A 57,671-nucleotide genomic window follows, 5' to 3' on the forward strand; every position below is an offset into this window, starting at 1 on the left:
AGGATCCTATGCCTCCGAGCGCATGGGGTGAGTGATGGCACCCGCAACAGTGATCGACGGGAAACAAGCGGCGGCTTCGGTGATCGAAGCCGTGAAGGCTGCGGCGGCGGGACTTGAAGCTGAGGCCGGTGTGAAGACCGGACTTGCGGTCGTCATCGTCGGTGATGATCCGGCCAGCCACGCCTATGTGAACTCCAAGAGCAAGATGGCCAAGGAATGCGGCTTCAAGTCGGTCCAGCACACGCTGCCGGCGGAAACGACGCAAGGTGAGCTGGCAAGGCTCGTCCAGTCGCTGAACGACGATCCGTCCATCCACGGCATTCTCGTCCAGCTGCCGCTGCCGAAGCATCTTGATTCGGAGCCGATTATTCAGTCGATCAAGCCGGAGAAGGATGTCGACGGCCTGCATGTCGTCAATGCCGGCAAGCTGGCAACCGGCGATCTCGAAACCGGACTGATCTCCTGCACGCCGGCCGGCGCCATGCTGCTGGTACGTTCGATCCACGGCGAGGACCTGTCGGGTCTGAATGCCGTCGTCATCGGCCGCTCCAACCTGTTCGGCAAGCCGATGGCGCAATTGTTGCTCAATGCCAATGCGACGGTGACGACAGCACATTCGCGCACGAAGGATCTCGCTTCGGTGGCAAGAGGTGCCGATATCCTGGTCGCGGCCGTCGGCCGTCCGGAGATGGTCAAGGCCGATTGGATCAAGCCGGGTGCGACCGTGATCGATGTCGGCATCAACCGGATCGCGGCCCCGGAGCGGGGCGAGGGCAAGAGCCGGCTGGTGGGCGACGTCGCCTATGCGGGAGCTTCCGAAGTTGCCGCAGCGATCACGCCGGTTCCGGGCGGTGTCGGCCCGATGACGATCGCCATGCTGATGGCCAATACCGTCATCGCAGCCTATCGCTCAGCTGGCAGAAAGCCGCCGAAGTTTTGAAGAAAATGCCATCCGGGTGATGACAAAAAACCACTCGGATCGGCTTGCCAAGGCATGAAAGACGACTATAGTCAGGAAATAATTATTCCATAGAAGAAAATGAGGGAACGAAATGGCATTATCATGGCGTTTCTCCGCCTTGGCGGACCGGCACCGTGCTCTCGGATCGAAACTCGAAGACTGGAGCGGTATGGGAACCGCCTGGACCTACGAGAAAGACATGTCGCAGGAGCATGTCGCGATCCGCACCAAAGCCGGCATCATGGACGTTTCCGGCCTGAAGAAGGTGCATCTGGTCGGACCGCACGCCATTGCCGTGCTCGACTATATCACCACCCGCGACATGTCGAAGATCTATCCCGGCCGCTCGGTCTATGCCGCGATGCTGAACGATCGTGGCTACTTCACCGACGATTGCATCGTCTACCGCACCGGTCCGAATTCCTGGATGCTCGTGCATGGTTCGGGCTCCGGCCACGAGGAAGTGCTCAAGCAAGCGGCTGGCCGCAACTGTGCCGTTCTCTTCGATGACGATCTGCACGATCTGTCGCTGCAGGGACCTGTCGCGGTCGACTATCTCGCTAAATATGTGCCCGGTATCCGCGATCTCAAATATTTCCATCACATGCAGACGACGCTGTTCGGCGCACCTGTGATGATCTCGCGCACCGGCTATACCGGGGAGCGCGGCTATGAGATCTTCGTGCGCGGCCAGGACGCGCCGATGGTCTGGGACCGCATCGTCGCGGAAGGCGAGGAGATGGGCATCATTCCCTGCTGCTTCAGCGTCCTCGACATGCTGCGCGTCGAAAGCTACCTGCTCTTCTATCCATACGATAACTCGCAGATGTACCCCTTCGCCGACCAGCCGCCCGGCGACAGTCTTTGGGAGCTCGGCCTCGACTTCACCGTCAGCCCCGGCAAGACGGGTTTCCGCGGCGCCGAGGAACATGCGCGCCTCAAGGGCAAGGAGCGCTTCAAGATCTTCGGCATGCTGATCGATGCAGACGTCCCGGCCGATCTCGGCGACGAGGTCTATGCCGAGGGCAAAAAGGTCGGTGTCATCACCTGCCCCTGCTATTCGACCTTGACGAAGAAATCGATGGCGATCGCCCGACTCGATGTCGACAAGGCCGTACAGGGCACGAAGCTCGAAGTGCGCGGCAAGAGCCTGAAGGCGAGCGCAATAGCCCATACGCTGCCGTTCGACGATCCGGAAAAGAAGAAGAGGACGGCCATCGGCTAAGGAGGCGCTCATGCTTGTCGAAGGCATCAAGAGCCGACCGGTCTACAAAGGTCTCTCCATCCAGCCGCATGCCCGGCGGCATCTGTTCGCGCTGGAAGGCGAGGGCGCCATTGCCCTCCTCGACCAGACGGCCGGGCTTGACGATACCATCCTGTCGCGCAGCGAAATCCTCTATGTCGCGCGCGGCTCGCAAGGAAAAGGCCATGATGAGGCACTGCGCCGGCTCGGCGCCGACATGTTCTTCACGGCGCCGACCATCGCGACATTGCTCTTCCGCCTGAAGGGCTCGCTTGCAACAGCTCACATGGGCACGCGGCTTTATATAGCCGGCACCGAGGGCTTTATCGGCCAGGCAATGATGGTGGCGCTCGACTACGGCATGGATCATGCCTCGATCATCACGGAACATCGCGGTTCCCTGGCGCGCCGCGTGCAATGTGTCCACTGCAAGGGCATCACCGACGATGTCACGCACAGCCCGTTCAACTGCAGCCATTGCGGTCTGCCGCTTCTGGTGCGCGACCACTACTCGCGCCGTCTTGGCGCCTTCCAGGGCGTCAATATCGATGCGGAAGAGCCGGGCACTGCGCCCGATCCAGAGGAGTTGTTTCTGTGAGCGGTGGTACGGAAATTCCTGTTCGTGTCGCGAAGGTGACGCCCATTGCCGACCGCATCAAGCGTTTCCGCTTCGAGCGTCTCGATGGCGCGCCGATGCCTTATTTTTCCGGCGGCGCCCATGTCATCGTCTCGATGAACGACGAAGGCCATGTTCGCCGCAATGCCTATTCGCTAATGTCGGCGCCGCATGATTGCTCGGCCTATGAGATCAGCGTGCTGCGCGTCGAGGACTCGCGCGGCGGCTCCGCCTTCATGCATGAGAAGGTGAGGGAGGGCGACGAGCTCAAGGTCAGCTATCCCGTCAATCTCTTCCAGCCGGACTGGCGCGGCCGCAAGCACCTGCTGATTGCCGGCGGCATCGGCATCACGCCCTTCATTGCGATGATGCAGCAGTTCTCCCGTGAGGGCGCGAATTTCGAGCTGCATTATGCCGTGCGTTCGCTCGATCGCGGCGCTTATTGCCAGGAGCTTGTCGAGCAATATGGCTCGCAGCGGGTGAAGATCTATTGCGATGCCGATCGCAATTTCATTCCTGTGGCACGTCTGCTCGAAAGCCAACCGCTCGGCACGCATCTCTATGTGTGCGGCCCGGCCGGCATGATCGATGGCGTATTGAAAACGGGCATCGAGGCCGGCTGGCCGGAACAGAACCTGCATTCCGAACGCTTCCTGTCGTCGCAGCCCGGAAAGCCTTTCTCCATCACGCTGACGCGGTCGGGCAAGACCGTTCACGTCGGCCATCATGAGAGCATGCTGGAGGCGATCGAGGCTGCCGGCATCGATGCGCCCTTCCTCTGTCGCGGCGGTGCCTGCGGACAGTGCGAGACCGGTGTTGCCGTCTGCGACGGCAAGCTTCTGCATAATGACGTCTATCTGACCGACGAAGAAAAGGCCTCCGGCCGGAAGGTGATGATCTGCGTTTCCCGTTTCGAAGGAAGCGCGCTGCATCTCGACCTTTAGGCACCCAACCGATATCCAGGAGAACGGACATGGCAATCGCCTTCAAGCAGGAAACGTTCAGGGACGATTTCAGCTACCGCAACAGTCCGGAAAATATCAGGCGTTTCCCGTTCCCCTTCGATCGCGACGAATACATGTATTCCGTCAACATGGAGCCGCATGTGAAGGGGCGGAAGAACACGGTCTACGAAAGCCTCATCGACGTCGATGAGCACTATGTCGCCGAGATGCACGACCGGGCTCTGGTGCTGAAGGAAGATCCGCTGCGCTATCAGGCGCTGCCGCACATGATGACGGCGCAATGGGATACGCTGGAACTGCTGATGGAAGAGCAGGCGGCCGGCTATCCCGAGCATTTCACGCTCACCAAGACCGGCGACCAGTGGCGCTGGATCAATCGTCCCCTTGGCATAGACGACACCTTCACCTTCGGTGATGCATCGACCTTGCCTTACGAACCTTTCGAATACATCACGCGCCAGGCGCAGGGCGATTTCTGCATCGTCGACCAGCGCGACGGCAATCTCTGGATGGATGCCGGCATGGTGACGACCCAGGCCGATTGGTCGCTCGATTTCGATATCGGCATGAATTTTATGGAGTGGCACGGGCCGGTGCCGCTCGCCCACCAGATCGGCGTCTTCGACCGTGCGCTCAAATTCCTCTTGAACCTGCAGCTGGGCAAGCCAACGCGCCGGTTCAATTGGACGATGACGATCAATCCGCGCCTCGATACCAGTCCTGAGAACTATCCGAAATGGGGTCCGGACCGCACCACGGTGACGCCTGAGAATGTCGGCGAGAAGGTGCATCTGCGCGTCGAGCTGCAGAGCCTGTGGCGCCTGCCGCGCTCGAACGCCATTCTCTTCGTCATCCGCTGCTATTTGATGAACATGAATGAGCTCGTCACCGTGCCGAAATGGGCGCGCCGTTTTCCGCGCGTGCTGAAGACGCTGCCGCCCGAGCTCATCGACTACAAGGGCCTGACGCGCTTCCGCCAGACCACGATCGACTGGCTTTCGCGATATGACGACGGCGCGCCGACCAGCCCCGGCATCTTCCCGGATTGATGCCGGACGCCGCGCCGAACTTCTGCCTGCCATAAGAATTTCGATAGAATCGAGAAGGGGAATGCCACATGACACGAGTTGCCGTTATCGGTGCTGGCCCTTCGGGCCTTGCCCAGCTAAGGGCCTTTCAATCGGCCGCAAAGAAGGGTGCTGATATCCCGGAAGTCGTCTGCTTCGAAAAGCAGGCGGATTGGGGCGGCCTCTGGAACTATACCTGGCGGACAGGCCTCGATGAATATGGCGAACCGGTGCATGGCAGCATGTATCGTTATCTCTGGTCGAACGGCCCGAAGGAATGCCTGGAATTCGCCGATTATTCCTTCGAGGAGCATTTCGGTAAGCCGATCGCCTCCTATCCACCGCGCGCCGTACTTTGGGACTATATCAAAGGCCGCGTCGAGAAGGCCGATGTGCGCAAATGGGTGCGCTTCAGCACGCCGGTGCGCATGGTGCGCTTCGATGAAGAGACGAAGAAGTTCACGGTGACCGCGCATGATCGCCCTCAGGACCGGATGTATGACGAGGAGTTCGACTATGTCGTCGTCGCCTCGGGTCACTTCTCGACGCCGAACGTGCCCTATTTCGAGGGCGTAAAGACCTTCAACGGCCGCGTGCTGCACGCGCACGATTTCCGAGACGCGCTGGAGTTCAAGGGCAAGGACGTGCTCCTCGTCGGCCGCAGCTATTCGGCCGAGGATATCGGCTCGCAATGCTGGAAATACGGGGCGAAGTCGGTGACGACGAGCTATCGCTCCAAGCCGATGGGCTTCAAATGGCCAGAGAATTTCGAGGAGCGGCCGCTGTTGACGCGTCTTGAGAACAAGACGGCCTATTTCCTCGACGGCTCATCGAAGGAGGTCGACGCGCTTATCCTCTGCACCGGCTATCAACATCATTTCCCCTTCCTGCCGGATGATCTGCGTTTGAAGACGGCAAACCGCCTCTGGGCCGACCATCTCTACAAGGGCGTGATCTTCGACAAGAATCCGCAGCTCTTCTACATCGGCATGCAGGATCAATTCTACACCTTCAACATGTTCGACGTTCAGGCCTGGTGGGCGCGCGATGTCATCATGGGCCGCATCAAGCTGCCGCCGGAAGCGGAACTGCAGGCGAACTTTGACAAGTGGCGTGCCCGCGAGGAAACGCTCGAGGATGCCGAACAGATGATCTGGTACCAGGGCGACTATGTGAAGGAGCTGCTCGCCGAGACGGATTATCCGAGCTTCGATATCGAAGGGACTAACAAGACGTTCATGGAATGGGAGCATCACAAGGCGGAAAACATCATGGGCTTCCGCGACCACGCCTACCGTTCGCTGATGACCGGCACCATGTCGCCGACGCACCATACGCCCTGGGTCGATGCGCTTGACGATTCCATGGAGGAATATCTGCGCAATTGATCAGGGATCATTTCCCCACCTGACCGGCAAGGGAGGCGAAGAGCAGCCCTTGCCGGATTTTTATGCGTTGAGACGAAACGAGTTCATCCGCAACCTTCTCTTCGGGGCACGGCCTTCATGGATTTCCAGACAAGCGTTCTCGGCCGTATGGCGGGTTTTCTTTATCGCTGCCGGGCAGACGAAAACTATACGATGCTTGAGATGACCGACGGCATAGAGCGCATTTTCGGCTATCCCGCCGATGAGATCATCGGCAACCGCACCCGAACTTTCACTTCGATCATGTGCGAAGAGGATATCCCGCTTATGGACGAACTTGTCGGCAAGGCTCTGGAAAGCCGCACCGACTGGACGATGGAGTATCGCATCCGTCATCGCGACGGCCATTTCCTTTGGGTAACGGAGACCGGCGGCGGCGTATGGGATGAGGCCGGGGAGCTTCTTTATCTCGAAGGCAGCATCCTGAATATCGAATCGCTCTACCAGCGTATTGACGAGCAGACCGCGGACATGCGGGTCACGGCATCGAAAACCAACGAGATCCTGCAGTCGCTGCGCTACCTGAAGCTGCTTGCCGTCAATGCCGGTATCGAGGCGGCAAGAGCGGGCACGGCCGGATCTGGTTTTGCTGTTCTGGCGGCCGAAATGCGCACGCTTGCCAACTCCTCGGAGGAGGCGGCGCGCGCGATTTCGAGCGCGCAGAGAAAGGCGGATTAGGATCGCGGCCGCGTCTTCTGCGGATCGTAGTGAGAAAGCGGCACGATGACAGCCGGAAGCCGCTTCTGTTGGCCATCGAGTTTGCCAATCTCAACCTTGGTGCCGACCCCCGCATGCGTGACATCGACCCGCGCTAGCGCAATGGTTTTGCCGAGGATCGGCGACCGCGTCGCGCTGGTGATCACGCCGACCTGCGCGCGGCCGATATGGATGCAATCGCCATGTCCCACGGCTTCGTTGGCCTCGACATCTAGACCGACCATCAGATGACGGGGATTTTCCTTCCGTCGCACCAATGCCTCGCGGCCGATGAAATCATCCTGCTTCGATTTCAGCGGAACGGTGAAACCGATGCCGGCCTCGAAGGGATCGGTTTGGTCGTCGAATTCATGATGGGCAAAGACGAGGCCGGCCTCGATGCGAACCATATCAAGCGCCTCAAGACCCATCGGCTTCAGCCCGTAGGGCTCGCCGGCTTTCCAGACCGCATCGAAGACAGTGGCGGCATCCTTCGGATGGCAGAATATCTCATAGCCGAGCTCGCCAGTATAACCGGTGCGAGAGACGACGACCGGTGCTCCCTCGAAGTGGCCGATGCGGCCGACCGCGAAACGGAACCATTCGAGCTCGCCGATCGTCGGCTGGCGCGGCGCCGTCCAGATGATCTCCTTGAGGATGTCGCGGCTCTTCGGGCCTTGCAGGGCGATATTGTGCATCTGGTCGGTGGAGGAGCGCACCCAGGCCTTGAAGCCCTTCTTCTCCGCCTGCTCGCGCAGCCAGATGCCGCTATAGTCATCGCCGCCGATCCAGCGGAAATTCTTGTCTCCGAGGCGAAACAGCGTGCCGTCATCGATCATGCCGCCGTGTTCGTAGCACATGGCGGAATAGACCACCTGGCCGGTCGAGAGCTTGCGCACGTCGCGCGTCAGGCAATATTGCAGCAATTCTTCCGCATCCGGTCCCGTCACCTCGAACTTGCGTAGCGGCGAGAGATCCATCACCACGGCGCGTTCGCGACAGGCCCAATATTCCTCGACCGGCCCTTCCGAGGAGAAGCGGTTCGGCAGCCAGAAGCCACGATATTCGGTGTAGTCGCGCGTCAGGGCGGAGAGGCGCGGGTGAAACGCGGTCTCCCGCGTCAGTTCGGGGTCGGCATCAGGGGTCATGCGATAGGCCACCGCTCGTGTGAATTTTTCTTTGCCTGAAAAGGTGCGGACATGGATATCGGTCGGGTCCCAGCCATTGGCCGCATCGATGTCATCGGGGCAGGAGGAGGAGACGCAGACGAGATCCGTCAGTGCGCGCATCAGGACGTAATCGCCCGGTCTCGACCAGGGTTCGTCGAGATAGAGCTGGTTATTGTGATCGACATTGGTGTTGTAGAAGTAGTTGAGCGCCTCCCAGCCCTTTCGGCCGGCAATGCCATAGGGCGCGAGCGCTGCATTGAAATTGTCGGTGCAGTTCACGTGACCGGGATAGCCCATGTCGTCGTAGTAGCGCGAATTGCAGGCGGTAGCGAAGGCGTCGTGGCGGCCGACCGTATCCTGCACGATTTCCACCAGCGGCTCGAAATCGCGGTCGAAGGCCTTGGACGGCAGGCCGGGCGCTGGATAGCTGCGGCCGAGCAGGGTGCGGGTCACGGTAGAGTCGAGCGCAAGATCGAGGCCCTTATCGACCTTGCGGGCGGAAAAGGCCTGGAAGTCGGTGCATTGCCGGCCATAGACATCGATGATCTGGATATACTCGCCGGCGCGGACAAAATAGGCCGAAGCGGTCGCCGCTTTTATGCGAATATCCTCGATCGGGTCGGCGAGCGGTTCGGGCAATGCGGAGGCATAGTCTCGCAGGATCGTCGTACGGCGGATCCTGACCTCGATTGGTGTTGCCGTATCCTGCGTTTCCGGCGACATGGCCATTCCTGGCGCACAAGCGATAAGCAGGCCTTTGGTCGCGATCGTGAATTCCGCGGTACTGCCTGCCGGCGAAGAGGCGCCAAAGAGGCGAAGCGCTGCCGCAGAGGCCAGATCGGCTCCGCGCCGCTCCAGCGCCATCCTGACGCGAACCGCACTTTCATTCCCCGAGGAAAGAATGTCCTTCAGACCTGTCGCTTCGCCGGTGAATGCCGACCCCAGGCCAGCGGATTGAAAGCGGCCCTTCTCGTCAAGGAAGGCCAACTCGCAGACCTGCCCGCCTTCGCTATCCGTCACCGAAATCCGATCGCCGGGTTCGACGTGCACGACCAGCGACCCGCCGCCCTTGCAGCGATAGCGCTCGGTGTCCGGCGGCAGCGCTGGAATGCCCGGATAGCGGATAATGCTCGCCGAGACGGGCCGTATTCCGGCTGCTGACGGATGGAGATCTCGCATAGAGCCCTCTCGGGAAATGAGGCGTGTCGGACACCGGAATCATGCTGACAAAATACCGTCCGAAAGTAAAGGGATATTGACTAAAAAGAAAATATCTTCACTATGCATAAAGGGCATGCATCTGGAATCCGCGCGCAGACTCGGCTTACGAAAACCTCCAGCAAGCCCCGCAATGCCATGGGAGGCACGTTCAGGGAGACGTACGAGAGATACGTCCGGAACAAAATGGGGAATATCACCGATGACGGATATCGTGGACGCCGGCGCTTCCGCCGGCACCGAAGGTAAGCTTATACGCGCGCTTGACTGGAAGGGCGCGTTCTGGGTGGCTGCGGGCGTGCCGCCGCTTGTTCTCTTCTCCATCGGCGGCATCGCCGGTACGACGGGCAAGCTTGCCTTCGTCGTGTGGATCATCTCGATGATCATGGGTTTCCTGCAGTCTTTCACCTATGCGGAAATTGCCGGCATGTTCGGCAACAAGTCCGGCGGCGCCTCGGTCTATGGCGCGACGGCCTGGCTGCGCTACTCGAAATTCATCGCGCCGCTCTCGGTCTGGTGCAACTGGTTTGCCTGGTCGCCGGTGCTGTCGCTCGGCTGCGCCATTGCGGCAGGCTATATTCTCAATGCCTTTTATCCCATTCCGGCAGCGGATTCGCAGGCCGTCTTGAGCTGGATCAGTACACATGCGACGTCGATAACCGCCGATAGCCCGCGTGTTGCCGAATACATCGCGGCGCACGCCGGTACATCGCCCGACGATGCGGTGAAAGCGTTGCTCAGCGCCGACGGCGTTGCAGCTTTTACGCCGGCCATCCGCAACTGGTCTCTCATCAGCTTCAACATTCCTTTCCTCGCGACCGCCAATATCAACGCCACCTTCTTCATCGGTGGTGTCCTGATGCTGATCATCTTTGCGATCCAGCATCGCGGCATCTCCGAGACGGCCAGCGTACAGAAATGGCTCGCGATCATCGTGCTCGTGCCGCTTCTGATCATCGGCGTCTATCCGATCGTCAGCGGCCAAATCCTCTCCGCCAACGTGACCGGCCTGCTACCGCCGACAGCGGCCTACGCTGCGACTGACGGCACCTGGAGCAATGGCGGCTGGACGCTTTTCCTCGGGGGCCTCTATATCGCCGCCTGGTCGACCTATGGCTTCGAGACGGCGGTGTGCTACACGCGCGAACTGAAGAACCCGAAGACGGATACGTTCAAGGCAATCTTCTACTCGGGCCTTGCCTGCTGCGTCTTCTTCTTCCTGGTGCCCTTCGCTTTCCAGGGTGTGCTCGGTCATGCCGGCATGCTGGCGCCAGGCATCGTCGACGGCACCGGCGTCGCTGAAGCGCTCGGCGGCCTGATCGGCGCCGGCCGGATCGTTACCCAGCTACTCGTCATCCTGATGATCCTGGCATTGTTCCTTGCGATCATGACGGCAATGGCGGGTTCCTCGCGCACTCTCTATCAGGGCTCGAAGGACGGTTGGCTGCCGAAATATCTCGATCATGTGAACGAGAACGGTGCGCCGACGAGAGCGATGTGGACGGACTTCGCCTTCAATCTCTTTCTTTTGGCCATTGCCTCCGACACGAGCGGCTATTTCTTCGTGCTTGCTGTCTCCAACGTCGGATACATCATCTTCAACTTCCTGAACCTCAATTCCGGCTGGATACACCGCATGGACTCCGGCCATGTCGAGCGCCCGTGGAAAGCGCCGTCGTGGCTCATCGGCCTCAATACCATCCTTGCCTTTGTCAATGCGCTCTTCCTTGGCGCTGGCGCCAAGGTCTGGGGCTATGCCAATGCGCTCTGGATCGGTTTTGCCTTTGCTGCTCTCATTCTGCCGGTCTTTGCCTACAGACATTATGTTCGCGATGGCGGCAAGTTCCCGGCCGGCGCCATGGATGATCTTGGTCTGGTCGGCCAGGATTTGGGTGTCAAGAAGGCGGGTATTCTGCCCTATCTGGCACTTGCCGGCGGCCTTGCCATCGTGCTGATCGCCAATTGGGTCTTCCAGCTGCCGGCGTAGCCGCATCTGATCGAAGACGAGGCCTATGCTTGCAAGTCCGGCCTGGCGACAGGCCGGACTTTGTTATGGGATCAATGCTTTAACGCCGACCGTCCGATCATTCGGGTGCGACGATGAGGGCGTCGCCGAGATCGGCGTCTTCTTCTGGTCGGCTGCGCTGCCGTGCCAATCGTAGAAGCGTGGCCACCAGCAGGATAGCCATCAGCCCGAGTTCGACGGCGATCGCCGTGACCCCGGCAGAGAGATAGGCGCTGGAATATTGCAGTACCTGGGCAAATACGGCCCCCAGGATCGCCGGCCCGAGACCCAGCGACACCTGCTGCATGGTGGCGAGCATGGCGCTGCCGGCGCCGGCATGTTCATGCGGCACGTCGGCCAGTCCCAGCCGGTAGAAGCTGTTGACGATGAGCGCCTGGCCGAAACCAATCAGGACTGTGGACGGAATGAGGTTGATGACTCCTGGCTGCGGCCAGACGGTTTCGAGTGTCACGATGAGCAGAGCGAGCCCGCTCATCTGAATCACGCAACCCATCGCCAGCATGAGTTCGCGCCGTATGTTTGCAAGGCGAGGCGTGACGAAAGCGGCCGAGACGAAATAGGAGCCGCCAAGTGCAATCAAGGCATTGCCTGATTGCAGCGGGGTCAGCCCGGCACCTGCCTGCAAGGTAAGGGCGAAGACGAACATGAAGCCGCTCCAGCAGGTGAAGAAGAGTATGGCGATCAGCCCGCCGAACCGCATGCTGGAGATGCGCGTGAGCGACGGCGGCAGGATTGGGAAGGCGCCCCGCACCTCCTTGCCGCGCTGGATACGCCAAAGGAGTGCCACCAGTGGCAGGATCGGCACGAAGCCGAGCAGGCAAAGCCAATTCCAGTGGAGCGACGGGCCTAGCGCGGTCGGCAGCAGAACCGACAAAGTCAGCAGCGCCAGCGTTATCATGCCCGACCAGTCGACCGGAACTCTGCCTTGGCCACGCGTTTCGGGAACATGGCGCCATACGCTGACCAGGATCAGGATGCAGACCGGTAGGTTGATGAGGAAGATACTGCGCCATCCGGAGCCGGCAATATTGGCAGAGATCAGGAAGCCGCCAAGAACCTGGCCGACGATGAAGGCGATGCCGCCAATTGCACTGTAAAGCGAAACGGCGCGGGCGTGATCGCGTCCGGTCAAGCTGACATGGATGGTTGCCAGCACCTGAGGCACCATGAGTGCTGCGGCGATCCCCTGCAGCGCGCGCGCAACGATGAGGAAGGTGACTGATGTCGCCACCCCGCATAGCAGCGAGGCGAGGCAGAACAACAGCACGGCGAGGCCGAACATGCGCCTGCGGCCGAAATTGTCGCCGAGGCGCGCACCCATTGCCAGGCAGACGGCAAAGGCGACGCCATAGGCGGCGACGAAAAGCTCAAGTTCAGTCTCGCCGGCATGCAGCGAGGCCGAGATGGCGGCAAGGCCGACATTGATGATGGAAAAATCGAGCTGCAGCAGCAATTGCCCGGCCAGCAGGATCAGCAGGCCGAATTGGCCAAGCCGGATTGGTGCGGAAGACATGGGGGACCTCAAAGTATTTTCAAAACTGAGTCCACAGCGTTTTACACCCATGTTAAACTGGTACAAGATACCTGTTTAGACTGGTATAAGAAGTGTCAGGCTGGAGAATGGAAATGCACGGCACGCTCGATATTAGCTCCAATCAGATCCTTTCGCGGGCACAGGAACTTGGCGAGATGTTGCGAAGGCGGCGGGAAACCCTCGACCCGCAAAGATTGGGACTCGGTCGAGCGGGACGGATTCGTACACCCGGATTGCGGCGGGAAGAAGTGGCGTCACGCGCCGATATCGGCATCACCTGGTACACCAAGCTGGAGCAGGGCCGCCCGATCCGCGTGTCGCCGCGCGTACTGCTCTCCGTCGCGCATGCTTTGGAATTCAACGAAGTCGAAACGGAGCACCTGTTCAGATTGGCCAATCTGCCGGTTCCGCCCCGGCTCGAAAATCCCCGCGTCTGCGAGCCGCTCACCGAGGCAAGCCAGCGCATTCTCGATCATCTCTGTCCTTATCCGGCTCTTATCCAGACGAAACGGTACAATATACGCGGCTTCAACGAGGCCTATCGCCGTCTCGTCGGCGTCGATCTCGATGCCCTTCCGCCTGAAGACCGGAACTGCATCTATCTGTCCCTCGTCAATCCTGCCTGGCGTGCAAGCCAGGCCGATCCCGACGAGATGCTGGCCAATATGGCAGCGCTGTTTCGTGCCTCTATGGCCGAGCATCTCGATGACCCGAGCTGGGAGCGGCAATTGGAACGCTATATGAGCGCTTCCGATCAGTTCCGCATCGTATGGGATCGCTATCAGCTCAAGGGCATCGAGAATACCGTGAAGCGTTTTCGGCTGGCGGATGGCACGGTCCTGCCGCTGCAATCCAACAATTGGTGGGCAAGCCCCAGCAATGACGACCGCATGATCGTCTACACACCTGTCGACGAAGCCGGGGCGGAGAAGCTGAACGCGATGATGAAGCGCAAGCGGTCTTGCTGAGCGGCGTTGCCGGTAGATCATGAAGGGAACCCGATGCGTAATCAGGTGCCGGCGACGGCGCGTCCTGTCCTGGCTGAGCCTCAATCGGCTCTACGGTCCCTCGACCAAGGGAATGCCGAGCGCGGCCAGATGGCGGATGGGAGGTTATCATCTCTCAGATGCCGAGATCGAGCTGAGGCTGTGATCTCCCATCTTCGGCCTCTTCGTTCGTCAAAGACGAAAGCGTGATGCCAAGCAGCCGGATCGGCCGCGCGAACGGATGGACGGTTGCCAGAAGCGCCGACGCTGTCTCAAGAACAGCGGCGCCGTCTGCGAGCGGCAGGGAGCTTGTCCGACTGCGGGTTGCTTGGGTGAAGTCCGAATATTTGATCTTCACGGTCACCGTTTTGGCGCTGAAGCCACCTGTTTCGCAGTAGCGCCAGACCTTCTGTGCTAAGGGCCGCAGCTCCGCCGTCGCCAGCTCGAGATCGTCGATATCCACAGCGAACGTATCTTCCGCGCCAATGGATTTACGGATACGGTCGGGCTTTACCTGGCGCTCGTCAATGCCGCGGGCAATGCCGTAGAAATAAGGCCCCGCCTTTCCAAAATGCTCCTGCAGGAAGGCGAGGGATTTCGACTTCAGGTCTAGCCCTGTTTCGATCCCGTATTTGTGCATGCGCTCGGCTGTCGCCGGCCCGACGCCATGGAATTTCTTGACGGGAAGCGTTTCGACGAAGGCTGGCCCGTTCTTCGGCGTGATGACGGCCTGGCCGTTGGGCTTGTTGAGGTCGCTTGCCATTTTGGCGAGGAACTTGTTGTAGGAAATGCCGGCAGAAGCATTGAGACCAGTGACCTGCTTGATCTTGGCCCGGATCTCGAGCGCGATCTCAGTGGCGATTTCCATGCCCTTGTTGTTCTGGGTGACGTCGAGATAGGCCTCGTCAAGCGACAGCGGCTCGATCATCGAAGTATATTCGGCGAAGATTTCGCGGATCTGCTGCGACACTGCCCTGTAGACGTCGAAGCGTGGCGGCACGAAAATCAGGTCCGGGCATTTGCGTTTTGCCGTGACAGAAGGCATTGCCGAGTGAACGCCGAAGGCGCGGGCCTCGTAGCTTGCGGCCGCGACGACGCCGCGCGCCGCAGACCCGCCGACCGCAAGCGGCTTGCCGCGCAGCTCGGGATTGTCTCGCTGTTCAACCGACGCATAGAATGCATCCATATCGACATGGATGATCTTCCGAACAGGGTTTGTGTTGGTGTCGTTCATGGCGATCTCGGTCATCATGCTGCAGGTTCAAGCATGGACCCTTCAATTGCAGAATCTGAAACAAATACAGAACATATCATCCCTGATCACGATATCAAACCGGCTCCTTTGCCGTGCCGGAGAGACGGGGGAAAATCGCTCTGTGACAGTCATTCGCAAGTGCCACCTTGAGATGCCTTCGAGGCTTCTTATCTGTTGTCCGTCCCCCAATACGGAGCCTCAAGATGGGCCAAATCGCAACCGAACCCCTTTCCGACCTGCTGATGGAAATCCTTCCGCCCGAGCATGACGAGGAATCTCGATCTAACGGAACCGCGTGCTTATGCTGCCGACGGCTACGATCGGCGCGGAAGATGGATGAGGACGGCTGCGGCATATGTGACGAATGCCTGGCGCCATGACCGAAGATGCGCTGCTGGCGTCCGAATTGTCGGAATTCGAACATGCGCTTGCGAAGCTGTCTGACGGTTATTCGGAGGGGCGTTTTCAAGATCGCCTCTGGGGTGTGACGGTCAAGCGATCGGCTGACGGGAAACGGATCTGGCTCTATGGCGAGGAGCTTGGCGGGACCGATGTCGTCAGTTTCAATCTCTATGTGCTCTCGGGAGCCAGCCTCAACCTCAAGCCTTGCGAAATGTCCTCGTCGAAGGTCGTGGATTTCGTGCTGGGTTTCAGGCCAGCTCAAACGCAGCCGGTATAAGCCCCCTTTGCTTCAGCGGGTGGAGAGCGGCGGCGGAGGCGGCTGCGTGGTGGAGCCGGGACCGAGCGAGCGCTGGACCATCACGGTATCGGCCCAGCGACCGTAACGATAGGCAACAGCCGGGAGCAGGCCGACGCGAACGAAGCCGAAGCGTTCGTGCAAGGCCAGCGACGCCGCGTTGTCGGCGTCGATATAGCCGATCATCTGCCGGAAACCGGCCGCTGCGCAAGCGTCGATCAGCCCGCGCATCAGCAGGCTGCCGACACCCTGGCCAACATGGTCGTGATGCACATAGATCGAATGCTTGACGGTGTAGCGATAGGCAGGGCGCTTACGAAACAATACCACATAGGCATAGCCGACGACCTTCTCACCCTCGATCGCAACGACATGTGGGAAGCGTTTGTCCTTCAAATTCTTGCGCCGTTCGCGCAGATCGTCCGGCTGCGGCGTGTCGCTATCATCAACCCCAGCCTCGACGCCGCGGTGAATATGGCGGCGATAGATTGCCAGCATGGCATCGACGTCGCTCTCCCGGGACGGACGAACGATGATTGTTTTATCCTGCTTCATGACCAATCCGAATTTCCAGCCTATTCCGCGACGACGTAGGTATAGAGCCGGATTTTGCCGGCTGCATCGATCTCGCGATAGAGGCCTTGAATCTCCACCTCGAAACCGGGGAAGGTGTTGAAGCAGGTTTCAAACATCTTGAGATAGTCGATCATGGGTTTTGCCTGCTCCGTCAGGCGCTCGCCCGGCACGATCGTCGCGATACCCGGAGGATAGACGACGAAGGGTGTCGTTGCGATGCGGCCGGCGATAGCGTCGATCGGCAGATAGTCGACATCGTTGCGAACGAGGCAGCGCGCAGCATCATGCGGCGACATGGCGATCGGCGGCAGGTGTTCGGCGGAAAACTGTTTTGTCTGCAGGGCGCTCACATCGGCCTGGCGGAAGAAATTGTGCATTTCAGCGCAAAGATCGCGCAGGCGCACGCCTGCATAGCGGCCTGGACGGCGGCGATAGAATTCCGGGATTGCTTCTTCCAGCAGCGCATTGTCGTCATGAAGCTTCTTGAAGGCGACAAGGCCGCTGATCAACGTGCCGGCCTTGCTGGCTTCGACACCGGGGGTAAGGAGGAAGAGCAGCGAATTGAGATCGTTCTTTTCCGCGACGATACGGTTTTCGCGCAGATATTGCGCGACCACGGGTGCCGGTATGCCGTGTTCCGTGTATTTCCCCGTTCGGCGATCAAAGCCCGGTGTCAGCAGGGTAAGCTTGTTCGGGTCTGTCATGGCAAAGCCCGGTTCCATACCGGAAAAGCCGTGCCATGCCGCATCGGGCGTCAGGTGCCAGAAGGCGGGATTGGTGGCGAGTTGGTCGGTCGCGACGCTTTCCCACGACACGTCATGCACGGCGCCTGGGCTCGACACATCCGGGATCGCGACCCGATCCGGCACGAAAGGCTCGAAGAACCAGCGACGTTCCTGACGATGCTCCTTCTCCTCGAATTCGCGGCGCACGGCACGGATTTTCTTGCGCAGTTCGATGCCGAGACGGATCGTGTCGTCCCAGAGCACTTCGCCCGAGCGGCCCTTCATCATCTGCGCGCCGACGTCGAGCGAGGCAAACAGCGGATAGAAGGGCGAGGTCGAAGCGTGCTGCATGAAGCTTTCGTTGAAGCGCCGGTGCTCTACGCGGCGCTTCTGGCCGGTGATGTGCCTATCCTTCATGTGGATCTGCGAGGCCTGCGAGAAGCTTGCCAGCTGCTTATGGGTGGATTGGGTGGCGATGATACCAGGCGCATCCGGGCCGAGGTCGGAAAGACCCATGGCAAAGCGCCCGGCATAAAGCGGATGAAACTTCATGAAGCCGGCCCAGGCCTCGTCGAAAAGAATGTAATCGCAGAGATGGCCGATGCGCTTGAGGATCATCTCAGCATTGTGGATGGTGCCGTCATAGGTGCACTGTTCCACGACCGCGACGCGGAACGGCCGAGGCTTCTTGTAGGCCTCCGGATCTTTCACCAGCGGATGGGTGCGGATACGCTCGCGCAGCGCGTCCTCGTCCATTTCAGCGAAATCCATCGGACCGATGAGGCCATAGAGATTGCGTCTGGTCGGCAGATAGACCGGAATACCGCCCGAGATCATCAGGGCGCCGTGATGGGCGGCCTTGTGGTTGTTGCGGTCGAACAGCACGAGATCGCCGTCGGTCACGAGCGCCGAGAGCGCGACCTTGTTTGACGTGGAGGTGCCGTTCAGCACGAAATAGGTCTTCTCGGCGCCGAAGATCTTGGCTGCTTCCTTTTGCGCGGCAAGCGCAGGTCCCTCATGGGTCAGGAGGTCGCCGAGATCGAGCACGGAATTGTCGAGATCGTCGCGGAAGACCGCTTCACCCAAATGTTCCATAAAGACCCGACCGATGGGGCTGCGGCTATAGAAGATGCCGCCATTGTGCCCGGGGCAGGTCCAGAGGTGATTACCCTCCTCGGCATAATCGACGAGAGCGCCGAAGAACGGCGTCTTCAGCGTTTCGGCATATTGCTTGAGGCGGCTGATGAGGCTCTTAGCGATGAAAGCGGGCGTTTCTTCTGACAGGAAGACGTAGCCGTCGATAAAATCGAGGACTTCGACCGGCACATCCTCGAAGCGCTTGCGACGGATCAGCAGGATGATGGGGAATTCGAGGCCGCGCCGGCGCATGAGGTTGATGAGAGAGGCTGTCTTGCCTTCCAGGCCCTTCTTGCCCCAGTCGACCAGCATGCAGCCGATAGCGGCATCCGTCTGTACGGCGATCTCGGCATCTTCGAGATTGCGCGCGCGCACCACCTCGAAACCGGAGCGTTCGATCTCCTCGACGATCTGATTGTAGCGGGCACCCTCCAGATCCTCATTGTCAAAGGTTGGCGTCGCGAACAGAAAGTTGAAACGTCTGAAATAATCCATCTGAGTACCCGCTCCTGATTTGGCATGAGGTGTCGGCGTATTTCATGACATGGATGTGACAGAATAGAGGACGTCCACTGCGGTTCGGATGTTCTTCTAAATCGGCAGTATTACCGTTTGGCCGGTGACTTCAGTTTCGGCTTGCAGCCAGAAGCGGTCTGATGTCCCGGGTAGTTCCGTCGGTCAGTCCGAGATCGGTCACATGCGGGCCGGGATTGCAGGCGAGGCTTGCTCCGACGACTGCCTTGAAAGTGCGAATGGGCGGCATCCAGTCAGCGATGGCATCGGCCGCCGCGCGCAGCCTGGCGAAGTCATCGGCCACGTCCTTTGCGGGCGCATCCGACAGCAAGCCGCAGACGGGCAGGGGAAGCACTGCCGTCACCTCGCCATCGGCCGCCGTCGCCATGCCGCCGCCGGCCTCGATGACGGCATTGGCCGCCGCAGCCATATCCGCCGGATCGCGGCCGAAGATCGTGAGGTTATGGCTGTCATGCGATATCGTCGTTGCCAGAGCACCGCGCCAATAGCCCCAGTCCTCCAGGATGCCGATGACCGGCGTCGGCTCTTTTCTGCCATGGCGGTGGATGACGGCCATCAGGAGCATGTGATCAGGCAGAACGAGCTTGCCGTCTTCGACTTTGACGGCCGCCTCTCCCCATTTTGTAAACCGCGGACTGACGACGGTGTTCACCCTTGCCTCAGTCATACCTGGCAGAGTGATGGTGAAATCGGTGGCGGAAAGTTTCTCAAGCTTTACGGTGTCGCGATAGGCATCCGAGGACACGCTCGTGCCTCTTCCAATAAGATTGCCGCCGCTGGCAACTTCACGCCCCGATGCATAGACGCGGTCGACCACGATCCTTTCCAGATCGGAGAGGATGACGATGTCGGCGCGGCGGCCGGGCGCGACCAACCCCAGATCATAACGGTTCAACCACATAGCGGCGTTGAGCGTGGCGGCGCGGATGGCATCGACCGGCTTCATGCCATAGCCTATGAGGCGCCGCAGGACTGATGACATCGCGCCGTCATTCACGAGGTCGTCGGGGAAGACGTCATCGGTGCAGATCGTCAGTGTTTGCGGCAGATGAGGCAGCTTTTTCAGGGCCTCGACAATGCCGGGCAGGACATAGTCATGAGAACCGCGCAACTCGATGGTCAGGCCCGCCCGTAATTTCGCCAGCAAGTCCTCGCCTGAGGTGAGTTCGTGATCGGATTGGATGCCTGCGGCGACAAAGGCTTGCAATTCCGCGCCTTCGAGGCCGCGAGCATGACCGCAAACGCGCTTGCCGCTCGCAAGTCCGGCCTTGAGGACGCTGCGCATCGGCTCGCTTCGCTCAAGGACCCCTCGCATGTTCATTACTTCGGCGACGCCGGAAATCTCCGGCCAACTGAGCATGATCGCCATTTCGCCTGACCGGAATTCCGCGCCGGCAAGTTCCAGGCCGGGCGCCGAAGGGACGCAGGATGGTGCCAGGGTCAGGAAGCGCAGCGGCAATTGCTGTGTCTCCTCAAGCGCCCATCGAATGCCATCGAGGCCAGTGACGTTGCCGATTTCATGCGGGTCCCAGCAGACCGTCGTCGTGCCCTGGGGAACGACCGTTTCGGCATATCGCCTCGGCGTCACCATCGAGCTTTCGACGTGCATATGCGTGTCGATAAATCCGGGCGTGATGAAATGTCCCGAAGCATCGACAATCTGGCTTGCGTCCTTCCGTGTCCCCCACGGATGAACGCTTGCGATCAAGGGGCCGACAAGGCCGATATCCGCCGGCCTCATTTCCGAAGTCGCGACATCGACGAGCGTTCCGCCGATGATGAGTATATCGAACGGCTCAAGCCCCAACGCCGCCCGCACGGCACGGTCGCGCAGCTCGGACGAATGGAGGTCGTGAGGTTCATTCGGCATGTCTGCCTCCCTTGGCAAAGGCGGATGGGCGCGCGGTGGATTGCCGCACGACGAGTTCCGTCGGGAATATCCCGCTGGTGTCGGTTTCTCCGGCAACGAAGGCGAGCGCGTGGTTCGCCACCGCTTCCAGATCCTGCCGGACGGTCGTAAGCGGCGGGGAGACGATTTGAGCCCACATCAGATCATCAAAGCCGGTGAGCGACATGTCTTTCGGAATGCTGCAGCCTCTGTCTTTGACGGCAATGGCAAAGCCGACGGCGAGGGCGTCATAGGCGGCGGCGCAGGCTGTAAAGTGCTGTAGATCAAGCTCGCGGCCGAGGGCGCTGCCGGCTTCGAACGTTGCATCGCTGTGTCGCAAAGTCGGTTCGATCCCTGCCTGGCGGAAGATTTCGCACATTCCGTCGACGCGCTCGCGTGCCACCAGCGAATTTTCCGGGCCGGCAAGGATCAGAAGCCGGTCATGACCGAGTTCGAGCAGATGGCGGGCGATGAGACGTCCACCCTCGCGATGATCGCTGGCGGCGACATTGCCTGTTGTGGCGGCGCTGTCGATGACAGCGACCGGCACAGCGACGTCCGTGGGCGCAATGGTCGTGCCGCGCGTCGGTATCACGATCAGCGCATCGACGCCGCGGGTGATCATGGTCTTGATTTCGAATTCCTGCTGCTGCGGATCGCCCTGACTATCACCGATCAGAACGGCAAGACCGCGCCGCTTAGCAGCTCGTTCGATGGCCTGGGCAAAAGCGGGAAACAAGGGTTGGCCGATATTCGGAACCAGCAGGCCGACCGTATTGCTCTTGCCTGTGCGCAGAGCGCGGGCCGTATGGTCAGGCACATAGCCGAGCCTGTCCGCTTCGAGGCGAATCTGCTCTGCCAGTGCTGATGACACCCGTCCCGTGCCACGCAGGGCATTCGAGACCGTAGCCGTGGAGACACCCAGCTTGGTTGCGATTTCCCGAATTGAAGAAGGGCGTGTCTGACTCATCCAAGAGCGCGCTCCGGTTTCTTTGATTAAACGATTAATCAAAGCGGTGTGCGTTTGCAAGAGCGTCTTTAACTGCGCAAGGAGGAAGCGCGGTTTCGCCGGTACTGGCGTTTGCTCAGGTTGCGGATGATGAAGGACCTTCCGGTCGATCGGATTGAAGTGTCAGACGGCAACCAGATGGCTGGAAGAGACTGCTCGATACTCGCGTGGCTTGACCAGATAATCGACGGGCCGGATCGGGCTCTTCAATTCGTCGCTCGTCGGCATGCGCTTCTCACGTCGGCGATCGGGGTCCGGTACCGGAACGGCCGCCATCAGCTTCTTCGTGTAGTCGTGCTGAGGATTGCCGAAGACGGCGGCGCGGGGACCGATCTCGACGATCTCGCCGAGATACATGACGGCGACGCGGTGGCTGACACGTTCCACCACGGCCATATCGTGGGAGATGAACAGGAAGGAAAGGTTGAGGCTCTGCTGCAGGTCGAGCATCAGGTTGATGACCTGTGCCTTGATCGACACGTCGAGCGCCGACACGCTTTCGTCGGCGACGATCACCTTCGGCTGCAGTGCCAGCGCGCGGGCGATGCAGATGCGTTGGCGCTGGCCGCCGGAGAATTCGTGCGGATAGCGGCCGGCCATGTCAGGCGTCAGGCCCACCTTGCGCAGCATATCGGCGACGATCTCTTTCGCCTCCCTTGCCGTTCCCATCCTGTGTTCGAGATAGGGTTCGGCGATCGCCTGACCGACCGTCATGCGCGGGTTGAGCGAGGCGAAGGGATCCTGGAAGATCATCTGCACGGATTTGCGCATCTCGCGCATATCCCGCTTGCCAAGCGAGAGCACGTCGCGGCCATCGACGATGACGGAGCCGGATTGCGGCTCGATCAGCCGCATGATCGCGCGTCCGGTGGTCGACTTGCCGCAGCCGGATTCGCCGACAAGCGACAATGTTTCGCCGGCAAAGAGATCGAACGAGACGTCTTCGACCGCGTGCACGCGGCCTTTGAGCTTTCCGAAGAGGCCCGAATGGATGTCGAAGCGCTTGGTGAGGTTCTTCACCTGCAGAACCGGCTTTTCCTTCGCGACCGTATCCGGCACCTCGGCAGGCGTGTCGGATTCTCCCGTTGCCGTATTGACGACGGGGAAGCGCAACGGCTGTTCGTAGGATTGCATCGAACCGAGCACCGGCACAGCTGACAAAAGTGCGCGGGTATAGGGATGCTGGCCGCGATGGAAGATGTCGGCCGTCGCACCTGTCTCCACCTGCTCGCCGCGATACATGACGACCGTGCGATCGGCGATTTCCGCCACCACGCCCATGTCATGCGTGATGAACAGGACGGAGGTTCCTTCCTCGTCCTGCAGCATCTTGATGAGATCGAGGATCTGACCCTGGATCGTGACGTCGAGGGCGGTCGTCGGCTCGTCGGCGATCAGCAGTTTCGGTTTCGAGGCAAGCGCCATGGCGATCATGACGCGCTGGCGCATGCCACCGGAAAAGCGGTGCGGATATTCGTCGAAGCGCGATGCGGCCGAGGGAATGCGGACCTTTTCGAGCAGCCGTATCGTCTCGGCCCTGGCATCCCTGGCCGACATATTCTTGTGGCAGAGCAAGGCCTCGGAAATCTGGTCGCCGATAGTGAAGAGCGGATTGAGAGAAGTCATCGGCTCCTGGAAGATCATCGACACGTCGTTGCCGCGCACCTTGCGCATCTCATGCTCGGGAAGAGACAGCAGGTTGCGGCCGCCGAGTATGATCCTCCCCTCAATGCGGCTCGAATCGCTCTGCAGCAACCGCATGATCGAGAGCGAGGTGACGCTCTTGCCCGAGCCGCTCTCGCCGACGATCGCCACCGTCTCGCCCGGTGCGACCGAGAAGGATACATTGCGCACGACGGGTCTCCATGCGCCATCCACGAGGAACGAGGTGGTGAGGTTCTCGACCGAGAGGATGGGTTCGGCGGCCCCTGCTGCCTTTGCCTGCGATGTACTCATGCTTGCTCCCTTCTTGCGATCCCTGTCACCACTCAGTCCGGCCAATTCAGCACGCTGTCGAAGCGATGCCGGCTGCGGTTTTCGATCGGCGTCGCGATGATCTCGTTGGAGGCGCGTGCCTTGTCGAGTTCCTCGGCAAGCCGGGTCGCCACGATCGTCTCCTGGCCGGGATGCAGATTGCATGGGTCGAGATAGAAATAGTGATGCTCCACCTCGTGGTCCCGCACGATGACCGGTGGATTGCCGCGGGCAAGCGCCGCCGCAAGATCCCAGGCAGTGATATGCGCCTCGTGCGCCGAGATGATGACACGCATGCGATCGAGCGGATTGTTGGTGGGATCCGGCTCGATCAGGGCGGTGACACCGGGGCGGCCGTCGAGAGTTCGTTTCCATAGGTTCAGATAGCCGGTCTCGCGTTCGCGGATGCCGGCATGGTCACGCTTTTCCCAAGCCTCCAACGCCGCCATCGTGCCATAGATGCTTTCCTTGCCGACCTTCATGCCGCGGCCGATGCCCATGTTCTGCAGGAAGGCGTTGCGCACCAGCTCTTTCCTGCCGGCAACGATGCCGGAGGTCGGGCCGCCGAGGAACTTATGGCCGGAATAGAGCACGACATCGGCGCCGTGCGCCAGGAAGAGCTTCAAGTCATATTCCGACGCGGCATCGACGATGACGGGCACGCCCTTGGCATTGGCAATCTCGACGAATTCGGTCAGATGCAGCAGGCCGTAATCGACCACATGATGCGATACGACGTAAACGGCTGCCGCCGTCTTCTCGGTTATGGCGTTTTCCATATGGAAGCGATGCGTCGACGTTGCCTGACCGATCAGGACGACCTTGCCGCCGGCAAGGCGGATCGCCTGATCCACTGGAGCGCCGTAGCTCACCACATGGCCCATCTGCACGATGACTTCGTTCTTGTCCGGTGCGGCATCAGGCAGCCTCTCTATGGAGAGCAGGTTGTTGCCGGTGATGGCGCCGGCGACAGCGAGGCTGATCCCGGAGGAGCAGGATGCCGTCACGAAGCCTGCCTCGCCGCCCGTGAGCCGCGCGATGACGGCGCTGGCCTTGCGCTGAAGGTCGTTGATCTCGACGAATTGCGGCAGGATCGCCGCCATCGCCGCAATGGCTTCGGGCACGACGATCGATGCGCCGAGGCTCGTCATGGTGCCGGACACGTTGATGACGGGCCTCAGGCCGATCTTGCTACGGATATCATCGGACATTCTATCTCTCCAAAGTGACGACTGCCGATTGTCATCGACAGCTATACCATAGTAATGTAATAGCTTCTCGAAATCTCACGAGGAGCGTTGATTTGGACGCCAAGAGCCTACCGGCCGTACTCCCTGAAGACGTTGATTCCCCGGCGGAAGCCAAAGGCGCGCGCCGTTCGCGCGTGAGCGGCATCGATCGCGCGCTGCAGGTGATCGACTATCTCTATGAAACCGGCGCGCCGGCTGGAGCCTATGCGATTGCCAAGGCGATCAAGGCGCCTCTTTCGACCGTCTATGTGATCATCGACGATCTGGTCGAAAAGAACATGCTCGGCCGCAATGCCGACGGTTCCGTCTGGCTCGGCGCGCGCCTTTACCACTACGGCCTCGCCTACGCCCGGTCGCTGGATTTCATGAGCGTCGCCACGCGCGAAATGCACGATCTTTGCCGGCAGGCGAGCGAGACGGTGCAGGTCTGCGGCCGTGACGGCGACAACATGCTGGTACTGGCGATGGCGGATGGGCCAAGCCATTTCCAGGTCGCTTCCCGTGTCGGAACCCGCGTGCCCCTCAACTGGACTGCCTCGGGCCGATTGTTGGTCGGCCACTTGCCCGAAGAGGAAAGGATCGAGCTTTTCAAGCGCTGTGCCCGCACCTCGCCGACCGGTCGGGCCGAGGTCGATGCCGGCGTGCTTTCCGATGCCGCGAGCAAAGCATTTGAGGAGCGCTTGTCGATCCAGGTGGCGGAGTCCGATTATGCGGTTGCCTGTATCGCCTCGCCGGTCATTGACCGGGATGGTCAATGTGTCGCGACCATTTCGATCGTGCTTCCCGAGCAGAAAGCCGTTTCCGACGGCAACCATTATGGCGCGCAGGTGCGCGCGGCTGCCGAGCGGATCGAAAAGCTGATGGGCTGGCGCAACCACTGAATTCGTCCTCCGTGGAGCAATTCCAGCAAAAGTGCGACGCGGTTTTGCGTCCGGAATTGCGCAAAGACTAATCATTGAGCGATACGATCGCTTCGATTTCGACCGTGATATTGCCGGGAAGCGAACCGAAGCCGACAGCCGAACGGGCATGCTGGCCCGCCTCGCCGAAGACTTCGACGAAGAGGTCCGAGCAGCCGTTGATGACGCTTGGATGATCCTCGAAATGCGGCACGGCATTGACCATGCCGAGCAATTTTACCACCCGCTTCACCCTGGAGAGATCGCCGAGTGCATCGTGCATGACCGCAAGAAGATTGATGCCCGTCAGCCGCGCATGCTGATAGGCCCGGTCGACGCCGACATCACCGCCGACCTTGCCAGAATGGAGGTGGCCATCCAGTTCCCGCGGCCCTTGACCCGATAGATAGAGCACGTTGCCTTCGCGGACATGGGTGACGAAATTGGCGATCGGCGGCGGCGGCGGCGGCAGCTCGATGCCGAGCGCCGCCAGTCGCTGGTAAGGTGTTTGCGCTGCTGAAGCGGCCTGTGTTGGGGACGTGTTCACGTATGCTCCTGCTATGCGATCTTAGTGTTTTGACTAGCGCCACGAATAGCCGTGGCTGTGGCGAACGAGCTTGCGCGCGCGCGGTATATAGCGGCTGGCGGTGATCGCCTCCGCGCCGATCACCGCGTAGCGCGGCTCGAACAGCTTCTTGAGGCGCGAGACGTCGCCATTGGAATCGGTCGCTTCGAGATCCTCATCCACGAGATCGAAGATGGTGAAATCGGCTCGTTCGCCGACTGACAGCCGGCTGTCCATCGAAAGCTTGATGACCGAAGCCGGTGCATGGGTGACGGCGTCCACGACCTTGTCGAACGGCATGCCGACCGCGAGCAGCTTGGACATGGTGGTCGCGAGATCCCAGACCGGGAAGTTCATCGAATGCCCATGCAGGTCGGTCGAGATCGAGTAGGGCAGCAGGCCGCGTTTGATCGCCGCTTCCGCGACCTTGAAGGAGAAGGACGCTCCGCCATGGCCGATATCGAGGCGGATGCCTTCACCGGCGCAGCGCTCGGCGAGATTGTAGAGGTCCTCATCCTCCATGATGCTCGAGCCGGCCTTGCCATTGAAGCAGTGCGTGACGACATCGCCCGGGCCGAGGATTTCTAGCACTTCGTCGTAGAGTGCCGGCGGCTCGCCGACATGCACCATCATCGGCACCTTCAGGATCTTGGCGATCTTCTTGCCGAGCTTAACGGGTGTGACACCCCAGGAGCCGGTGATGACGTGACTGGCACGCACCTTGATGCCGACGATATGCTCGCTGTTCTCGGCATAGCATTCGAGGATGCGGTCGAGATTGATATCCTTGATATCGCGCAATTCGGGGACGCGATTGCAGGCAACGAGGCCGATCGAGCCGAGATTGAGGAAGGCCTTGATGCGTTCCCTGGAGGGCTCGATGATATATTCGCGGAAGCCATGAAAATTGGCTTCGCCGGCCGAACCCGCATCGACGAGCGTCGTGACGCCGCGCTCGGCGCCGCATTCGGAGGGGCGGATCGAGATATCAGTGCCGCCATGCCAGATATGGACATGCAGGTCGATCCAGCCGGGAGAGATCCAGGCGCCCTTGCCGTCAACGCGCTCGACATCACCGGGAGCGGCAAGCTGCGGGCCGACGGCGGTGATCCTGCCGTCAGCGCCGACGAGAATGTCGATGAGGCCGGCAGCCGTGATGTCGCCGAATGCCATGGGCTTTACATTGGTGAGGAGGAGCGGCTTGCCCGCTTTTTCACCGGTCATTTACAGGTCCTTTCGAAGTCTTGGATCGAGCATGTCTCGCAGGCCGTCGCCGACCATTTGCAGCGAAAGCACGGAGAGAATGATGGCAAAGCCGGGGAAATAGGTCATCCAGTCGGCCTGGCCGATATATTGGCGGCCGGCCGCGATCATGGTTCCCCAAGTCGGGATTTCGGGGCTGACACCGAGGCCGAGAAACGAGAGCCCGGCTTCGGCGAGCATGGCGCTGGCGAAGAGAAACGAGCCCTGCACCAGGATCGGCGACAGGAGGTTTCGAAGGACATGCCGCGTCATGATGTGGAACGTCGAGATGCCGAGAGCCTTGGCGGCCTCCACGTAAGGGAGTTCGCGGATGACAAGCGTCGAGGCGCGGACGATGCGGGCCAGTCGCGGGGCGTACACGATCGATAGCGCGACGATAACAGTCATCAGCGACGGGCCGAGGGCTGCGACCAGCGCAATGGCGAGCAAAATGTCGGGAAACGCCATCATCGCATCGATCAGGCGGGCGATCGGCGTGTCGAGCCTTTGGAAGAAGCCGGCGAGCAGGCCCAGCGTGACGCCGATCACAGCCGACAGAGCCACGACGGCGGCTCCGACGAGCAGCGACAATCGTCCTGCATAGATGGTGCGGGAGAAGATATCGCGGCCGAACTCGTCGGTGCCGAACCAGTAAACCCCGCTTGGGGGCTTCAGTCGATTGACGATCGAGAGCTTCGAGGGCGAATAGGGCGCGATCCAGGGGGCGAGGATGGCAAGCAGCACGAAGATCGTCAGCACAATGAGGCCGGCGGCGACGGTCTTGCGCTTCAGAAGCCGGCGAAGGAACTTGCTTCGCTCGCTCTGTGCCTGCTTTGGTGTATCGGTTGCGATATCGGCCATCAGTAGCGTACCCTCGGATCAACCAGCAGGTAGAGCATGTCGATCGCAAAATTGATCAGGACGTAGAGGCCGGCGATGACGAGCAGGGCCCCCTGGATCACCGGATAGTCGCGGCGCAGCACCGCCGAGACGACGAGGCTGCCGACACCCGGCAGGCCGAAGACGGTCTCTGTGACGACGGCGCCGGAAATCAGCACGGCCGCTGTCAGCCCAAGGACGGTGAGAATGGGAATCAACGCGTTCTTCAGCGCATGTTTGAGGACCACGCGGCGTTCGATGAGCCCTTTGGCGCGGGCGGTGCGGATATAGTCGTCCCCGAGCACGTCGAGCATCGATGCGCGCGTGAAACGCAGGATCAGCGCCGAGGACACGAGACCGAGCGCGACGGCCGGCAGCGTCAGATGATACATGCGATCCAGGAAGCTTGCACCCGGTCCGCCATAGCCGGACACCGGAAACATCCCCAGGCGAACCGCGAAGATCTGCATCAGGATAAGGCCAAGCCAGAAGCTCGGTATGCTCGCCGCCAGCATGCCGATCGCCATCGAAGCCTGGTCGACGAGCGATCCGCGCCGATAGGCGGCATAGATGCCGATCGGCAGCGCGATGACGCCAGCGATGAGGAGGGAGAACAGCGTCAGGAAAAAGGTCGGCTCGGCGCGTTCAAGAAGCGCGGAGGAGACCGGAATATTGAGGAAGATCGACTGGCCGAGATCGCCCTTCAGCAACTGCCCGACATAGAACAGGTATTGGACGACGATGGACTGGTCGAGGCCAAGCCGGGTTCGCAGTTCGGCAATATCCTGCGCGGTCGCATCGGGGCCGAGCATGACGGCGGCTGGATCGCCGGGGGTCACGCGCACGATCACGAAAACGATCGTGACGACGAGAAACATCACGACGATCATGCCCGCAAGACGTTGAAGGATGTAACGTATCATTGCGTCGGTTCCCAGAGTAGTTCCGGTTCTCTTCGACCGGCGGAACCACCCTATTTCTTTGTTCTCTCGCAATCCCGAACGGAAAACCGCAGTGCGTTTTTCCTGGGATTGCTCTAGATCCGCAAGCGGACGGGATTCGGAACGGGCGCCGGCCGCGACCGGCGCCCGAGCGCCTTGGGAGGCTTATTTCTTGATCGATGCATTCCAGAAGTAGGGCCACGGCGCGGGGGCGACGCCCTGTAGCTTGGTGGAGATCGCCGCAACGGCGTTGAAATCGCCGATCTTCATCATCGGAGCTTCGTCATAAATGGTCTTTTGAACATTGGCCCAAAGCTCGATGCGCTTCTTGGGATCGACCTCTGTGTTGAACGCGTCGATCGCGGCTTTGCTCGTCGGCGTCGTCCACCAACCGGGCGAGCTTGGCGACAGCGTGCCGATCAGCGCCGGTTCCGGCAGGAAAGGGCTGTGGCTAATGTAAATGTCCCACAGCGCCTTGTCGGCCCGGCGTTGGGTCAGCGTCGCCCAGTCGACCACCTGAAGGTCTACCGTGAAGCCCGCCTGTTTCAGATATTCGGCCGCGACCTGCGCCATCTTGTAATGGAACTCGTACTGGCGGCTGGTCAGGATGCGGATCGGTTCGCCCTTGTAGCCTGCCGCCTTGGCGGCAGTTGCAGCACCTTCCGGATCGGCGACGTTGTAGTTCCCTTTGACGCCGGCATCCGTGCTCCAGGTAAAGGGGGCAGGGTACATGTTGCCATCAACCGTATAGAAATTTGTGCTGCCGAAGGCTGCCGCCAGCATATCTTCCATGCTGAGCGCCTGACGGATCGCCTTGCGGATCGCGACATTCTTCGTGATGCCGTCGGCGGTATTGAAGACGAAGACCGGATAGCCGAACGGCTTCAGGAGCAGCGGCTGGGTCGCCGAAGCGGACTTCAGCTTGTCGAAGGATTCGACAGGAAGACTGTCGATATAGTCGTACTGGCCGGAAATGGCCGCCTCGACGCGGGTATTGGCATCGGGCACCGGGACGAAGCGGATTTCGTCGAGATATTGATGCCGGGCGCCGCCGTAACCATTGCTTTCGCCATCGCGCGGCTTGTAGCCATCGAAACGTACCAGCTGGATATATTGGTCGGGCTTGCGCTCCTTCAGCATATAGGGACCGGTGCCGATGAAGTCGGTCATCGTATCTGCTTGCCTGCTGGCCGGAATGATGATGGCGGCCGAGTTGTTGAAGGCGAGCAGCGAGGTGAGCGGGGCATAGGGCTGCTTCAGCTTGATAATGACGGTGGCCGGATCCTGGGCGGTGATCGATTCGATGAAGCCACCCGCCTGCTTGCCGCGCGACGCCAGCTTGATCCAGCGGTTGAGCGAGGCGACCACATCATTGGACGTCATGACGCTGCCGTCATGGAACTTGATGCCGGTTCTGAGTTTGATCGTGTAGGTTTTGCCGTCGGCACTGATCTCGGGCAGGCTCTCGGCAAGCAGCGGCGTGACGTTCCAACCCTTGTCGAAGGTGTAGAGCGTTTCGAAGATATGTTGGGTGACGATACCGACGAGATCTGCGGTGGAAGTCATTGGATCGAGCGTCGGCGGCTCGCCGATCGTCGCGACATTGATGACGCCACCTTTTTCCTGAGCCATCAAAAGTGAGGGCGCTGCAACCAAGGCAGCCGCAATCAGGAATCCGAGTCCCAGTTTCATCGAAATTCTCCCAATTATGTTCCACAATTATGTTATATAAGATTTTATAACAGAATACAGAACGGGCGGGGGCTGTCAATGGTGGTGAAAACAAGGGCACATCGGCTTGAATGCGCAAAGGTTCCGTCTTGCCGAAACAGTTTCGTCGGAGCAGATTGCAGCAATAGAGGAGATAGTGCATGGCGCCTTACGATGCTTCCGGCCCCAACGTGAACGGTATCGAACCTCGTTGGACGTCCAGTGCAAAGAGCGGAGTTGGCACGGCGCTGTCGCCGGCCTGCCGCATCTGGTTCACTCTCAGTCACGGCATCTTGAACGAAATCTATTATCCCCGCGTCGACAGCGCCTGTACCCGCGACATCGGATTGATCGTCATAGGTCCCGATGGTTATTTTTCGGATGAAAAGCGCGATACGGAGAGCGTCGTCACCACGGTCGAGGATGGCGTACCGGCCTATCGGTTGATCAATACTGCAATCGATGGCCGTTACCGGATCATCAAGCGCATCATCGTCGATCCCATGCGCAGCAGCTTGCTCCAGCAGATATCGTTCGAGCCGCTTGAGGGAACGATCCACGATTATCGTCTCTATCTGCTTGCCGCTCCGCATCTGGTCAATGCCGGTTACGGCAATACGGGGTGGGTGGAAGACTATAAGGGCACGCCGATGCTTTTTGCGACGGGCACAGGCGGCATCTCGATGGCTCTTGCCGTCAGCGGCGGCTGGCGAACGGCATCTGCCGGCTATGTCGGTATTTCCGACGGCTGGCAGCAATTGCAGAAAGAGGGCCGGTTGGACCCAGCCGTCGCGCGTGCCGTCGACGGCAACGTCGCCCTGACCGGCGAGATCGATCTGATCGGCGGCAGCGACACGGTCACCGTATCGCTCGGCTTTGGAAGCCATTCAAAAGAGGCCGGCTACAACGCCCTTGCCAGCTTGCAGGCCGGCTATGGCAGCGCCGAGCGCAGCTATGTCGCCGACTGGCGGACCTGGCAAGACGGATTGCTGGGTTTGGATGAACCGAGAGCGCCGCCGCCCGAAGTCAATCGCTATCGAATCTCGACAGCCGTGCTGGCAACGCACCGGCCACTTTCCTTCGAAGGGCCGGCCGTTGCTTCTCTCTCCATTCCTTGGGGCTTTGCCAAGGGCGACGAAGACCTCGGTGGCTATCATCTGGTCTGGCCGCGCGATCTGGTCGAGACAGCCGGCGGCTTCTTAGCTGCGGGCGCTTCGCAGGATGCGCTGCGCATTCTGGCCTATCTGCGCGTCATCCAGGAAGAGGATGGGCATTGGCCGCAGAATTGCTGGCTGGATGGCGAGCCTTACTGGAGCGGGATCCAAATGGACGAATGCGCTTTCCCGATCCTGCTTGCCGATGCGCTGCGCCGCGAGGGGGTCCTTACGGGCGATCTGCTATTGTCCTACGTGCCGATGGTCGAAAGCGCAGCGCGCTACGTCGTCGTCAACGGCCCCGTCACGGGTGAGGACCGCTGGGAGGAGGATGGCGGCTTTTCTCCATTCACGCTGGCGGTTGAGATCGCTGCGCTATTGGCGGCGGCCGATATTCTGGAAATTGCCGGTCAGACGCACAATGCGGATTATCTGCGGCAGACCGCGGATGCCTGGAACGACCAGATCGAGCGCTGGACCTATGTCAGCAGCGATGCGGAGGGCGCCGCTCTCGGGGTCAAGGGCTATTATGTCCGCATTGCGCCGCCTGAGATCGCCGATGGAAGCTCGCCCGCCGATGGTTTCGTGCCGATCAAGAACAGGCCGCCCGCTGAATCCTTCCTGCCGACCGCGCGAGTCATCAGTCCCGATGCCTTGGCGCTGGTACGGTTCGGATTGCGAGCCGCCGACGATCCTCGCATCCTCGACACGGTGAAGGTGATCGACGCACAGCTCAAATGCGACCTGCCGCAAGGGCCGCTATGGTATCGTTATACCGGTGACGGCTATGGCGAGCACGAAGATGGCGGCCCGTTCGACGGCACGGGCATCGGGCGTCCATGGCCCTTACTTGCGGGCGAGCGTGCCCATTATGAGCTCGCCGCCGGCCGGCCGGATGCGGCTCTTGGTTTGCTCAAGACGCTCGAGCAGTCTGCCGGGCAGGGCGGATTGCTGCCGGAACAGGTGTGGGACCAGCCCGATATCCCGGAGCTGGGCCTTGTCCTCGGGAAACCTTCCGGCAGCGCCATGCCGCTCGTCTGGGCTCATGCCGAGCATATCAAGCTCCTGCGCTCGCTGAGAGACGGGGCGGTTTTCGACATGCCGCCGCAAGGTGTTGAGCGCTATGTAAAAAACAAGGTGACTGCACCCTTCGTGCCGTGGCGCTTCAACAACAAGCTGTCGCAGCTTTCCGTCGGCAAGCGCCTGCGGATCGAAGTCATGGCGCGGGCGATCATTCGCTGGAGTGTCGACGGTTGGGCCAGCGCCAGCGATATCGAAACGAGCCAGAACGGCTTCGGGATACATGTTGCGGAGCTGTCATGCGAGCGCCTGCCCAAAGGCGGGTCGATTGCCTTTACCTTTTACTGGCCTGACACCGATCATTGGGAAGGAGAGGATTTCTCCGTCTCCGTCGTTGAGGCGCCATAGTGCGATTTGGGCCCGTCGTGGATAGAAAGTGTGGACGAATATGAGCCAGGTAACAGAGAGCCGCAAAACAAACGTAAAACTGAAGAAAACCGTGGCGCCGGCTGCGACAGAAGAGCTTGTCGTCTTGGCAATCGATCTCGGCGGTTCGCATGTAAAAATGCGTCTCAGCTCCGGCGGTGAGCGCCGGGCGGCCGTCTCCGGGCCTACAATGTCGGCAAAAGAGATGGTCCAGACCGTCAAGGATCTGACGAGTGATTGGCGATACGACGTTATCGGTATGGGATATCCTGGGCCCGTTTCGAACAACAGACCAGCTATGGAACCGCACAATCTGGGAAGCGGCTGGCAGGATTTCGACTTTTCCGCCGCTTTCGGCAAGCCGGTCAAGCTTGTCAACGACGCCGTGATGCAGGCAATCGGCAACTACAAAGATGGCAACATGCTGTTCCTCGGCCTCGGCACCGGATTGGGTTCGGCGATGATTGCCAATCACGTTTGTCTGCCAATGGAGCTCGCCCATCTGCCCTACAAGAAGCGGGGCACTTTTGAAGACTTCATCGGCGAGCGTGGCCTTGAAAAATACGGCAAGAAAAAATGGCGGCAGTCGATCGAGGATATCGTCGAAAGATTGAGGGCGGCCTTGCTGCCGCACGAAATCGTCATTGGCGGCGGCAATGCCGAGAAGCTCAAGGAACTACCCCCCGCCTGCCGTATCAGCGACAACGAAAATGCGTTTCTCGGAGGATTTCGCCTTTGGAAGGATACGACTTTGAGCTTCTAGGCTGCGGCGGTGATCGAATGGAGCGACATGAGGATCAGTCTCAGGTCGCTTGATCTTTGCGGCTAGAAAGATAGCCGGCTTATTTCAGTAAGGTTTTCTCATGCTGAACGATGTTGGCAAATAGTTGCAGCGCGCCGCTTGGTTGCTCATCTTTTCGCGCGAGATAAAGCGGCGCCACGAGCTTGGAACCCGGGTCGAGCCTTAGATAGGCGATGCCGTTCGTCTCCAGCCGGGCGATCGATCCTGGAATGATGGAGATTCCGAGCCCGGCTGCGACCAGACTGAGCGTCGACAACAATCGAGGAGCTTCATGCCGTATTTTCGGGCTGAAACCCGCTGCAAGGCAGGCCGCTATGATACTGTCGTATAGCCCCGGCCCCGAGGGACGGCGGTAAAGTATGAAGGCTTCGTCTGCGAGCTCCGACAATCGAACGTGGCGAGGCTCCTCTCCTTTCGCCATCACAAGAGAATGGCGATCGGGAAGAGCGACCAGCATCTCTTCATCGAGAATTCGGGAAATCACAAGACCGCCCGACTGTGCAACGGGAGAGCGCACGAGCGCGACGTCGAGAAGGCCGGAATGCAGCATGGCGATCAGATCGGGTGTGCTGGCTTCCTCAAGCTTGAGCGCGACATCCGGCGATGTCTCGCCGAGCGAGCGGACGGCGGCGCTGACCAGGGGATGAAAGGCGGCCGAACTGGTAAAGCCGATGGCGAGGCTTCCCTCTTCTCCGCGGGCATTGCGCCTTGTCGCCTCTATCGCAAGATCGACATCGTGGAGAATGGTCCTTGCCCTCTCCACAAACGTCCGCCCCGCATCCGTCAGCTCGACGCCTCTCGGCAGGCGTTTGAAGAGCGACGCACCGACGATGGCCTCCAGCTTGGCTATCTGCTGGCTGAGCGGCGGCTGCTGGATGCCGAGTCTTTCGGCAGCGCGGGTCATATGGCCCTCATCGGCAACGGTCATGGCATAACGGAGATGTCTAAGTTCGATCATGGCATATCTCAAACATATGAATGATACTCTATCCATATATTGGACGCATGATCGGTAAAAGCCTATTTTGACGGTCTGTCCGACATAAACATACAGGCCACGATATGGATGCCATTTCTCATTCCAGTGCTGCTCAACGCGAAGGACCAACGGTCGCGGAGCTCTTTTTCGGCTTTTTCAGACTCGGCCTCATCGGGTTTGGTGGGGTTCTGCCGCTCGCACGCCGCATGGTGGTCGAGGATCGCAAATGGTTGACGAGGGAGGAGTTCACCGAACTGCTGGGGCTGTGTCAGTTCCTGCCCGGCGGCAACATCATCAATATGGCGGTTGCGATCGGCTCGAAATTTCAGGGCGTGAAGGGAGCTTTTTCCGCTCTTCTCGGCCTGATTGTCGCCCCAACGGCAATCGTCATCGGTCTCGGCGTCATTTACGATCAGTTCAATAGCGATCCACATATCCAGCATATGTTTGCAGGCCTTGCTGCAGCCGCGGCTGGTCTGTTGATTTCGATGGCCGTCAAGATCGTCCTGCCGCTGCGCCGCAGGCCGGTCACCCTGGTCATTGCCGCCATTTGCTTTGCTGCCATCGCCATCATCGGATTGCCCTTGCTGCCGACCATGCTGGTTCTGGCGCCGCTCAGCATCCTCGCCACCTGGAAGCTCGAAGCATGACCACGACCCTCGTTTCTCTTGCAATCATTTTTACCCAGCTTTCGCTGCTGGCCTTCGGCGGCGGCAATTCTATTCTTCCGGAAATGCACCGGCAGGTCGTCGACGTGCAGCATTGGATGACGGCGCAGCAATTCGGTGCGCTGTTCGCATTGGCGCAGGCGGCTCCCGGTCCGAACCTGATGGTCGTGCCTCTGGTCGGCTGGCACGTTGCCGGATGGGCGGGCATACTCGTCACATCAGCTGCAAAGTTCGGGCCTTCTTCGGTCCTGACCTATCTGGTGCTCCATCTCTGGAACCGCTTCAAGGACAGGCCATGGCGACGGATCGTGCAGGCGGGATTGGTGCCGATGACCGCCGGGCTTGTTACCGCAAGTGCGGCTGTCATCACCGAGGCGTCAACCCAGGGGTGGGTTCTGGCGGCAATTGCGGCCGCTGGTACGCTTGTCCTTTCGACGACGCGCGTCCATCCGCTCATCGTTCTGGGCGTTGGCGCATTGATCGGCTTGAGCGGTGTCGGCCAGATGTGAGCCGGAGTGGTTCAGTATCAGGTTTGGGGTAGACACCCTTCTTGCCCTTGGGACTCATTTTCACAAACGCTTGAAATCCTCTGTTTCAGGAAGGCTGCCCTCAAAATAGGGCTATTGATGTCGATGATCATCGCGGCGCTCTTGCATTTGGAAACCAATATGCAAACAATCCATGTAATCATTCCACTGGGAAAGATTACCGGCGATAAAGCTGGTGAGGTCCTTTTGATCAGCTGGTGAGGCCCCCAGTGTCCTGCGATGGAAATGGAATACTCGATCCTCAGGCAATCGCCTCGCGCGAGTTCATGCATTTGCGTGAATTGTTTGATCGATCGTTCAAGGCCGCTCGTATCGGGGTATGGGAATGCAGTCTTCCCGACCAGACGCTCAGCTGGACGGATATGGTCTACGAGCTCTTTGATCTTGCGCCGCAAACGCCGCTGACGAGGGATGAGATCCTTAAACTCTATACTCCCGAGGCTCGAAAGCGTCTCGATGAGGTGCGCGAGAAGGCAATTCGCACGGGTGAGGGTTTCAGCCTGGATGCTGAGATCATTACCGCAAGAGGCAATCGGCGATGGATCAGAATAACCGCCTGCGTCGAATTCGCGAACGGAGCTGCGACCAGAATTTTCGGGATGAAGCAGGATATCACCGCCGAGAAGACGATGGTCGAGCAGCTTCGTCAATTGGCCGAGTACGACATGCTCACCGGGTTGACGTCCCGCTCCAGATTTGAAACGTTTCTCAACGAAATATGCGCAGCCGAGAGCCGAACCGCCACAGCGCTCCTTCTCGTGGATCTCGACGGCTTCAAATCCGTGAACGATACTCTCGGACATCAGGCTGGGGATGATTGTCTCAAAGTGGCAGGGCGCAGGCTTGCACGCGCGGTCCCCAAGGCCAATATGGTGGCGCGCATTGGCGGCGACGAGTTCGCCGTCATTCACGAATGCCTTTCGACTGAGGATCTCGCAAAAATCGCCGATCGCGTTGTCAGAGAATTGAACTGGACCGTCTCCACGCCGACGAAGACCATTCGCATCGCGACCTCCGTCGGCGCGGCGATAATCGTGCCCGGTCATTCTTCCAAGGACATATTCGCCAAAGCGGATCGTGGTTTGTATGAAGTGAAATCGTCGGGAAAGAACGGCTTCCGGATCGCGCCATCTTCATGGTCCCGATGCGAGGCCGCTCTATAGAGTAAGCCCGGCACTCGGTCGCCAATCACGACATCGTGCCGCCGCCGCGTTTTCCTGGAAATGACCCTCACGTATTTGTGACAGCTTCCATGATTCCTGGGATATCTTTGCGACAAATCAGGACTAAAGTGTCGGCAGTTGCCCAATCGCTTGAAGGCGGCCCGACTTTTGGAAGAGAATCCCATGCAGCAACGTAAAAGCGTATCGGTCGAAGAGCTTCCCGAGAATACTGCACTTGCAATATATGAGCTGATCGGCGGCACGTTCCGCAACTATTCCGACGTCCTTTGCATTCGCATACCGGATGTAACCGATGACGGTACGTCCATGGGCGGTATTGAAATTACCATTCGCAAGACGGCTTCCGCTCCATCGCTGCGTGCGGCATCACACAGGTAATAAACATCTCTCCTCAATTGAATTCCGAGCGTGTTCTAGCGATGCGCTGTCCGCTTTCGTCAAACAGATGAACTGCCTCATCGGCAGGTGCGATGTGCAGCACATCGCCCGGTACGGCTCTGATCCGTTCGCGAAAAACGCAGGTGACCGTTTGCGTCCAGCGCCGTGATACGTCAAAGCGACTCTCTTCACGCGTTGGATCTTCGATTTCCTTGCATATCTTCGCGCTTGTGTATCACGGACAAAGCTCTCGCAACTTATTTCTGCGCGCCTTGACGCCAAAACAAAGGTACCTAATCTAAATTCTCGCTACGCGATCCGCTGGGAGGAGATGGGTGCGGGGCTGGCGACCCATTTGCGCTAATCTATTCTCTCCTCCGCCGCCAGTTGTCGATTTTCCGATAGGATCCGCCATGTCTCTTACTATTGCCCAACGCCTTGATCGCCTGAAAGTCCGCACTGCCGAGCTTGCGTATTGGCGTGACAGGCAAAGCCTCGCGATCGATGGTTGGACCTTCGATGGAGAGCCGATAGGGCATCATCAGGATTGGCCGCATCGCAACGGAACGGTTCGCTTCGCTGCCAAGGCAACGGCGCCGCAGGATTGGCCGCTCGAGCAGATCCGCCTGCAGCTCGACCTTGGCGGCGAGAGCCTGCTGACGCTGCGCTACCCTGATGGTGAAGCTGAGACCTTCGGCCTCGACCCCTATCACCAGGAGTTTCCGATCAAGGGTCGCGACTTCCAGATCGCGACTGAGAGCGTCGCGCGTTTTCCGTTCGGGGAGCCGAATAGGGCGCCGAAGCTGAACAGGGCGCGCTTGATCTGGCTAGATGAGCCGGTCCACCGGCTGCATCTCTTATTGCAGCAGATCGGCGAGGCTGCCGATATTCTTGACGGCCACGAAGTCGTGCCGCATCTGATCGATGCCTCCGAACGGGCGCTGCGCAGCCTCGATTGGCCCTCCGACACATCAGCCTATATCTCGCGCACCTCAGGCGCGGCAATGCAGCAGAAGATCTGGGAACTGCCGGAACTTCAGGACAATCCAGCCGGCCTTAGCGAAGCGCAGAGTGCTTCGGCAGCTGCTGCCTATGATCAATTGCTTGCGCAACTGAAAGAGCTTCAAAAGCGCTTCCCACAGAATGGCGAACTGCTGCTGACCGGCCATGCCCATATCGATCTGGCATGGCTTTGGCCCTACGGCGAAACGCGCCGCAAGATGCGCCGCACCTTCAACACTGCGCTCTCGCTGATGGAGCGCTCCGACGACTTCCGCTTCAACCAATCGACCGCCCAATACTATGCACAAATAGAGGAAGATGATCCGGAACTGCTCGAGCGGATCAAGAAGAAGGTTGCCGAAGGAAAATGGGAAACCGTCGGCGGCATGTGGGTCGAGCCTGATACCAACATGCCCACAGGCGAGAGCCTCGTACGCCAGGTGCTTTATGGCCAGCGCTATTTCGAAAAGCATTTTGGCCTGCGTCACAGCATCTGCTGGCTGCCCGATTGTTTCGGCTTTTCCGGCGCCTTGCCGCAGATCCTGAAGCTTGGGGGCATCGACAGCTTTTTCACGATCAAGGTGAACTGGAGCGAAAGCAATCACATTCCGTCCGACCTGTTCTGGTGGAAGGGGCTCGATGGCAGCAAGGTGCTGACCCATACGTTCGATAACCCCATGCAAGGCTACAACGGCTTCGTGCAACCGGATTGCTTCGTGCCGACATGGAAGAATTTCCGCGGCAAGACGCAGCATGACACCTCGCTGCTGGCCGTTGGCTATGGCGATGGCGGCGGCGGCGTCACGCCGGAAATGGTCGAGCGCGAGGTACAGCTCCGCGACTTCCCGGCGATCCCGAAGGCACGCTGGGGCACCGTGAAGGGCTATTACGAAAAGGCGCACCACACCGCTAAGGAAAAGGAGCTTCCGGTCTGGGACGGGGAAATCTACCTCGAGCTGCATCGCGCGACGCTGACGTCACAAAGCGGGGTCAAGCGTAAGCATCGCCAGGCCGAACGCGCCCTGATCACGGCGGAAACGCTGGCCTCGCTTGCCCATATGCTGGGGGCTGACAAGCCTCGGAGCTTGGAGGCGGATTGGCGCGTCGTCCTGAAGAACGAGTTTCACGATATCCTGCCTGGATCGAGCATTCGCGAGGTCTATGTCGATGCCGAGCGGGAACTTGACGGCGTGATCGACAATGCCAAGGCGGAGCAGGTCAGGTCCCTGACGACGCTGTCGGCCCATCTTCCAACCGGCGGGGTCACGGATGCGCTTGTCGTCGTCAACCCGTCTTTGTCGCCGCGCCCGCTCACCGCAACCCTATCGGACGGAACGGTGCTGGCTTCGGCCGATTCCGTCGCACCTCTTTCCGTCGCGGTCTTCGATCGCAAGGCGATCAGGCCCGCCGGGCTTCTGAAAGCTGATACCCATCATCTCGAAAATGAGCATTTGTCTGTCATCATCGGCAAGGATGGAGCAGTATCAAGCCTTGTTCACAAGGCAACGGGGCGGGAGGCGATCGAAGGGCCTGCCAACCAGCTCTGGGTCTATCCCGCCGACAAGCCGCGCAATTGGGATGCCTGGGACGTGGATGCCGATTATGCCGAGAAAGGCATCCGGCTCGATCGGCCGGAGAGCATCACTCTGGTCGAGGAGGGACCGCATCGCGCCGCGATCCGTGTCATCAATCGATACCGCAACTCGATCGTGACCCAGCTTTATGTTCTGACGGCCAATGCCCGCAGGCTGGATATCGAAACGACCATCGACTGGCATGATCGGCGAACGCTGCTGAGAACCCTCAATCCGGTTGCCGTGCGGTCGCGCACCGCCACTTTCGAATGCGCCTTCGGCGTCGTCGAGAGGCAGACGCATACCAATACCTCCTGGGAGCAGGCGATGTTCGAGGCGGCGGCGCATCGGTTCGTCGATCTGAGCGAACCCGGCTTCGGCGTCGCCCTGCTCAATAATGCCAAATACGGTCACAGCGCCCGCGGCAATGTCATCGGCATGAGCCTCGTGCGCTCGCCGATCTATCCCGATCCGCTGGCCGATGAAGGCGAGCAGAGCTTTACCTATGCGCTGATGCCGCATGAGGGCGCGTGGTATGACGGTGGTGTTCTAGCTGAGGCGATCGATCTCAACCAGCCGCTGGTCAGCGTGGAGGCAAGCGGTCTTGCGGCCGGCACCTTATCGCCGCTTGGCGTCGAAGGCACACCAGTCGCCTTCTCCGGCCTGAAACCGGCCGAGGAAGGGGAGGGTCTTATCCTGCGGCTGTACGAACCGGCCGGTCGGCGCGGCCGCCTGTCGCTGACCCTGCCGTCAGGATGGCAGGCTTCGGGGCCGCTGAACATCCTGGAGGAGCCGATCGAACGCACCGGCACTGCCGACATCATGCCGTTTGAAATCCGGACCTGGAAATTGCAGCGGGCCTGACGGCAAAGCTCGATTTTGTCGGGCCATAGCCTTTGCTCCGGAGAGCCGCCTTGTCAGCGGCTCTCCAATATCCGCATCAACCGGCCGCGATAGCTGTCGAGAATGACGGCCAGTACGATAACGGCGCCGATGACGATCGGCTTGATGTTGTCGTCGGCACCCAAGAGTTGCAGCCCCGTGGACAGCACCTGCAGAATGCAGGCTCCAACAAGCGTCCCGATGATCGATCCCTTGCCGCCTGAAAGGCTGGTTCCGCCGATGATAACGGCCGCGATCGCATTCAATTCATAGCCGATGCCGGCGACAGGGCTGCCGACATTGAGGCGGAGCAGATAGACCATGGCGGCAATGCCGGCAGTCAGTCCGGAAATGGTGAAGACCGCGATCTTGTACTTCTTCGGTTCATGTCCCGATAGGCGGACGGCCTCCTCATTCGTCCCGATTGCGAAGACGAAACGTCCGAACACAGTATAGCGCAGCACGAACCAGCCGATGAGGACGACGACGATGGCGATCAGGAAGATCGATGGAAGGACGCCCCAGAAAATCAGATTACCGAAATCGACGAAGGGCTGCGGCAGGCCGGTGATGGTGGAGTTATCACTGACGACGCGGGCAAGGCCGCTTGCGACGTTAAGCATGCCGAGCGTGACGATGAAGGATGGAAGTTTCCATTTCTCGCAGATCCATCCGTTGATGGCACCCAGGATCGCGCCCGCCCCCATCGAGGCGAGCGATGCGAGAGCGATCGCCTGCCAGGGAGAAAATCTTGGATCGATCATGATCGTCGCGCCGATGACCGTGCAAAGCGCCAGCAGCGATCCGACGGAAAGATCGATGCCGCCGGTGAGGATGACGAAGGTCATGCCGGCGGCAAGCACCGTATTGATGGCGATCTGCACGAAGATCTTCAGGAAGTTCTCCGGCGTCGCGAAATAAGGCGCCGTGAGCGAGAAGAAGATCAAAATCAAGACGAGGGCGATGGCGACACCGGCCTCTTTCATCGAGATCCGGATAAGCTTGTCCCAGACGCTGGCCTCTTTTGCCTCGGCCGCCTTTTCAATGTTTCCGGACACGACTGTACTCCTTGTAAGCGAGCGAGAGGATCCTGCTCTCGTCAAATTGGGCTCGGGGGATTTCCCCGGCTATCTTGCCGTCCGAGAAGACGATGATGCGATGGCAAATGCTCATGAGTTCCGGCAGATCCGAAGACACGACGAGGACGCCTTTTCCCTCGGCGGCAAACTTCCACAGAAGCTCGTAGATTTCCGCCTTGGCGCCGACATCGATGCCTCGGGTCGGCTCGTCGAAGATCAGCACCTTGGGGCCGCGAAACAGCCATTTGGCGATGACGACCTTCTGCTGGTTGCCGCCGGAAAATGTCCTGACGGCCTGATGGATGGACGGTGTCTTTATCCGCAATTCACGCACGAGACGCTGTGAGGACTCGTCTTCCGCCTTGCGCAAAATCAATCCGTTGCGGGAGATCTTGGCGAGATTGGTGATGGTGGTGTTTTGCGCGCAGCTCATGTCGAGCATGAGCCCTTGTACCTTGCGATCTTCTGTCGCCAGGCACAGCCCGGCGGTAACCGCGTCCTTGGGCGAGGTAATCTCGACCGGCTGGCCATCTATGCGGATTTCGCCTGCAGCCTTGGCGTCGGCGCCGAATATGGCTCGAACAGCCTCGGTGCGGCCGCTCCCCACAAGCCCGGCAATGCCGACGATTTCTCCCTTGGCAACGGAAAATGACAGCTCCGGGCTGTGGCTCGTCACTTTGAGACCGGAGACGCCAAGCGCCTCGCCGGAGATGGTGCTGTCGCCGCGGAAAGCGTCATGCTGCGCAAGTTCGCGCCCGACCATGAGTTCGACGATTTTCGGAATTCCGAGCCCTTCGAGCGGCCGCGTGATCACATGCTGCCCGTCGCGCAGGATGGTGACGTCATCGCCCACCTCGAAGATCTCTTCGAGCCTATGCGATATATAGAGCGTAGTGACGCCGTGCGCCTTCAGGCGTTTCAGAATCTCAAAGAGCCGATCAACTTCCTTGGAGGTCAGGGTTGCCGTCGGTTCATCGAGAACCAGAAGCTTGCTTTCGTTGGAGAGCGCCTTGGCGATCTCGAGCAACTGAAGCTGGGCGACGCTCAAGCTGCTGGCAAGCGTCGTCGGCGCCACGTCGAGGCCGACTTCCGCCAGCAGTTCTGCCGCTCTGGCGTTCATTTGCCTGTAGTTTACCAAGCCGTATCGGCGCGGCAGATGCTCAAAAAGCAAGTTTTCGGCGACGGTAAGATTGGAAAGCGGATGCAGCTCCTGGTGAATGACCCGGATGCCCGCCTTGAACGCCTCGAGCGGAGAGGACGGATGATAGGCTTTGCCGTCAAACAGGATGTGGCCATCATCCGGCTTGAAGACGCCGCCAAGCAGATTGATCAGCGTCGATTTGCCGGCACCGTTTTCACCAAGAAGAATGTGACCCTTGCCGCGACCGATCTCTATTGTGACATCCTTCAGTGCCACAACGCCCGGGAAGCGCTTGCCTATTCCTTCCAGCTTCAGGATGGCATCATCTACTGTCTCAGGCACGTCCACCTCATCAGCGTTTCCATTTCGAATTGGAGATAACGATCTTTCGCGGCGCCTTCCACCGGGGCCAACGCCTCACGCTAAACGGCCGGTCAGAAGATCGATCGACAAGCGGATGCGCCGGCGAATGCCGACGCATCCCTGCCCGCAAGGCGGGTTTATCGACTATTTGAGGTCCTTGGCGGTGACGAGCGTCACGTCGGTCTTCACCCAGCCAGTGAATTTTTCGCCGGCATATTCGCGAAGGCCGTACTTGATGCCCATGGCTGCCATTTCCGCGCCGTACTGTTCGACGGTGGCAAGCATCTTGCCGTCCTTGATCAAGGGCTTGACGGAGGGGATGTTATCGAAGCCGACAACCTTGATCTTGCCTGCCTGGCCGGATGCATCGAGCGCCTTGACGACACCGAGGGCCATGGAGTCGTTTGCAGCCATGACGCCTTGAATATCCTTATATTTCGTCAGGAAATTCGTCATGACGGTATTGGCTTCTTCGGTTTCCCAATGTGCGGTCTTGCTGTCGAGAAGCTCGAGCTTGCCGTTCTTGATGGAATCCATGAAGCCTGCCTTGCGCTCCTTGGCGTTGTCGGCCTCGGGATTGCCTTCCAGGATCACAACCTTTGCGCCGGGTCCAAGATCCTTGGCGAGCGCATCGCCGGCAAGCTTGGCGCCGGCAGCATTGTCAGGGCCGAAGAAGGCGAGATCGATACCGCCGGCCTTCTTGGCGTCGGCGTCTAGCGGCACGTCGATATTGATAACTTTCACGCCAGCTTTCACCGCCTTTGCAAGCGGCGTGGCCATGGCCTTGGAATCGGCCGGCGCGACGACGATGATGTCGTACTTCTGCGTCACGAAATTCTCGACGGCGTCGACCTGCGAGGCAAAGTCGCGTTCGTCCTTCATGCCGACGGCCTTGAAGTCGAACTTGTCCTTGTTTTCAGCGGCGTACTTGTCCGCGCCGGCCTTCATCTGCTTGAAGAACTCGTTGGACAGGGATTTCATGATCAGCCCGACCTTGGGCTTGCCGGCCGCAAAGGCAGGCGACACGCCGCAGGACAGCGCAAGCACCAGAGTGCCGGCAAGTCCGAGTTTCAGCGCAGAGCGCCGCTGCGTGTTGATGAAGGCGGTGTCGCGCTTGGTAGAATTGGACATTTTCTCTCCTCCTGAACGGTTCTTGGCTCAGCTCCACCTGAGTTGTCCACGACAATGAACCGGTTCCACGCATATTGGGTAGCATGCCGCCAAAAATTGTCAAGGCGCTATTGAAATCAGCTAAACTTGGCTGAAATTTCAACTTTACCAACGCCGGAAGAAAGATATGATGAACCGTTTCCATATGAAATATGGCATTTGTCCGCGCAATGGAGGATCGGCTTGACTTGGAAGACTTTGACTAAGACGGCGGAGACCATTAGCTGAGAGCCCGGATAAGGCGCCTCGGAAGGTGAGATGAAGGGATATCGGTATCCATATGCCAAAGGTCGGAATTCGAGACGTTGCCAAGCTGGCGGGGGTTTCTACCGGGACCGTTTCAAGGGTTTTGAATGATCATCCTTCCGTGACGGAGGAATTGAGGGCGCGGGTCAGAGGCATTATCGAGCAGCTCGGCTATATGCCAGACCCATCTGCCAGAAGCATGCGCAGCAAGGTCAGTCGTCTCATCGGCATCGTCATTCCCGACCTGACCAACCCCTTCTTTTCGGAACTTGTGCAATCCGCAGAGCAGGCGGCGGCAAGGCATGGCTATAACATCATCGTCATGACCTCCTTCGATCATGCAGCCAAGGAGGCGGATCGGATCGGCCAGCTGACAAGCCGGAAGGTGGATGGCATCATTCTTGTTCCAAGCAATGATTTTCATACGCTCAAGCTGCCGAAGGGGCTACCGATCGTCATCGTCGACCGCCTCCTGCCGGGCTACTCCGGCATCGCAGCCGATCATCGAAGCGGCATGCGTCTCGGAGTCGAGCATCTCGTAAAGCTCGGCCATCGCCGTATCGGTTTCATTTCAGGTCCCAAGGACTCGGTTCCCGCTAACGATCGTCTCAAGGGCTATCTCGATGCAATGGAGCTGGTCAGCGATGGCGAGGAGAGTGCGACGCCGCTGATCGCAGAAGCCGCTTTCGACTATGAAAGCGGACGGTCTGCCGGAAACTATCTTCTCGCACGCGCACGCCACGAGCGCCCAACCGCCATATTCGCCAGCTCCGACCAACAGGCGATCGGCTGCATGAGGGCAGCTCATGATTTGGGAATTCCAATCCCGGCGGCCCTTTCCATCGTCGGCTTTGACGGCATTCCGCTTGCAAGCATGACAATCCCACGTCTGACCACCGTGAAGCAGCCAATTCAGGACATAGCGGCTGCGGCGGTCGCTGTTTTATTAAGCAAGCAGGGTGCCCCCGAGCTCGGCAAACCACTCTTGTTGCCTTGCGAGATTTCCGAGGGGGAAACAACCTCTTCACCGCAGCCGGATTGAAATCGGTTGATGTCGGTGACCTAGCAGGCGCTACACCGCATATCGACTGCATATATTGCTCGCCACATGTATCTGTAGCAATATCCGAACTACTGCCGTCGGAACTGCCATGCCGACATGTAGCTTTATACCGCTCAAATACCGAGCGTATTAAGCCAGTCGCCGAAAGTGGATGTTTCCGTCATCTGCGGTAGATGATCGACCTTGCATTCGCCTGTATGCCTGCGGACTTCGCTTGGGCTATAGCCGAATTCGTGTGTGAAGGCCCGGCTGAAGTTAGCGGCTGATTCAAAGCCGAGATTACCGGCTATATCTGCAATTTTCTGACCGTTGCTCAAGTCGGCAAGTGCTGCGCGTGCAGCCAGAAGTCTTCGTCTTCTCACGTAGTTCAACACACCGCCCGATGTCTGGAACAGTCCATAAAGCCGAGTTCGGGAGATTGCCAATTCACGACTCAATGCTTCAGGGGTTAGGTCCGCCGATCCGAGATTGTTCTGAATAAAGCGACGAGCTTTCGTCATAAGGCCGATCTCGGAGCTGCGATCGCCGCTCGTATGGCCGTTCACCAGCGGTGCGACACTGTGAAATATCATTTCCTGCAGTTGGTTGCGTACACTATGCAGGTCGTCTTTTGTCAAACGGTCGAGGTTTGCTTCAAGAAAAGCAATGTAGTCCGCCAGCAACTTGACGCGCTCACCCCCCAGGACGATGTTGTTGCTTGCTCCAGGCAGTCCGCCGTGATCGGCAAATAGATCGCGAGGCAGGATGAGGGAGACAGATTGCGCGCTTATGGTGCGGCCGTAAAACGGGCAGCCAAGTGCCCGGATTTCCATCATGCCAGGCTCGTTTTCGACCACATGTCCGTTGACGCTGGTCCATGTTCTGCCAGTGCGCAGAAAGGTGATCTGCCAATGATCTATGGCGCTGAAGCGTACTTTTTCTGCAGGGCGCTCATAACGGAAAGCCGGCGTTTGCTGCTGAACGAGAAGTGCCCCTTCCAGATTCCATACGATTTGGCTCGCAGCAAAACCAGCATCGGCCTCGGCGCTTTCGGGAAGGTAAGCATCGATCAAGGGCGCCATATGCTGCCGCCAAGCCTGAAATTGCAGGTTGGGAGCCTCATTGGATGTGGAAAACGGCAGCGACACGAGTACCGGCAGGTCTGTGGCGTTGCCGCAAAGGGGAGCTTCGGAAATGCGGGGCCAGCGGCGCCTTTCGGCAAGGGTCGGTTGTTCGGAGCTGGTCTCCGTTTTATCCCAAATCATCATAATAGCCTTTCGACGAAACATTCCAACTCGACTGGCGGTTCCCGTGTTGTTCCGGCAACGGGCGGGTGAAAGGGAGTGATGGGCGGCCAAAATAGATCGCGCGTGGATAGTATAGATCTTGCATATCCAAGATCTTTCCCCTTCGTCGCAAAACAGCCCGAATTTCAGTCCATCCGAGCGTCCGCCGGTTGGCGGACTGACTGAAGGGACGTGATTGGATCACGTCTTGAGAAAATGATTCTGCCCTGCGATGCGCCTTGGCCAGCGAACCAAAGAAGTCTGTGGATGTATGAGTCAAGGCTCTGTGCATCCATCGAATATCGCGCCAAGCTATATTCATTGCAGGCAGCATTGTTGCAGTTCCCCGCCGGAAGGCTGTAGGGAAATTAAGCAGATTTCGTTAATATTTTCAAGATATTTATAGAAGTTGCTTAAATATTTTCAGCTGAAATACACGAGTGAAACTTGCAAAGGAGAGTAAACTTATGAGTTTTTGGAAGAACTCTTATAATCTGACTACTGGCAATCGAAAAATTGCTATTTCCGTACCTGTAATACTTGCGATTGCATTTTCAGCAGGAATGGCTGCAAACGCAAATGCGGCCGAGAATCTGCATGTAAAAAACAAGACGGTTCAGCTGTATATGAAGAAGTATCAAAAGAACGACGTCGTCTTTTACAGTGGAAGGTCGCTTGCCAAGACCACTTCGATGTCCGCTGAGGACTACTTCAAGGGCTCTCCCTACATCTGTACGCCAAGCGGATTTGGAAGAACGTCGCATTGCTACAATCGCGGCGCGTTCTAAGGTGAGCCAGCGACTGTCGCGCTGTGCGCGCGGCAAAGAATAGGGGCATTCTCTGGATGGCGGTTCTACGGAACAAGTGGGGACGCGTGCCGCCCGCTATCCAAGAAAAAGCCCCTATGTGAGTATTCGACTTCAACCGGGCAGATGACTGCGAACATAATCGCCCCGTCGTAGTTTCAGAACTTCGTCATCATGTTTGATCGGATTATGACGGAACACATACCATTTTCCGCCTGATGCTCGTTTCTGATAGATGATCCCAGCCTTCTCGCGATGCAGGAAGCAGGACACATTGGATGCTGCACTTTTCTTGCTGTGCCAGACAGCGCTCATGCAGAGTCTACCGCGATCGGTCGCATACCAGGTACCCTTTGCATATGATTTTCGAGCGCCCGTGTGCGACCAGGCCGTAAATCGGCGGTGATGGCGGGAGAAGAAGCCGGCCCCGTCTTTCCATATCCAGGAGCGCCCCGCGTAGAGCTTTTTGAGCTCCCTCGCACTCATCGGCATGGCTTGGTGGGCCGCATGCGCCGTCATTCGATCGATATGACGATGCGTCGCCGCGTTCGCGGTGCCGGCCAGCAGCATCGCGAACATGGCATTCAGGATGATGAAACGGAACCAGGACATATACTTATCCTCCACCTTTCATCGCGGTCAGTTCAGCAGGGGCGGTGTGGCGACCCGCCAGTCCGGCCTGCCCAGACCGTCCGGCCAGGGGTAGACTTCACGATCGTTGAAATAGACCACCGATTGCAGGTCGGGGAATTCGGAGTGCGGCTTGTTGGCTTCCTCGGCCCATGCGTGAACGTAGGCCTCGTTGCCCTGGTAGCCCAATTCCGCGATCACGATCGGCTTCTTGAAGCGCTTCACACGGTCATAGCCGGGTTTGGTCGCTTCCACGAAGGTCGAATCCCGCCCGAGCTTGCGCAGATCGAACGGTTGGTAACCGAACACCGACAATCCGACGACGTCGACGAATGAATCGCCGGGATAGTAGGCCTCGAGCCCATCCTTGCCCATCGGCGACCACATGTACTTTGCCGTGGGAAGGCTCTTGCGGCAAACGTTGATCGCGTGCCGATAGGCTTTCACATAGTCGTCCGCCTTCCAGTAGGCCCAAGTGAACTGTCCGTTCTTCTCGTCCATTTCATGAGCCCAGCGAATGGTGACGGGCGCTTTGAGCTTGGCGGCCGCCGAGCAGATCGCCGTCATGTTGGAATCGTAGTGACCCGCCAGAATTCCACTAAGGAGATCGGTTGGCGTGACCCGCCAGTTGCGGGCCCATGACCACGGCTCGATCGTGATCAGCAGCGAGCGCCCGCGCTTGCGGGCATATTCGTCTGCCGTGCTCAGCGTCGACAGATCGACATCTTCCCAAGGCAGGAAGAGGTGCTCGATCTTTGGATTGGGGTCATTGGAAAAATCCCCATTAGGATCATAGGCACCCCCCGGCAGCGATTGGGGAGTAATGATCGGCCTCTTGTCATTGAAGAGCGGCCGGATCTCGGCCCTTGCATCCAAGCTGTTGTTGGCAGCATATATGCCACCGCAGAGGGCGCCAGCCGCAAGCAAAGCCGTCGTTAGTTTCGATAGGGTTTTCATCGCATTGCCTCCTTCCTCTATTCGGTCTTGCGGACGGTTAAAGAGGTCTTCAAGGCCTCCAGTCGTTGTGAGACCAGATCATCGGCGATGAGGTTTGTCGCCTCATCGGTTTTCTCGGTAATGGGATGGCGAAACACAATCCATGCTCCGCCAGTCTCGCGTTTCTGATAGATCGTTCCATCGAAGATGCGATGGACGAAGCAGGTCTTGGCCGGAAACTGGCCGTTTGCGGCATGCCAGGTTGCCTCCAGACACAGCCGGCCGGTGTCTGTTATAGCCCAGCGGCCTTCAGCCCAGGATTGTCCACCGGTTCCGTCGACCCAGGCTGAGAACCGACGATCGGTATTCTGCATTCGGCCGGCGCCATCGGGCCAGCGCCAGCTCTTGTCGTGATAGAGCATGTAGAGTTCAGCCGCCGTCATGGGCCTCGCGCCGTCCGGCACCTTGGTGGTGGTCGCGGCTACGGTCGCATTGCTCGCCGTCGTAAGCCCAAGAAGGATCACGCATGCCAGCGATGCTGCGGCGAGGAGGGAGGTCTGTTTCCTTGATGGTTTCATATTATTTCTCCCGTGTTCGTGATTGGCGAGCCTTTGGCGCTGCTGCCCTTAGGGCTCGCTGCCGGTTTCGCCGTCCGGCAATGTCTCGCAGGTTACCCTGCGTGCTTGCCGACTTACCTATGGTGCAGATGCGAGCGCCGATGCGACGGGCATGGCTTCGTTCCGCCAGCGCGCTGAGATCCTGCTCGGTTTCCATAACAGCCATCTTCATCTGCGTTCCGCCATAGTGTCCCTGTATGAAATTCAATCGCCCGTGTCGCTCACGTGCCAGTGCGGATTGAGCACCATTCTGTGCAGTCCGCGACCGCCAATTCCAGCACCTGCCACCGAAAAGCGAGTATCGAACAATACGTAGCCGTCGGTGTCCCAAATCAATGATTGTGCTCCGGCGCGGCCATGCTCCATGATGCCGAAAAACGGCAGGGCGGTCAGAGCAATCAGACCACTGGCGAGCGCCGGCCGGTAAAAGCGCCTGCTCGTGCTGAGCGTATTTTCACGCGCATGCTGAACGATGATGACCAGCAGCAGTAAAGTGTAGATGGTGGCATTCATCGTCGCGAAGATATAGAAACCGCTGCTCTCTTCCGCGGCACTGACAAATAGAACCGGCAGGATGGAGGCAAAAGAGAGCGTGGCATAGGGTGCAAGAACTCTGAATGGCAGAGGATCGACGTCCGATGTACCCTTCGGAGTGACGCGGAAATCCACGAATGTTCCAGTCGTCCAATCGCGAATGGCAGCGAGAGAACCCATAAGCGCCCATGGCCAGCGGGCAAACAGGAACAACGTCATCTCCCAGCTCAGAATACTCGCATCGACTGGTCTGAACGTATGCGTGCTGCGCCAGCGATAGGCGAACAGGATCAGCAGAATGGACTGCGGCACGAAATGCAGCAAAAAGTCAGGATATGACACATCGACGAAGGTCTTTCCTCTAGTAAGCGCAATGATCGGCATGATGAACATCAGCGCCATGAAGAGAGAAAAGAGGGAATACCAGAGCTGCGAAAACAGGAACTGCATTCTGAGGCGTAGCGGCAGCCGTTTGATCAAGCTCGGCGAATATTGCAGCAGGATCATCATGAGGCTGCGCGACCATTGAAACTCCTGGGTGATGAGATCGGTGAAAGTGCGCGGACCGTCGCCATGAGCAATGGCATCGAGCGCGTGAATGCCGCGCCAGCCATACGCATTCATCATCAGTGTGGTGGAGTGGTCTTCCGCCAGTTCTGGCCCCAGCCCGCCAATGCTCTTGAGCGCCTTGGTGCGGACGGCATAGTGCGAGCCGATGCAAAGTGGCGACAGCCCATGATTGAACCCGGTCTGAAGCGATCCATGCATGCTGGCTTCCGCATAGAGGCGACCGCGAGCCGCCCAGCTCTCATGGGCATTCTGGTCGCAAATGCTCGGCGCGGACACATAGCCGACTGCCGGGTCGGCAAAGGGCCGAAGCATCTGGAAAAGATAGCCTTGTTCGGGCACATGGTCGGCATCGAGCTGCACGACGAAATCATAGCCTTCATAGCCATAGTGATCGTAGAAGAAGGCAAGGTTGCCTTCCTTGCAGCGGGTGCGCCGCGGCCATGTCTGGCGGTGATAATCGTCCCGCCCCTTCCGGGTGGATATCTGGACGCCGTATTTGCTGCACCAATCCCGCGTCGAGGGCGACGGATCTTCATCTGCCAGCCAGGTGTCGTGGGTCACCTCCTGCGCCAGCATGGCATCCAACGTGCGGGCCACCACCGAAAAGGGCTCCGATGGCGCTTTGGTCACCACCATCGCGATGCGGCTGCCGGCAGGAAGCCGTAATTCCCCTGTCGGCTTTTCGGCGCGGAAGAAGACGATGATGAAATAGGCTGGAATGATCGTCACCCAGGCGAGCACCAGGGTCACCAATATCGACCCGAGAGCGTCGACATGGTGCGCGGGTGCGAGCCACCAGCTCCAGAAATAGCCGAGTGCCGCAAGCCACAACGCGGCGTAAACCATATATTCCGCGCGCTTGCGACCTTGCAGCACCGGCGTCATCAACGCCCGGTCCTTCATTACTTGAGCTCGTGTCCGGATCGATGTCATCCTCGCATCTCCAGTCCGAAGAAGGGAGCTGCGGTCCGGATGATCGTTTCGATGTCCGAATGCAAAGCGTGGAAGCCAAGCTTCTCGGCAGCAAGATCCGAAGCGGCATAAAGAGCAGGCGGATCGCCCGGCCGCCGCCTGTGCATGGCGACAGGAACCTGGCGACCGCAAACGCGCTCGATCGCGCCGACGATCTCCTTGATCGACGTGCCGTGGCCGCTTCCCAGATTGACGGCGAGATTGTTTCCGCCGGCCAGCAGATATTCGACCGCCAGGACATGCGCCTTGGCAAGATCCAGCACATGGATATAGTCGCGCACACACGTGCCGTCCGGCGTGTCGTAATCGTCGCCGTAGACTTCCAAGGTTTCGGTCGTGCCGGCCGCCGCCAGCAATGCGCGGGGAATGAGATGTGTTTCGGGGTCATGCCATTCGCCGAGTTCCTGTTCCGGATCGGCGCCGGAGGCGTTGAAGTAACGCAGCGCCACATAGGAAAGGCCATAGGCTGCCGAATAGTCGGCCAGCATATGTTCGGCAATCAGCTTGGTTCTGCCGTAGGGATTTATCGGCTGAGGCGTCTCGCATTCGCGGATGGGCAGATGCGCGGGAATTCCGTAGATTGCGCAGCTCGATGAAAAGATCAGCTTATCCGCCTCCGTGCGGCGGCATGCTTCCAGAACCGACAGCGTGCCACTGACATTGTTGGCATAATATTTAGCAGGATTTTCGACGGACTCGCCGACATAGGCGGAGGCGGCGAAATGGATGATTGCAGCAGGTCTATGCTCCTCCATTGTCTCGGCAAGATGGGATGTGTCGAGAATATCTCCTTCCACGAAGGGTCCCCAGCGCACGGAGGTCAGATGGCCCGTCGAGAGGTTGTCATAGACGACCGGCTCGAAGCCTTGTCGATGCAGGAGCTTCGCGGTGTGGCTGCCGATGAAGCCGGCGCCACCCACGACGAGTATTTTTTGCTTGCCCATCACGCAACCTCGAAAAGCTCGCTGCTCGTACGTACCAACTGACGTTCGAAGTACGCGATGGTGGACTTCAATCCATCCGTCAGGGCGACGGACGGTTCCCATCCCAGTTCGCGTTTCGCGATGGTGATATCGGGCCGGCGCTGGCGGGGATCGTCGACCGGCAGGGGTTTATGGATTATCTTCGACTTGGAGCCGGTAATCGCGATGACCTGTTCGGCAAGATCGCGCACGGTAAACTCCGCCGGATTGCCGAGATTGACGGGCGTATGGATCGTCGTTTGGTCGGCCATCAGGCGAATGAAGCCCTCGATCAGGTCGGCGACATAGCAGAAGGAGCGCGTCTGAGAGCCGTCGCCATAGACGGTAATATCCTCACCCTTCAGCGCCTGTACGATGAAATTGGAAACAACGCGGCCGTCGTCGGGGCGCATGCGCGGTCCATAGGTGTTGAAGATGCGCGCAATCCTGATGTCGACGCCATGACGGGCGTGAAAGTCACGGAAAAGCGTTTCAGCGGAGCGTTTGCCTTCATCGTAGCACGAGCGAGGGCCGAAGGAATTGACGTTACCCCAATAGTTTTCCGGCTGCGGATGCACGTGGGGGTCGCCATAGATTTCCGAGGTCGAGGCCTGGAAAATGCGCGCTTGATGATATGTGGCAAGCTCCAGCAAGTTGAGCGCGCCGAAAACACATGTTTTCATCGTACGGATCGGATCGGCCTGATAATGCGGCGGAGATGCCGGGCAGGCCAGATTGTAGATTTCGTCGACGGGCAGATCGAGCGATGAGATGACGTCGTGGCGGATGAAACTGAACGTCTCGTAACGAAGGAGATGCCAGAGATTGTCCATCCGTCCGGTTGAAAAATCATCCACACATATGACTTCATGACCATCCTGTAGAAGTCGGTCGCAAAGATGTGACCCAAGGAACCCTGCGCCGCCCGCAACGAGGATGGTACGTCTCTTTGTATTGTTTAGCGATATACTTGTAGATTTGAACGCTATGCCCATCAAACCCTCCCGGTAAATTAGACGCGCAGCCGAGTATTCAGGAAAAAGCAATGCCTTTTCCCTTGTGCAAGGCTTTTACAACAAGGAATTATTGCTACAATTTACGGTTATATTTTACCGATAATTAATAATTCTGTCATTATCACGGAATGCAGAAGCTTTGCATTCTGTACATTTTTATGACACGGAAAATAAGTGCGAAGATTAACTAACGTGCCGCGCGCTTACCATTAAGATGTTATTTTAACTGATATTTACTGAATAATTTTCCAGCAGCTTCGATTTGTTATACTTATTTGTGTAGACGAAGAAGCCGAGAGATGTAAGGTGGAACTAACCGAGGTTCGTCGACTAATAGACCCACGCGTTATTTCGTGTCACGACGATGCCTCGTCGCAGCGACTATTCGCGTTCAAGCGTTGGGACGCTTGGCGACGGGCACTTGATCGCTAAAGCGCGTTGCGATCTTTGAGGTTCGCCATGTCGCGCTTCAGTCTTTGATTTCAGCATGTCATCGTAGCAAAATCGTCGCGCAGTTTTGTGCGGCATGGGCTAGGTCAGGCGCAAATCCAGGCGCGGATGCAGTTTTTTCAAGTTCGGTAATGATTTCATCTGCCAGGGAATTTGCGAGGAGCCGCACACTGTGAGGTGAATATTCGGATGCTTGCGTGCTTCTATAGTCAGTTTGGCAAGCAGGTTGATGCCCGAAGAATTCAAGAACTGCAGACCGGTCAGATCGAAAGTCGCTTTGCCTCCGCTCCCATGAAGAACTGACCTGGCCAGATCGTAGACCGGTGCATAGGCATCGGGACCAGCCAGGCGCATCGTGCCGTCAAAATAAAGGGTGCTGCCTTCGGACCAGACGCGGAATGCTTCTTCCTTGATTTCCATAAAGGGCCTCTCGCGGGTTCACGCCGATGCAATCGCCATGGCGGCATAGGTTTGGAGCTTGATCCGCTTTTGCGGGCCATTCTCATCGAAATGCCAGGCCAATTGAACCTGGTAGTCGCTCATCAATGTCAACAGTCCTAGCCCGGACGCATCGTCGCCGGCAAGAACGCTTGCTTCGATCTGTTCTATGAGGAGATCGCCGGGATCGCCAGCGGTAACTCTCAATAATAATTGTTGAAATCGCGCCATAGCTTCGCGGTCGATCAAATTCACGATCCGCATCCGGAAATAATGGCCATCCCTCAATGCCTCGATGAGGATCTCGCCCGAGGCGCGGAATTTGATCGAATTTTCGATAAGCTCGTTGGTCAGGTAACCGATGTCGTGCCGCACCGTCTTGTATTGGCGCTCGGAAGAACGGAAACCGAGCGCTATCGTCTCCGCGATAAAGTCGGATGTCATGGCCGAATGGCGCCATGCCAGATGCAGCGGTCCGTCGAATAGTCGTATGCGAAGAGCATTGGTGGCGTCGAACGAAACCAGACGTTCCTCGCCGAAAATTGCTGTCGTCATTTCCTCACCTGTGCCGCATCACCACAAGGGTAATATCGTCATGGATCTTGTGGGTTCCGATGTAAGTCATCAAATCGTCGAGTATGCCCTCGACGACTTCTTCCGCAGTCCCGCCATGCAGGCGGCGGGCATCCTCCAAAAGCCTGTCGAAGCCAAACAGCTCGCCCTTCGAATTCTCCGCTTCCGTGACGCCGTCCGTATGCAGCACAACCATGTCGCCCTTTTCGAAGGGCACTTGCCGCGTATCGATAAAGGGAGCGATATCAGGCTCGAGACCGACCGGAAGGCCGAGATCGCCCGTATCTATCCGCTCCACCTTGCCGTCCTGGCGAATGATGATCATGTCTTCGTGCTGACCGGATATCGTCAATCTCTCGCCGTCGTAGTCGAGGAACGACAAGGTAATATGCTTGTCGGTCCGGGTCCGTTCGATGTTCTTGAAGATCGTCCGATTGAGATCGGTCAAGAATTTTGCCGGGTCCATCTCACCCGCCTCCTGCAGGGCGCGGGCAATCGACTGGACCATCAGCATCAGCACACCGCTTTCCAGCCCATGGCCGGTCACGTCGCCGATGCCGATTTTCAGGTTGTTTCCGTTCTGCAGAACATCATAGTAGTCGCCGCCGACTTCATCGGCCGGGCGCATGTAGGCGGCGATCTCCAGATTGTTGATTGCCGTGAGTTCCTTGGCCCGCGGCAGGACCATGAGCTGGATCTGCCTGGCGACGTTGAGTTCCGCACCCAGCCGCAGGTTTTCGTTCTTCAATTGGCTGTTGAGGGTTGAGATCTCTTCCTTGGCCGCCTCGATCTCGCTGGTCCGGTCCGAAACGAGCTTTTCAAGGTTTTCGGTGTGGAAGCTGATATCCTCCGCCATCCTGTTGAAAGCGATACCGGCATCCCCAACTTCATCCCTGGTCGAAATATCGACCCTAACCGAATAATCCTTCGCCTGTATGCGCTTTGCGGCACTCGCCAGCGCGCTGATGCCACTGGTGACGCGTTTCGAGGCCGCAAAGACCGCCGCGGTGACGATCATCAGAGACACGAGAACG

Annotated in this window: 48 protein-coding genes and 1 pseudogene (1 of these 49 running past the window's edge); 21 read left to right on the forward strand and 28 right to left on the reverse strand. The window is 59.0% G+C overall.

Features of this window, described 5'->3' with window-relative positions; translation table 11 throughout:
• Positions 1 to 34: 34 nt before the first annotated feature.
• From folD to AC13RE_RS25435, 7 genes are all read left to right on the forward strand, one after another.
• Entirely contained in the window at positions 35 to 940 is a 906-nt protein-coding gene (gene folD, locus AC13RE_RS25405; RefSeq protein ID WP_488564987.1) for a bifunctional methylenetetrahydrofolate dehydrogenase/methenyltetrahydrofolate cyclohydrolase FolD, read from the forward strand.
• Between the two features lie 112 nt (positions 941 to 1,052).
• On the forward strand, positions 1,053 to 2,186 hold the full coding sequence (locus AC13RE_RS25410; RefSeq protein ID WP_488564988.1) for an aminomethyl transferase family protein: 1,134 nt from the start codon (positions 1,053 to 1,055) through the stop codon (positions 2,184 to 2,186).
• Between the two features lie 10 nt (positions 2,187 to 2,196).
• A complete protein-coding gene (locus tag AC13RE_RS25415) occupies positions 2,197 to 2,802 on the forward strand; it encodes a dimethylamine monooxygenase subunit DmmA family protein (protein WP_488564989.1) in 606 nt (201 codons plus the stop codon).
• Entirely contained in the window at positions 2,799 to 3,764 is a 966-nt protein-coding gene (locus AC13RE_RS25420; protein ID WP_015343848.1) for a PDR/VanB family oxidoreductase, read from the forward strand. The genes AC13RE_RS25415 and AC13RE_RS25420 overlap by 4 nt, the downstream gene beginning before the upstream one ends.
• Before the next feature lie 29 nt (positions 3,765 to 3,793).
• A complete protein-coding gene (locus AC13RE_RS25425) occupies positions 3,794 to 4,834 on the forward strand; it encodes a heme-dependent oxidative N-demethylase family protein (RefSeq protein ID WP_488564990.1) in 1,041 nt (346 codons plus the stop codon).
• A 68-nt stretch (positions 4,835 to 4,902) separates the two neighbouring features.
• Positions 4,903 to 6,240 (forward strand): trimethylamine monooxygenase, encoded by a 1,338-nt coding sequence (locus tag AC13RE_RS25430; RefSeq protein WP_488482049.1) that lies wholly within the window; start codon positions 4,903 to 4,905, stop codon positions 6,238 to 6,240.
• Between the two features lie 117 nt (positions 6,241 to 6,357).
• Positions 6,358 to 6,957 (forward strand): PAS domain-containing protein, encoded by a 600-nt coding sequence (locus tag AC13RE_RS25435; RefSeq protein WP_488564991.1) that lies wholly within the window; start codon positions 6,358 to 6,360, stop codon positions 6,955 to 6,957.
• Here the strand turns inward: AC13RE_RS25435 and AC13RE_RS25440 are convergent.
• A complete protein-coding gene (locus tag AC13RE_RS25440; protein WP_488564992.1) occupies positions 6,954 to 9,323 on the reverse strand; it encodes a trimethylamine N-oxide demethylase in 2,370 nt (789 codons plus the stop codon). The genes AC13RE_RS25435 and AC13RE_RS25440 overlap by 4 nt on opposite strands.
• 241 nt (positions 9,324 to 9,564) lie before the next feature.
• Here AC13RE_RS25440 and AC13RE_RS25445 point away from each other — a divergent pair, with 241 nt between their 5' ends.
• Positions 9,565 to 11,349 carry a trimethylamine N-oxide permease gene (locus AC13RE_RS25445; protein ID WP_488564993.1) on the forward strand — a complete coding sequence of 595 codons (1,785 nt, stop codon included), beginning with the start codon at positions 9,565 to 9,567 and terminating at the stop codon, positions 11,347 to 11,349.
• A 97-nt stretch (positions 11,350 to 11,446) separates the two neighbouring features.
• Here AC13RE_RS25445 and AC13RE_RS25450 read toward each other — a convergent pair whose 3' ends face one another.
• Complete coding sequence (locus AC13RE_RS25450) at positions 11,447 to 12,901, reverse strand: MFS transporter (protein WP_488564994.1); 1,455 nt, start codon at positions 12,899 to 12,901, stop codon at positions 11,447 to 11,449.
• A gap of 113 nt (positions 12,902 to 13,014) precedes the next feature.
• Between AC13RE_RS25450 and AC13RE_RS25455 the strand changes: the two genes are divergently transcribed.
• The gene (locus tag AC13RE_RS25455; RefSeq protein WP_183872522.1) at positions 13,015 to 13,890 is read left to right on the forward strand and encodes a helix-turn-helix transcriptional regulator; all 876 of its coding nucleotides are present in this window, start codon (positions 13,015 to 13,017) and stop codon (positions 13,888 to 13,890) included.
• 154 nt (positions 13,891 to 14,044) lie between these two features.
• Here the strand turns inward: AC13RE_RS25455 and dinB are convergent, their stop codons facing one another.
• Positions 14,045 to 15,160 carry a DNA polymerase IV gene (gene dinB / locus AC13RE_RS25460; RefSeq protein WP_488564995.1) on the reverse strand — a complete coding sequence of 372 codons (1,116 nt, stop codon included), beginning with the start codon at positions 15,158 to 15,160 and terminating at the stop codon, positions 14,045 to 14,047.
• A gap of 367 nt (positions 15,161 to 15,527) precedes the next feature.
• On the opposite strand from dinB, the gene AC13RE_RS25465 reads away from it, so the two are divergent.
• Complete coding sequence (locus AC13RE_RS25465; RefSeq protein ID WP_488564996.1) at positions 15,528 to 15,842, forward strand: hypothetical protein; 315 nt, start codon at positions 15,528 to 15,530, stop codon at positions 15,840 to 15,842.
• A gap of 12 nt (positions 15,843 to 15,854) precedes the next feature.
• Here AC13RE_RS25465 and AC13RE_RS25470 read toward each other — a convergent pair whose 3' ends face one another.
• The 6 genes from AC13RE_RS25470 to AC13RE_RS25495 form a co-directional block, all read right to left on the reverse strand.
• The gene (locus tag AC13RE_RS25470; RefSeq protein ID WP_095438591.1) at positions 15,855 to 16,415 is read right to left on the reverse strand and encodes a GNAT family N-acetyltransferase; all 561 of its coding nucleotides are present in this window, start codon (positions 16,413 to 16,415) and stop codon (positions 15,855 to 15,857) included.
• Positions 16,416 to 16,435: 20 nt separating this feature from the next.
• Complete coding sequence (locus AC13RE_RS25475; RefSeq protein ID WP_488564997.1) at positions 16,436 to 18,793, reverse strand: Orn/Lys/Arg family decarboxylase; 2,358 nt, start codon at positions 18,791 to 18,793, stop codon at positions 16,436 to 16,438.
• A gap of 130 nt (positions 18,794 to 18,923) precedes the next feature.
• A complete protein-coding gene (locus tag AC13RE_RS25480) occupies positions 18,924 to 20,702 on the reverse strand; it encodes an adenine deaminase (protein WP_488564998.1) in 1,779 nt (592 codons plus the stop codon).
• Positions 20,692 to 21,690, reverse strand: a complete 999-nt coding sequence (locus AC13RE_RS25485; protein WP_488564999.1) for a LacI family DNA-binding transcriptional regulator — start codon at positions 21,688 to 21,690, stop codon at positions 20,692 to 20,694. Before AC13RE_RS25485 ends, AC13RE_RS25480 begins: the two co-directional genes overlap by 11 nt.
• Before the next feature lie 162 nt (positions 21,691 to 21,852).
• Positions 21,853 to 23,685, reverse strand: a complete 1,833-nt coding sequence (locus AC13RE_RS25490) for an ABC transporter ATP-binding protein (protein ID WP_488565000.1) — start codon at positions 23,683 to 23,685, stop codon at positions 21,853 to 21,855.
• Between the two features lie 32 nt (positions 23,686 to 23,717).
• A complete protein-coding gene (locus AC13RE_RS25495; RefSeq protein ID WP_488565001.1) occupies positions 23,718 to 24,914 on the reverse strand; it encodes an aminotransferase class V-fold PLP-dependent enzyme in 1,197 nt (398 codons plus the stop codon).
• A 92-nt stretch (positions 24,915 to 25,006) separates the two neighbouring features.
• On the opposite strand from AC13RE_RS25495, the gene AC13RE_RS25500 reads away from it, so the two are divergent.
• Complete coding sequence (locus AC13RE_RS25500; protein WP_488565002.1) at positions 25,007 to 25,834, forward strand: IclR family transcriptional regulator; 828 nt, start codon at positions 25,007 to 25,009, stop codon at positions 25,832 to 25,834.
• A 67-nt stretch (positions 25,835 to 25,901) separates the two neighbouring features.
• Here the strand turns inward: AC13RE_RS25500 and AC13RE_RS25505 are convergent, their stop codons facing one another.
• The 5 genes from AC13RE_RS25505 to AC13RE_RS25525 form a co-directional block, all read right to left on the reverse strand.
• Positions 25,902 to 26,414, reverse strand: a complete 513-nt coding sequence (locus AC13RE_RS25505; RefSeq protein ID WP_488482847.1) for a RidA family protein — start codon at positions 26,412 to 26,414, stop codon at positions 25,902 to 25,904.
• Positions 26,415 to 26,432: 18 nt separating this feature from the next.
• The gene (locus tag AC13RE_RS25510; protein WP_488565003.1) at positions 26,433 to 27,641 is read right to left on the reverse strand and encodes an amidohydrolase/deacetylase family metallohydrolase; all 1,209 of its coding nucleotides are present in this window, start codon (positions 27,639 to 27,641) and stop codon (positions 26,433 to 26,435) included.
• Positions 27,642 to 28,520, reverse strand: coding sequence for an ABC transporter permease (locus AC13RE_RS25515; RefSeq protein WP_488565004.1), 879 nt, complete (start codon positions 28,518 to 28,520; stop codon positions 27,642 to 27,644). It lies immediately after the preceding gene.
• Positions 28,520 to 29,461, reverse strand: a complete 942-nt coding sequence (locus AC13RE_RS25520) for an ABC transporter permease (RefSeq protein WP_488565005.1) — start codon at positions 29,459 to 29,461, stop codon at positions 28,520 to 28,522. Before AC13RE_RS25520 ends, AC13RE_RS25515 begins: the two co-directional genes overlap by 1 nt.
• Positions 29,462 to 29,644: 183 nt before the next feature.
• Entirely contained in the window at positions 29,645 to 31,171 is a 1,527-nt protein-coding gene (locus AC13RE_RS25525; protein ID WP_488565006.1) for an ABC transporter substrate-binding protein, read from the reverse strand.
• Positions 31,172 to 31,350: 179 nt separating this feature from the next.
• Between AC13RE_RS25525 and AC13RE_RS25530 the strand changes: the two genes are divergently transcribed.
• Together AC13RE_RS25530 and AC13RE_RS25535 are read left to right on the forward strand one after the other, a co-directional pair.
• Positions 31,351 to 33,771 carry a glucan 1,4-alpha-glucosidase gene (locus AC13RE_RS25530; protein WP_488565007.1) on the forward strand — a complete coding sequence of 807 codons (2,421 nt, stop codon included), beginning with the start codon at positions 31,351 to 31,353 and terminating at the stop codon, positions 33,769 to 33,771.
• Positions 33,772 to 33,811: 40 nt separating this feature from the next.
• Positions 33,812 to 34,552 (forward strand): ROK family protein, encoded by a 741-nt coding sequence (locus AC13RE_RS25535; protein WP_488565008.1) that lies wholly within the window; start codon positions 33,812 to 33,814, stop codon positions 34,550 to 34,552.
• Positions 34,553 to 34,631: 79 nt separating this feature from the next.
• On the opposite strand, the gene AC13RE_RS25540 is transcribed toward AC13RE_RS25535, so the two are convergent.
• Entirely contained in the window at positions 34,632 to 35,549 is a 918-nt protein-coding gene (locus tag AC13RE_RS25540; protein WP_488565009.1) for a LysR family transcriptional regulator, read from the reverse strand.
• A gap of 104 nt (positions 35,550 to 35,653) precedes the next feature.
• Here AC13RE_RS25540 and AC13RE_RS25545 point away from each other — a divergent pair, with 104 nt between their 5' ends.
• From AC13RE_RS25545 to AC13RE_RS25570, 6 genes and pseudogenes are all read left to right on the forward strand, one after another.
• On the forward strand, positions 35,654 to 36,220 hold the full coding sequence (locus tag AC13RE_RS25545; RefSeq protein ID WP_488565010.1) for a chromate transporter: 567 nt from the start codon (positions 35,654 to 35,656) through the stop codon (positions 36,218 to 36,220).
• Positions 36,217 to 36,747, forward strand: a complete 531-nt coding sequence (locus tag AC13RE_RS25550; RefSeq protein WP_488565011.1) for a chromate transporter — start codon at positions 36,217 to 36,219, stop codon at positions 36,745 to 36,747. Before AC13RE_RS25545 ends, AC13RE_RS25550 begins: the two co-directional genes overlap by 4 nt.
• Before the next feature lie 305 nt (positions 36,748 to 37,052).
• Positions 37,053 to 37,367: pseudogene (locus AC13RE_RS25555) on the forward strand (PAS domain-containing protein); the annotation flags it as partial.
• Positions 37,368 to 37,385: 18 nt separating this feature from the next.
• Positions 37,386 to 37,949 (forward strand): GGDEF domain-containing protein, encoded by a 564-nt coding sequence (locus tag AC13RE_RS25560; protein ID WP_488565068.1) that lies wholly within the window; start codon positions 37,386 to 37,388, stop codon positions 37,947 to 37,949.
• Between the two features lie 183 nt (positions 37,950 to 38,132).
• Positions 38,133 to 38,348: a hypothetical protein gene (locus AC13RE_RS25565; protein ID WP_132720364.1), complete on the forward strand. Its 216-nt coding sequence runs from the start codon at positions 38,133 to 38,135 to the stop codon at positions 38,346 to 38,348.
• Between the two features lie 413 nt (positions 38,349 to 38,761).
• Positions 38,762 to 41,788: an alpha-mannosidase gene (locus AC13RE_RS25570; RefSeq protein ID WP_488565012.1), complete on the forward strand. Its 3,027-nt coding sequence runs from the start codon at positions 38,762 to 38,764 to the stop codon at positions 41,786 to 41,788.
• Positions 41,789 to 41,841: 53 nt separating this feature from the next.
• On the opposite strand, the gene AC13RE_RS25575 is transcribed toward AC13RE_RS25570, so the two are convergent.
• The 3 genes from AC13RE_RS25575 to AC13RE_RS25585 all read right to left on the reverse strand — a co-directional run bounded on the left by AC13RE_RS25575 (position 41,842) and on the right by AC13RE_RS25585 (position 45,520).
• The gene (locus AC13RE_RS25575) at positions 41,842 to 42,864 is read right to left on the reverse strand and encodes an ABC transporter permease (protein ID WP_488565013.1); all 1,023 of its coding nucleotides are present in this window, start codon (positions 42,862 to 42,864) and stop codon (positions 41,842 to 41,844) included.
• The gene (locus tag AC13RE_RS25580) at positions 42,848 to 44,374 is read right to left on the reverse strand and encodes a sugar ABC transporter ATP-binding protein (protein WP_488565014.1); all 1,527 of its coding nucleotides are present in this window, start codon (positions 44,372 to 44,374) and stop codon (positions 42,848 to 42,850) included. The genes AC13RE_RS25575 and AC13RE_RS25580 overlap by 17 nt, the downstream gene beginning before the upstream one ends.
• 159 nt (positions 44,375 to 44,533) lie before the next feature.
• On the reverse strand, positions 44,534 to 45,520 hold the full coding sequence (locus tag AC13RE_RS25585) for a substrate-binding domain-containing protein (protein WP_488565015.1): 987 nt from the start codon (positions 45,518 to 45,520) through the stop codon (positions 44,534 to 44,536).
• Positions 45,521 to 45,839: 319 nt separating this feature from the next.
• On the opposite strand from AC13RE_RS25585, the gene AC13RE_RS25590 reads away from it, so the two are divergent.
• Positions 45,840 to 46,847, forward strand: coding sequence for a LacI family DNA-binding transcriptional regulator (locus AC13RE_RS25590; protein WP_488565016.1), 1,008 nt, complete (start codon positions 45,840 to 45,842; stop codon positions 46,845 to 46,847).
• A gap of 134 nt (positions 46,848 to 46,981) precedes the next feature.
• On the opposite strand, the gene AC13RE_RS25595 is transcribed toward AC13RE_RS25590, so the two are convergent.
• Positions 46,982 to 48,112: a helix-turn-helix domain-containing protein gene (locus AC13RE_RS25595; RefSeq protein ID WP_488565069.1), complete on the reverse strand. Its 1,131-nt coding sequence runs from the start codon at positions 48,110 to 48,112 to the stop codon at positions 46,982 to 46,984.
• Between the two features lie 488 nt (positions 48,113 to 48,600).
• On the opposite strand from AC13RE_RS25595, the gene AC13RE_RS25600 reads away from it, so the two are divergent.
• Complete coding sequence (locus AC13RE_RS25600; RefSeq protein WP_132720370.1) at positions 48,601 to 48,921, forward strand: hypothetical protein; 321 nt, start codon at positions 48,601 to 48,603, stop codon at positions 48,919 to 48,921.
• 132 nt (positions 48,922 to 49,053) lie between these two features.
• Here AC13RE_RS25600 and AC13RE_RS25605 read toward each other — a convergent pair whose 3' ends face one another.
• The 9 genes from AC13RE_RS25605 to AC13RE_RS25645 all read right to left on the reverse strand — a co-directional run.
• Positions 49,054 to 49,551, reverse strand: coding sequence for a DUF995 domain-containing protein (locus AC13RE_RS25605; protein WP_488565017.1), 498 nt, complete (start codon positions 49,549 to 49,551; stop codon positions 49,054 to 49,056).
• A gap of 27 nt (positions 49,552 to 49,578) precedes the next feature.
• Positions 49,579 to 50,526: a glycoside hydrolase family 26 protein gene (locus tag AC13RE_RS25610; RefSeq protein ID WP_488565018.1), complete on the reverse strand. Its 948-nt coding sequence runs from the start codon at positions 50,524 to 50,526 to the stop codon at positions 49,579 to 49,581.
• 17 nt (positions 50,527 to 50,543) lie between these two features.
• The gene (locus AC13RE_RS25615) at positions 50,544 to 51,083 is read right to left on the reverse strand and encodes a DUF995 domain-containing protein (protein ID WP_488565019.1); all 540 of its coding nucleotides are present in this window, start codon (positions 51,081 to 51,083) and stop codon (positions 50,544 to 50,546) included.
• Between the two features lie 243 nt (positions 51,084 to 51,326).
• A complete protein-coding gene (locus AC13RE_RS25620) occupies positions 51,327 to 53,159 on the reverse strand; it encodes a glycosyltransferase family 2 protein (RefSeq protein WP_488565020.1) in 1,833 nt (610 codons plus the stop codon).
• The gene (gene galE / locus AC13RE_RS25625; protein WP_488565021.1) at positions 53,156 to 54,142 is read right to left on the reverse strand and encodes a UDP-glucose 4-epimerase GalE; all 987 of its coding nucleotides are present in this window, start codon (positions 54,140 to 54,142) and stop codon (positions 53,156 to 53,158) included. Before galE ends, AC13RE_RS25620 begins: the two co-directional genes overlap by 4 nt.
• Positions 54,142 to 55,155: a UDP-glucuronic acid decarboxylase family protein gene (locus tag AC13RE_RS25630; protein ID WP_488565022.1), complete on the reverse strand. Its 1,014-nt coding sequence runs from the start codon at positions 55,153 to 55,155 to the stop codon at positions 54,142 to 54,144. The genes galE and AC13RE_RS25630 overlap by 1 nt, the downstream gene beginning before the upstream one ends.
• A gap of 552 nt (positions 55,156 to 55,707) precedes the next feature.
• Complete coding sequence (locus AC13RE_RS25635; RefSeq protein ID WP_015343796.1) at positions 55,708 to 56,046, reverse strand: slr1659 superfamily regulator; 339 nt, start codon at positions 56,044 to 56,046, stop codon at positions 55,708 to 55,710.
• Positions 56,047 to 56,064: 18 nt separating this feature from the next.
• Positions 56,065 to 56,619: a slr1658 superfamily regulator gene (locus tag AC13RE_RS25640; RefSeq protein WP_132720377.1), complete on the reverse strand. Its 555-nt coding sequence runs from the start codon at positions 56,617 to 56,619 to the stop codon at positions 56,065 to 56,067.
• Between the two features lie 4 nt (positions 56,620 to 56,623).
• On the reverse strand, positions 56,624 to 57,671 hold the end of the coding sequence (locus tag AC13RE_RS25645) for a SpoIIE family protein phosphatase (protein WP_488565023.1). It continues 1,313 nt past the right edge of the window; the window shows 1,048 of its 2,361 coding nt (coding positions 1,314-2,361); its start codon lies off the right edge, out of view; its stop codon occupies positions 56,624 to 56,626.

The sequence above is a fragment of the Martinezella sp. CNPSo 3959 genome, assembly GCF_057784355.1.

What these genes read in the sequence shown, in the direction of transcription:
- folD (WP_488564987.1), top strand. Translation starts at nt 35, where the DNA reads ATGGCACCCGCAACAGTGATCGACGGGAAACAAGCGGCGGCTTCGGTG.
- AC13RE_RS25410 (WP_488564988.1), top strand. Translation starts at nt 1,053, where the DNA reads ATGGCATTATCATGGCGTTTCTCCGCCTTGGCGGACCGGCACCGTGCT.
- AC13RE_RS25415 (WP_488564989.1), top strand. Translation starts at nt 2,197, where the DNA reads ATGCTTGTCGAAGGCATCAAGAGCCGACCGGTCTACAAAGGTCTCTCC.
- AC13RE_RS25425 (WP_488564990.1), top strand. Translation starts at nt 3,794, where the DNA reads ATGGCAATCGCCTTCAAGCAGGAAACGTTCAGGGACGATTTCAGCTAC.
- AC13RE_RS25430 (WP_488482049.1), top strand. Translation starts at nt 4,903, where the DNA reads ATGACACGAGTTGCCGTTATCGGTGCTGGCCCTTCGGGCCTTGCCCAG.
- AC13RE_RS25435 (WP_488564991.1), top strand. Translation starts at nt 6,358, where the DNA reads ATGGATTTCCAGACAAGCGTTCTCGGCCGTATGGCGGGTTTTCTTTAT.
- AC13RE_RS25440 (WP_488564992.1), bottom strand. Translation starts at nt 9,323, where the DNA reads ATGCGAGATCTCCATCCGTCAGCAGCCGGAATACGGCCCGTCTCGGCG.
- AC13RE_RS25445 (WP_488564993.1), top strand. Translation starts at nt 9,565, where the DNA reads ATGACGGATATCGTGGACGCCGGCGCTTCCGCCGGCACCGAAGGTAAG.
- AC13RE_RS25450 (WP_488564994.1), bottom strand. Translation starts at nt 12,901, where the DNA reads ATGTCTTCCGCACCAATCCGGCTTGGCCAATTCGGCCTGCTGATCCTG.
- AC13RE_RS25455 (WP_183872522.1), top strand. Translation starts at nt 13,015, where the DNA reads ATGCACGGCACGCTCGATATTAGCTCCAATCAGATCCTTTCGCGGGCA.
- dinB (WP_488564995.1), bottom strand. Translation starts at nt 15,160, where the DNA reads ATGATGACCGAGATCGCCATGAACGACACCAACACAAACCCTGTTCGG.
- AC13RE_RS25465 (WP_488564996.1), top strand. Translation starts at nt 15,528, where the DNA reads ATGCCTGGCGCCATGACCGAAGATGCGCTGCTGGCGTCCGAATTGTCG.
- AC13RE_RS25470 (WP_095438591.1), bottom strand. Translation starts at nt 16,415, where the DNA reads ATGAAGCAGGATAAAACAATCATCGTTCGTCCGTCCCGGGAGAGCGAC.
- AC13RE_RS25475 (WP_488564997.1), bottom strand. Translation starts at nt 18,793, where the DNA reads ATGGATTATTTCAGACGTTTCAACTTTCTGTTCGCGACGCCAACCTTT.
- AC13RE_RS25480 (WP_488564998.1), bottom strand. Translation starts at nt 20,702, where the DNA reads ATGCCGAATGAACCTCACGACCTCCATTCGTCCGAGCTGCGCGACCGT.
- AC13RE_RS25485 (WP_488564999.1), bottom strand. Translation starts at nt 21,690, where the DNA reads ATGAGTCAGACACGCCCTTCTTCAATTCGGGAAATCGCAACCAAGCTG.
- AC13RE_RS25490 (WP_488565000.1), bottom strand. Translation starts at nt 23,685, where the DNA reads ATGAGTACATCGCAGGCAAAGGCAGCAGGGGCCGCCGAACCCATCCTC.
- AC13RE_RS25495 (WP_488565001.1), bottom strand. Translation starts at nt 24,914, where the DNA reads ATGTCCGATGATATCCGTAGCAAGATCGGCCTGAGGCCCGTCATCAAC.
- AC13RE_RS25510 (WP_488565003.1), bottom strand. Translation starts at nt 27,641, where the DNA reads ATGACCGGTGAAAAAGCGGGCAAGCCGCTCCTCCTCACCAATGTAAAG.
- AC13RE_RS25515 (WP_488565004.1), bottom strand. Translation starts at nt 28,520, where the DNA reads ATGGCCGATATCGCAACCGATACACCAAAGCAGGCACAGAGCGAGCGA.
- AC13RE_RS25520 (WP_488565005.1), bottom strand. Translation starts at nt 29,461, where the DNA reads ATGATACGTTACATCCTTCAACGTCTTGCGGGCATGATCGTCGTGATG.
- AC13RE_RS25525 (WP_488565006.1), bottom strand. Translation starts at nt 31,171, where the DNA reads ATGAAACTGGGACTCGGATTCCTGATTGCGGCTGCCTTGGTTGCAGCG.
- AC13RE_RS25530 (WP_488565007.1), top strand. Translation starts at nt 31,351, where the DNA reads ATGGCGCCTTACGATGCTTCCGGCCCCAACGTGAACGGTATCGAACCT.
- AC13RE_RS25535 (WP_488565008.1), top strand. Translation starts at nt 33,812, where the DNA reads ATGAGCCAGGTAACAGAGAGCCGCAAAACAAACGTAAAACTGAAGAAA.
- AC13RE_RS25540 (WP_488565009.1), bottom strand. Translation starts at nt 35,549, where the DNA reads ATGATCGAACTTAGACATCTCCGTTATGCCATGACCGTTGCCGATGAG.
- AC13RE_RS25545 (WP_488565010.1), top strand. Translation starts at nt 35,654, where the DNA reads ATGGATGCCATTTCTCATTCCAGTGCTGCTCAACGCGAAGGACCAACG.
- AC13RE_RS25550 (WP_488565011.1), top strand. Translation starts at nt 36,217, where the DNA reads ATGACCACGACCCTCGTTTCTCTTGCAATCATTTTTACCCAGCTTTCG.
- AC13RE_RS25560 (WP_488565068.1), top strand. Translation starts at nt 37,386, where the DNA reads ATGAAGCAGGATATCACCGCCGAGAAGACGATGGTCGAGCAGCTTCGT.
- AC13RE_RS25565 (WP_132720364.1), top strand. Translation starts at nt 38,133, where the DNA reads ATGCAGCAACGTAAAAGCGTATCGGTCGAAGAGCTTCCCGAGAATACT.
- AC13RE_RS25570 (WP_488565012.1), top strand. Translation starts at nt 38,762, where the DNA reads ATGTCTCTTACTATTGCCCAACGCCTTGATCGCCTGAAAGTCCGCACT.
- AC13RE_RS25585 (WP_488565015.1), bottom strand. Translation starts at nt 45,520, where the DNA reads ATGTCCAATTCTACCAAGCGCGACACCGCCTTCATCAACACGCAGCGG.
- AC13RE_RS25590 (WP_488565016.1), top strand. Translation starts at nt 45,840, where the DNA reads ATGCCAAAGGTCGGAATTCGAGACGTTGCCAAGCTGGCGGGGGTTTCT.
- AC13RE_RS25595 (WP_488565069.1), bottom strand. Translation starts at nt 48,112, where the DNA reads ATGATTTGGGATAAAACGGAGACCAGCTCCGAACAACCGACCCTTGCC.
- AC13RE_RS25600 (WP_132720370.1), top strand. Translation starts at nt 48,601, where the DNA reads ATGAGTTTTTGGAAGAACTCTTATAATCTGACTACTGGCAATCGAAAA.
- AC13RE_RS25605 (WP_488565017.1), bottom strand. Translation starts at nt 49,551, where the DNA reads ATGTCCTGGTTCCGTTTCATCATCCTGAATGCCATGTTCGCGATGCTG.
- AC13RE_RS25610 (WP_488565018.1), bottom strand. Translation starts at nt 50,526, where the DNA reads ATGAAAACCCTATCGAAACTAACGACGGCTTTGCTTGCGGCTGGCGCC.
- AC13RE_RS25615 (WP_488565019.1), bottom strand. Translation starts at nt 51,083, where the DNA reads ATGAAACCATCAAGGAAACAGACCTCCCTCCTCGCCGCAGCATCGCTG.
- AC13RE_RS25620 (WP_488565020.1), bottom strand. Translation starts at nt 53,159, where the DNA reads ATGACATCGATCCGGACACGAGCTCAAGTAATGAAGGACCGGGCGTTG.
- galE (WP_488565021.1), bottom strand. Translation starts at nt 54,142, where the DNA reads ATGGGCAAGCAAAAAATACTCGTCGTGGGTGGCGCCGGCTTCATCGGC.
- AC13RE_RS25630 (WP_488565022.1), bottom strand. Translation starts at nt 55,155, where the DNA reads ATGGGCATAGCGTTCAAATCTACAAGTATATCGCTAAACAATACAAAG.
- AC13RE_RS25635 (WP_015343796.1), bottom strand. Translation starts at nt 56,046, where the DNA reads ATGGAAATCAAGGAAGAAGCATTCCGCGTCTGGTCCGAAGGCAGCACC.
- AC13RE_RS25640 (WP_132720377.1), bottom strand. Translation starts at nt 56,619, where the DNA reads ATGACGACAGCAATTTTCGGCGAGGAACGTCTGGTTTCGTTCGACGCC.